The sequence below is a fragment of the Actinosynnema sp. NPDC020468 genome (genome assembly GCF_040642015.1).
GTDB lineage: Bacteria > Actinomycetota > Actinomycetes > Mycobacteriales > Pseudonocardiaceae > Actinosynnema.
Genome location: NZ_JBFAEO010000041.1, coordinates 1 through 55,095 on the forward strand (window position 1 = coordinate 1; position 55,095 = coordinate 55,095).

The 55,095-nt window shown below is 73.6% G+C and carries 62 protein-coding genes (1 of these 62 only partly in view); 24 read left to right on the forward strand and 38 right to left on the reverse strand.

What is annotated here, in order from left to right; translation table 11 throughout:
• Positions 1-202: 202 nt before the first annotated feature.
• From AB0G50_RS25985 to AB0G50_RS25995, 3 genes are all read right to left on the reverse strand, one after another.
• Positions 203-1,051, reverse strand: a complete 849-nt coding sequence (locus AB0G50_RS25985; RefSeq protein ID WP_360113137.1) for an alpha/beta hydrolase — start codon at positions 1,049-1,051, stop codon at positions 203-205.
• Positions 1,052-1,071: 20 nt separating this feature from the next.
• Complete coding sequence (locus tag AB0G50_RS25990) at positions 1,072-2,469, reverse strand: MFS transporter (protein ID WP_360113139.1); 1,398 nt, start codon at positions 2,467-2,469, stop codon at positions 1,072-1,074.
• 61 nt (positions 2,470-2,530) lie between these two features.
• Positions 2,531-3,307, reverse strand: coding sequence for a glycerophosphodiester phosphodiesterase family protein (locus AB0G50_RS25995; protein ID WP_360113141.1), 777 nt, complete (start codon positions 3,305-3,307; stop codon positions 2,531-2,533).
• A gap of 67 nt (positions 3,308-3,374) precedes the next feature.
• On the opposite strand from AB0G50_RS25995, the gene AB0G50_RS26000 reads away from it, so the two are divergent.
• The 3 genes from AB0G50_RS26000 (at position 3,375) to AB0G50_RS26010 (ending at position 6,506) form a co-directional block, all read left to right on the forward strand.
• Positions 3,375-3,731 (forward strand): hypothetical protein, encoded by a 357-nt coding sequence (locus tag AB0G50_RS26000; protein ID WP_360113143.1) that lies wholly within the window; start codon positions 3,375-3,377, stop codon positions 3,729-3,731.
• A gap of 68 nt (positions 3,732-3,799) precedes the next feature.
• The gene (locus tag AB0G50_RS26005) at positions 3,800-5,818 is read left to right on the forward strand and encodes an EAL domain-containing protein (RefSeq protein WP_360113145.1); all 2,019 of its coding nucleotides are present in this window, start codon (positions 3,800-3,802) and stop codon (positions 5,816-5,818) included.
• Positions 5,819-5,849: 31 nt separating this feature from the next.
• Positions 5,850-6,506 carry a VOC family protein gene (locus AB0G50_RS26010; protein ID WP_360113147.1) on the forward strand — a complete coding sequence of 219 codons (657 nt, stop codon included), beginning with the start codon at positions 5,850-5,852 and terminating at the stop codon, positions 6,504-6,506.
• Between the two features lie 44 nt (positions 6,507-6,550).
• Here the strand turns inward: AB0G50_RS26010 and AB0G50_RS26015 are convergent, their stop codons facing one another.
• From AB0G50_RS26015 to AB0G50_RS26050, 8 genes are all read right to left on the reverse strand, one after another.
• On the reverse strand, positions 6,551-7,006 hold the full coding sequence (locus tag AB0G50_RS26015) for a PPOX class F420-dependent oxidoreductase (protein WP_360113149.1): 456 nt from the start codon (positions 7,004-7,006) through the stop codon (positions 6,551-6,553).
• A gap of 329 nt (positions 7,007-7,335) precedes the next feature.
• Positions 7,336-10,296: a BTAD domain-containing putative transcriptional regulator gene (locus tag AB0G50_RS26020; protein WP_360113151.1), complete on the reverse strand. Its 2,961-nt coding sequence runs from the start codon at positions 10,294-10,296 to the stop codon at positions 7,336-7,338.
• A 75-nt stretch (positions 10,297-10,371) separates the two neighbouring features.
• A complete protein-coding gene (ligD, locus tag AB0G50_RS26025) occupies positions 10,372-11,277 on the reverse strand; it encodes a non-homologous end-joining DNA ligase (protein WP_360113153.1) in 906 nt (301 codons plus the stop codon).
• Positions 11,270-12,145 (reverse strand): DNA polymerase ligase N-terminal domain-containing protein, encoded by an 876-nt coding sequence (locus AB0G50_RS26030; protein ID WP_360113155.1) that lies wholly within the window; start codon positions 12,143-12,145, stop codon positions 11,270-11,272. The genes ligD and AB0G50_RS26030 overlap by 8 nt, the downstream gene beginning before the upstream one ends.
• A gap of 112 nt (positions 12,146-12,257) precedes the next feature.
• A complete protein-coding gene (locus AB0G50_RS26035) occupies positions 12,258-13,103 on the reverse strand; it encodes a Ku protein (RefSeq protein ID WP_360113157.1) in 846 nt (281 codons plus the stop codon).
• 55 nt (positions 13,104-13,158) lie between these two features.
• On the reverse strand, positions 13,159-14,136 hold the full coding sequence (locus tag AB0G50_RS26040; protein ID WP_360113159.1) for a tyrosine-type recombinase/integrase: 978 nt from the start codon (positions 14,134-14,136) through the stop codon (positions 13,159-13,161).
• A gap of 653 nt (positions 14,137-14,789) precedes the next feature.
• Entirely contained in the window at positions 14,790-15,668 is an 879-nt protein-coding gene (locus AB0G50_RS26045; RefSeq protein ID WP_360113161.1) for an NmrA family NAD(P)-binding protein, read from the reverse strand.
• A complete protein-coding gene (locus AB0G50_RS26050; RefSeq protein WP_360113163.1) occupies positions 15,665-16,126 on the reverse strand; it encodes a hypothetical protein in 462 nt (153 codons plus the stop codon). The genes AB0G50_RS26045 and AB0G50_RS26050 overlap by 4 nt, the downstream gene beginning before the upstream one ends.
• A 111-nt stretch (positions 16,127-16,237) precedes the next feature.
• On the opposite strand from AB0G50_RS26050, the gene AB0G50_RS26055 reads away from it, so the two are divergent.
• The 3 genes from AB0G50_RS26055 to AB0G50_RS26065 all read left to right on the forward strand — a co-directional run bounded on the left by AB0G50_RS26055 (position 16,238) and on the right by AB0G50_RS26065 (position 17,892).
• The gene (locus AB0G50_RS26055) at positions 16,238-17,143 is read left to right on the forward strand and encodes a LysR family transcriptional regulator (RefSeq protein ID WP_360113165.1); all 906 of its coding nucleotides are present in this window, start codon (positions 16,238-16,240) and stop codon (positions 17,141-17,143) included.
• A gap of 119 nt (positions 17,144-17,262) precedes the next feature.
• The gene (locus AB0G50_RS26060; protein WP_360113167.1) at positions 17,263-17,601 is read left to right on the forward strand and encodes a hypothetical protein; all 339 of its coding nucleotides are present in this window, start codon (positions 17,263-17,265) and stop codon (positions 17,599-17,601) included.
• 15 nt (positions 17,602-17,616) lie between these two features.
• Positions 17,617-17,892 carry a hypothetical protein gene (locus AB0G50_RS26065; protein ID WP_360113169.1) on the forward strand — a complete coding sequence of 92 codons (276 nt, stop codon included), beginning with the start codon at positions 17,617-17,619 and terminating at the stop codon, positions 17,890-17,892.
• Positions 17,893-17,956: 64 nt separating this feature from the next.
• On the opposite strand, the gene AB0G50_RS26070 is transcribed toward AB0G50_RS26065, so the two are convergent.
• Complete coding sequence (locus tag AB0G50_RS26070; protein ID WP_360113171.1) at positions 17,957-18,361, reverse strand: VOC family protein; 405 nt, start codon at positions 18,359-18,361, stop codon at positions 17,957-17,959.
• A gap of 90 nt (positions 18,362-18,451) precedes the next feature.
• Here AB0G50_RS26070 and AB0G50_RS26075 point away from each other — a divergent pair, with 90 nt between their 5' ends.
• Positions 18,452-19,384: a WYL domain-containing protein gene (locus tag AB0G50_RS26075; RefSeq protein WP_360113173.1), complete on the forward strand. Its 933-nt coding sequence runs from the start codon at positions 18,452-18,454 to the stop codon at positions 19,382-19,384.
• On the opposite strand, the gene AB0G50_RS26080 is transcribed toward AB0G50_RS26075, so the two are convergent.
• Both AB0G50_RS26080 and AB0G50_RS26085 read right to left on the reverse strand, forming a co-directional pair.
• Positions 19,381-19,509 (reverse strand): hypothetical protein, encoded by a 129-nt coding sequence (locus tag AB0G50_RS26080; RefSeq protein WP_360113175.1) that lies wholly within the window; start codon positions 19,507-19,509, stop codon positions 19,381-19,383. The two genes, AB0G50_RS26075 and AB0G50_RS26080, sit on opposite strands and share 4 nt — an antisense overlap.
• Positions 19,510-19,545: 36 nt before the next feature.
• Entirely contained in the window at positions 19,546-20,010 is a 465-nt protein-coding gene (locus tag AB0G50_RS26085; RefSeq protein ID WP_360113177.1) for a MarR family transcriptional regulator, read from the reverse strand.
• A 45-nt stretch (positions 20,011-20,055) separates the two neighbouring features.
• Between AB0G50_RS26085 and pip the strand changes: the two genes are divergently transcribed.
• Positions 20,056-21,009, forward strand: a complete 954-nt coding sequence (pip, locus tag AB0G50_RS26090; protein WP_360113179.1) for a prolyl aminopeptidase — start codon at positions 20,056-20,058, stop codon at positions 21,007-21,009.
• On the opposite strand, the gene AB0G50_RS26095 is transcribed toward pip, so the two are convergent.
• Positions 21,006-21,638, reverse strand: coding sequence for a 50S ribosomal protein L11 methyltransferase (locus AB0G50_RS26095; protein ID WP_360113181.1), 633 nt, complete (start codon positions 21,636-21,638; stop codon positions 21,006-21,008). The two genes, pip and AB0G50_RS26095, sit on opposite strands and share 4 nt — an antisense overlap.
• Complete coding sequence (locus tag AB0G50_RS26100; protein ID WP_360113183.1) at positions 21,638-21,895, reverse strand: helix-turn-helix transcriptional regulator; 258 nt, start codon at positions 21,893-21,895, stop codon at positions 21,638-21,640. The genes AB0G50_RS26095 and AB0G50_RS26100 overlap by 1 nt, the downstream gene beginning before the upstream one ends.
• Before the next feature lie 51 nt (positions 21,896-21,946).
• Here AB0G50_RS26100 and map point away from each other — a divergent pair, with 51 nt between their 5' ends.
• Positions 21,947-22,741 carry a type I methionyl aminopeptidase gene (map, locus tag AB0G50_RS26105; RefSeq protein ID WP_360113185.1) on the forward strand — a complete coding sequence of 265 codons (795 nt, stop codon included), beginning with the start codon at positions 21,947-21,949 and terminating at the stop codon, positions 22,739-22,741.
• Here the strand turns inward: map and AB0G50_RS26110 are convergent.
• Together AB0G50_RS26110 and AB0G50_RS26115 are read right to left on the reverse strand one after the other, a co-directional pair.
• Positions 22,701-23,435, reverse strand: a complete 735-nt coding sequence (locus AB0G50_RS26110; RefSeq protein WP_360113187.1) for an SDR family oxidoreductase — start codon at positions 23,433-23,435, stop codon at positions 22,701-22,703. The genes map and AB0G50_RS26110 overlap by 41 nt on opposite strands.
• A 25-nt stretch (positions 23,436-23,460) precedes the next feature.
• Entirely contained in the window at positions 23,461-24,096 is a 636-nt protein-coding gene (locus tag AB0G50_RS26115; RefSeq protein WP_360113189.1) for a TetR/AcrR family transcriptional regulator, read from the reverse strand.
• Positions 24,097-24,295: 199 nt separating this feature from the next.
• Here AB0G50_RS26115 and AB0G50_RS26120 point away from each other — a divergent pair, with 199 nt between their 5' ends.
• On the forward strand, positions 24,296-24,805 hold the full coding sequence (locus AB0G50_RS26120) for a CGNR zinc finger domain-containing protein (protein ID WP_360113191.1): 510 nt from the start codon (positions 24,296-24,298) through the stop codon (positions 24,803-24,805).
• Between the two features lie 5 nt (positions 24,806-24,810).
• Here the strand turns inward: AB0G50_RS26120 and AB0G50_RS26125 are convergent, their stop codons facing one another.
• Positions 24,811-25,704 (reverse strand): pentapeptide repeat-containing protein, encoded by an 894-nt coding sequence (locus AB0G50_RS26125; protein ID WP_360113193.1) that lies wholly within the window; start codon positions 25,702-25,704, stop codon positions 24,811-24,813.
• A 100-nt stretch (positions 25,705-25,804) separates the two neighbouring features.
• Here AB0G50_RS26125 and AB0G50_RS26130 point away from each other — a divergent pair, with 100 nt between their 5' ends.
• The 3 genes from AB0G50_RS26130 (at position 25,805) to AB0G50_RS26140 (ending at position 28,397) form a co-directional block, all read left to right on the forward strand.
• Entirely contained in the window at positions 25,805-26,257 is a 453-nt protein-coding gene (locus AB0G50_RS26130) for a DUF1707 domain-containing protein (RefSeq protein WP_360113195.1), read from the forward strand.
• A 25-nt stretch (positions 26,258-26,282) separates the two neighbouring features.
• Positions 26,283-27,656, forward strand: a complete 1,374-nt coding sequence (locus tag AB0G50_RS26135) for an amidase (protein ID WP_360113197.1) — start codon at positions 26,283-26,285, stop codon at positions 27,654-27,656.
• Positions 27,657-27,728: 72 nt separating this feature from the next.
• Positions 27,729-28,397: a hypothetical protein gene (locus AB0G50_RS26140; RefSeq protein WP_360113199.1), complete on the forward strand. Its 669-nt coding sequence runs from the start codon at positions 27,729-27,731 to the stop codon at positions 28,395-28,397.
• Between the two features lie 15 nt (positions 28,398-28,412).
• Here AB0G50_RS26140 and AB0G50_RS26145 read toward each other — a convergent pair whose 3' ends face one another.
• From AB0G50_RS26145 to AB0G50_RS26160, 4 genes are all read right to left on the reverse strand, one after another.
• A complete protein-coding gene (locus AB0G50_RS26145) occupies positions 28,413-29,417 on the reverse strand; it encodes a hypothetical protein (RefSeq protein WP_360113201.1) in 1,005 nt (334 codons plus the stop codon).
• 123 nt (positions 29,418-29,540) lie between these two features.
• The gene (locus AB0G50_RS26150) at positions 29,541-30,659 is read right to left on the reverse strand and encodes an SPFH domain-containing protein (protein ID WP_360113306.1); all 1,119 of its coding nucleotides are present in this window, start codon (positions 30,657-30,659) and stop codon (positions 29,541-29,543) included.
• A 69-nt stretch (positions 30,660-30,728) separates the two neighbouring features.
• Positions 30,729-31,154: an NfeD family protein gene (locus AB0G50_RS26155; RefSeq protein WP_360113203.1), complete on the reverse strand. Its 426-nt coding sequence runs from the start codon at positions 31,152-31,154 to the stop codon at positions 30,729-30,731.
• Positions 31,155-31,194: 40 nt separating this feature from the next.
• A complete protein-coding gene (locus tag AB0G50_RS26160) occupies positions 31,195-31,998 on the reverse strand; it encodes a DUF3097 domain-containing protein (protein ID WP_360113205.1) in 804 nt (267 codons plus the stop codon).
• 117 nt (positions 31,999-32,115) lie between these two features.
• Here AB0G50_RS26160 and AB0G50_RS26165 point away from each other — a divergent pair, with 117 nt between their 5' ends.
• Positions 32,116-32,571: an excalibur calcium-binding domain-containing protein gene (locus AB0G50_RS26165; protein WP_360113207.1), complete on the forward strand. Its 456-nt coding sequence runs from the start codon at positions 32,116-32,118 to the stop codon at positions 32,569-32,571.
• Here AB0G50_RS26165 and AB0G50_RS26170 read toward each other — a convergent pair.
• The 4 genes from AB0G50_RS26170 to AB0G50_RS26185 are packed head-to-tail and all read right to left on the reverse strand — an operon-like array spanning position 32,561 to position 35,162.
• Complete coding sequence (locus tag AB0G50_RS26170; RefSeq protein WP_360113209.1) at positions 32,561-33,289, reverse strand: aminoglycoside phosphotransferase family protein; 729 nt, start codon at positions 33,287-33,289, stop codon at positions 32,561-32,563. The two genes, AB0G50_RS26165 and AB0G50_RS26170, sit on opposite strands and share 11 nt — an antisense overlap.
• Positions 33,286-33,738: a GNAT family N-acetyltransferase gene (locus AB0G50_RS26175; RefSeq protein WP_360113211.1), complete on the reverse strand. Its 453-nt coding sequence runs from the start codon at positions 33,736-33,738 to the stop codon at positions 33,286-33,288. Before AB0G50_RS26175 ends, AB0G50_RS26170 begins: the two co-directional genes overlap by 4 nt.
• A 58-nt stretch (positions 33,739-33,796) precedes the next feature.
• Positions 33,797-34,591: an SCO1664 family protein gene (locus AB0G50_RS26180; protein ID WP_360113213.1), complete on the reverse strand. Its 795-nt coding sequence runs from the start codon at positions 34,589-34,591 to the stop codon at positions 33,797-33,799.
• Between the two features lie 4 nt (positions 34,592-34,595).
• Complete coding sequence (locus tag AB0G50_RS26185) at positions 34,596-35,162, reverse strand: DUF3090 domain-containing protein (protein ID WP_360113215.1); 567 nt, start codon at positions 35,160-35,162, stop codon at positions 34,596-34,598.
• Positions 35,163-35,276: 114 nt separating this feature from the next.
• Between AB0G50_RS26185 and AB0G50_RS26190 the strand changes: the two genes are divergently transcribed.
• On the forward strand, positions 35,277-37,208 hold the full coding sequence (locus tag AB0G50_RS26190) for a prolyl oligopeptidase family serine peptidase (protein WP_360113217.1): 1,932 nt from the start codon (positions 35,277-35,279) through the stop codon (positions 37,206-37,208).
• Positions 37,205-38,059, forward strand: a complete 855-nt coding sequence (locus tag AB0G50_RS26195; RefSeq protein WP_360113219.1) for an LD-carboxypeptidase — start codon at positions 37,205-37,207, stop codon at positions 38,057-38,059. The genes AB0G50_RS26190 and AB0G50_RS26195 overlap by 4 nt, the downstream gene beginning before the upstream one ends.
• A 21-nt stretch (positions 38,060-38,080) precedes the next feature.
• On the opposite strand, the gene AB0G50_RS26200 is transcribed toward AB0G50_RS26195, so the two are convergent.
• From AB0G50_RS26200 to AB0G50_RS26210, 3 genes are all read right to left on the reverse strand, one after another.
• On the reverse strand, positions 38,081-39,697 hold the full coding sequence (locus tag AB0G50_RS26200; protein WP_360113221.1) for a PQQ-binding-like beta-propeller repeat protein: 1,617 nt from the start codon (positions 39,695-39,697) through the stop codon (positions 38,081-38,083).
• Between the two features lie 151 nt (positions 39,698-39,848).
• Positions 39,849-40,280: a tetratricopeptide repeat protein gene (locus AB0G50_RS26205; RefSeq protein WP_360113223.1), complete on the reverse strand. Its 432-nt coding sequence runs from the start codon at positions 40,278-40,280 to the stop codon at positions 39,849-39,851.
• A complete protein-coding gene (locus tag AB0G50_RS26210) occupies positions 40,187-41,983 on the reverse strand; it encodes a hypothetical protein (RefSeq protein ID WP_360113225.1) in 1,797 nt (598 codons plus the stop codon). The genes AB0G50_RS26205 and AB0G50_RS26210 overlap by 94 nt, the downstream gene beginning before the upstream one ends.
• A gap of 166 nt (positions 41,984-42,149) precedes the next feature.
• Here AB0G50_RS26210 and AB0G50_RS26215 point away from each other — a divergent pair, with 166 nt between their 5' ends.
• Both AB0G50_RS26215 and coaD read left to right on the forward strand, forming a co-directional pair.
• Positions 42,150-42,611, forward strand: a complete 462-nt coding sequence (locus AB0G50_RS26215; protein ID WP_360113227.1) for a phage tail protein — start codon at positions 42,150-42,152, stop codon at positions 42,609-42,611.
• 190 nt (positions 42,612-42,801) lie between these two features.
• Positions 42,802-43,227: a pantetheine-phosphate adenylyltransferase gene (gene coaD, locus AB0G50_RS26220; protein WP_360113229.1), complete on the forward strand. Its 426-nt coding sequence runs from the start codon at positions 42,802-42,804 to the stop codon at positions 43,225-43,227.
• On the opposite strand, the gene AB0G50_RS26225 is transcribed toward coaD, so the two are convergent.
• The 6 genes from AB0G50_RS26225 to AB0G50_RS26250 form a co-directional block, all read right to left on the reverse strand.
• Positions 43,217-43,915: a hypothetical protein gene (locus tag AB0G50_RS26225; protein ID WP_360113231.1), complete on the reverse strand. Its 699-nt coding sequence runs from the start codon at positions 43,913-43,915 to the stop codon at positions 43,217-43,219. The genes coaD and AB0G50_RS26225 overlap by 11 nt on opposite strands.
• A 213-nt stretch (positions 43,916-44,128) precedes the next feature.
• The gene (locus AB0G50_RS26230; RefSeq protein ID WP_360113233.1) at positions 44,129-44,695 is read right to left on the reverse strand and encodes a snapalysin family zinc-dependent metalloprotease; all 567 of its coding nucleotides are present in this window, start codon (positions 44,693-44,695) and stop codon (positions 44,129-44,131) included.
• Between the two features lie 361 nt (positions 44,696-45,056).
• Positions 45,057-46,292: a sigma-70 family RNA polymerase sigma factor gene (locus AB0G50_RS26235; RefSeq protein ID WP_360113235.1), complete on the reverse strand. Its 1,236-nt coding sequence runs from the start codon at positions 46,290-46,292 to the stop codon at positions 45,057-45,059.
• Positions 46,289-46,612, reverse strand: a complete 324-nt coding sequence (locus AB0G50_RS26240) for a YciI family protein (protein WP_360113237.1) — start codon at positions 46,610-46,612, stop codon at positions 46,289-46,291. The genes AB0G50_RS26235 and AB0G50_RS26240 overlap by 4 nt, the downstream gene beginning before the upstream one ends.
• Positions 46,613-46,662: 50 nt before the next feature.
• Positions 46,663-47,283 carry a dihydrofolate reductase family protein gene (locus AB0G50_RS26245; protein WP_360113239.1) on the reverse strand — a complete coding sequence of 207 codons (621 nt, stop codon included), beginning with the start codon at positions 47,281-47,283 and terminating at the stop codon, positions 46,663-46,665.
• 125 nt (positions 47,284-47,408) lie between these two features.
• Positions 47,409-48,500: a hypothetical protein gene (locus AB0G50_RS26250; protein WP_360113241.1), complete on the reverse strand. Its 1,092-nt coding sequence runs from the start codon at positions 48,498-48,500 to the stop codon at positions 47,409-47,411.
• 128 nt (positions 48,501-48,628) lie between these two features.
• On the opposite strand from AB0G50_RS26250, the gene AB0G50_RS26255 reads away from it, so the two are divergent.
• Entirely contained in the window at positions 48,629-48,976 is a 348-nt protein-coding gene (locus AB0G50_RS26255; protein WP_360113243.1) for a VOC family protein, read from the forward strand.
• A gap of 3 nt (positions 48,977-48,979) precedes the next feature.
• On the opposite strand, the gene AB0G50_RS26260 is transcribed toward AB0G50_RS26255, so the two are convergent.
• Positions 48,980-50,419 (reverse strand): MATE family efflux transporter, encoded by a 1,440-nt coding sequence (locus AB0G50_RS26260; RefSeq protein WP_360113245.1) that lies wholly within the window; start codon positions 50,417-50,419, stop codon positions 48,980-48,982.
• A gap of 78 nt (positions 50,420-50,497) precedes the next feature.
• On the reverse strand, positions 50,498-50,935 hold the full coding sequence (locus tag AB0G50_RS26265) for a MarR family transcriptional regulator (RefSeq protein ID WP_360113247.1): 438 nt from the start codon (positions 50,933-50,935) through the stop codon (positions 50,498-50,500).
• 101 nt (positions 50,936-51,036) lie between these two features.
• Between AB0G50_RS26265 and AB0G50_RS26270 the strand changes: the two genes are divergently transcribed.
• The 5 genes from AB0G50_RS26270 to AB0G50_RS26290 all read left to right on the forward strand — a co-directional run.
• Positions 51,037-51,678, forward strand: coding sequence for an HAD family phosphatase (locus tag AB0G50_RS26270; protein ID WP_360113249.1), 642 nt, complete (start codon positions 51,037-51,039; stop codon positions 51,676-51,678).
• Entirely contained in the window at positions 51,675-52,679 is a 1,005-nt protein-coding gene (locus AB0G50_RS26275) for a phosphotransferase family protein (RefSeq protein ID WP_360113251.1), read from the forward strand. The genes AB0G50_RS26270 and AB0G50_RS26275 overlap by 4 nt, the downstream gene beginning before the upstream one ends.
• On the forward strand, positions 52,680-53,891 hold the full coding sequence (locus AB0G50_RS26280) for an acyl-CoA dehydrogenase family protein (RefSeq protein WP_360113253.1): 1,212 nt from the start codon (positions 52,680-52,682) through the stop codon (positions 53,889-53,891).
• Between the two features lie 255 nt (positions 53,892-54,146).
• Positions 54,147-54,638 (forward strand): RICIN domain-containing protein, encoded by a 492-nt coding sequence (locus AB0G50_RS26285; RefSeq protein ID WP_360113255.1) that lies wholly within the window; start codon positions 54,147-54,149, stop codon positions 54,636-54,638.
• Positions 54,639-54,773: 135 nt separating this feature from the next.
• A protein-coding gene (locus AB0G50_RS26290) for a response regulator (RefSeq protein WP_360113257.1) crosses the window boundary here: on the forward strand, positions 54,774-55,095 show its 5' portion. The gene runs 146 nt beyond the window's last position; only the first 322 of its 468 coding nucleotides appear in the window; it begins with the start codon at positions 54,774-54,776; the stop codon falls past the right edge of the window.

Here is a 55,095-nt window from a genome sequence, read left to right on the forward strand (position 1 = left end):
GGTTGCGGGACGCGGGGATCGACGCGGGCGAGGTGCTGGTGTCGATCTTCCGGTCGCACCTGCGGATGCCGTTCGCGGACGGGGTGTTGGCGGGCCGGGGCGCTCGGGGTGGCGGCCGGCGCCGTGTGGTCGCTGCTGCTGCCGGGCTCCGGCTACGGCCCGGTGGCGGCGTGGCTGATCACCACGGCCGTGGTGGTCGCGGTCAGGCCAGGTGTGCGCGGAGGAACCGCGTCGCCCGCCCGGTGAGGTCGTCGCGCACCGCGTCGGTGAAGAAGTGGTCGGCACCGGGCACCCGGACCAGCTCCACGTGCGCGCCCGCCCGCCGATAGGCCGCCGCGAGCAGCTCGGCCTGCTCCACGGGGATCGCGAAGTCGCGTTCGCCGTGCGCGAGGAACAGCGGCGCCGCGTCGGACCGCACGTGGGTGTGGGTGGACGCGGCCGCCTTCGCCTCGGGGGTGGGCGCGAGCCAGTCGTGCGGGTCGTTCCCGGTGGCGTGGAACGCCGACTCGGGCGGAGGCGGCGGCAGGTGGCCGAGGTCGACCGGCGCGTTCCACGCCACCGCGGCCCGCACCGCGCCGGACACGCCCGTCACGCCCAGGTCGCCCTCGTGCCGGCCGGGCGTGACCGCGAGCATCGTGGCCAGGTGCCCGCCGGAGGAGGTGCCCCACGCGGCGAACCGCGCCGGGTCCACACCCAGGGTCGCCGCGTGCACCCGCAACCACCGCACCGCGGCCTTCACGTCGTGCAGCTGCGCCGGGAACGGCGCCTCCCGGGAGTGCCGGTGCTCCACCCGCGCCACCGCGAACCCCTGCGGCACGAGCGTGTCCACCAGGTGCTGCCCGGCCTCGCTGTGCCGCCGCGACCCGGTCGCGAACGCGCCGCCGTAGACGGCGATCACCAGCGGCGCCGCCGGCCCCTCGGGCACCACCAGGTCCAGGCTCAGGGGCCGGTAGCCCAGCGGACGGGCGACGAGCGCGTCGCGGTACCGGCGCGCGCCCGACAGGTGCTCGGGCGCGGGCGGTGCGGGCACGGGCTGTTGCGGTGTGGTCACGCCGGGCAGCCTGCCGGCGCTCACACCTTGGCGGGTACCGGATTTCCCGACGCGGCGATCGCCCGGCACACCGGCACGAAGATCAGCAGCACGAACCCGGCCACGAAGAACACCACCAGCGAGATGATCGCCAACCGGAACGACCCCGTCGCCTGCCCGACACCGGCGAACACCAGCGGACCCAGCCACGACGTCGACCGCTCGCCCACCTCGTAGAGCGAGAAGTACTGCGCCTCCCGCCCCGGCGGCACCATCTGCGAGAACAGCGACCGCGACAACGCGTTCGTGCCGCCCAGCACGATGCCGATCCCGGCGGCCAGCGCGTAGAACTGGCCCGGCTGACCGGCCTGCACGAAGAACGCCGCGCCGACCACCACGATCCACACGCACAGGCTGACCATGATCGTCCGCTTCGCGCCCCAGTACTTCGCGACCCACCCGTGCAGCACCCCGCCGAAGAACGCGACGAACTGGACGATCAGGATCGTGGAGATCAGCACGCTCTCCTCGAAGTGCAGCTCGTCGCGCCCGTACTGCGCCGACACGCTCGCCACCGTCGCGATCCCGTCGGTGTAGATCAGGTACGTGCCCAGGAACGCCAGCGTCAACGGGAACAACCGCGCCTGCCGGAACGTCGACCGCAGCTCGGCGAACCCCGCCGTCACCACCGACGCGCCCGTCTCCGCGCCGTGCGGCTCCTGGTGCCTCTTGAGCCGCGCCAACGGGATCAGCGTGAACCCCGCCCACCACAGTCCCGACAGGACGAACGCGATCCGCACCGACGCGCCCTCGGACAACCCCAGCGCGTCGTGACCCAGGTACAGCGCCAGGTGCAGCCCCAGCGCGAGCCCGCCGCCCAGGTACCCGAACGCCCACCCGCGCGAGGACACCGAGTCCCGCTCGTCGGGCGTGGCGATCTCGGGCAGGAACGCGTAGTAGACGACGACCGACGCGCCGTAGCAGATGTTCGCCAGGATGAACAGGACCACACCCAGGCCCCAGTCGTCACCCGACACCAGCGCCAGCGCCGCCGTCGCGATCGAACCCAGGAACGCCAACCCGCCCAGCATCCGCCGCTTGTTCTGGGTGCGGTCGGCGATCGCGCCCATGATCGGCAGCACCACCACCTGCACCACCGTCGCCAACGACAGCAGGTAACCCCACAGCGCCCCGGCCGGGAAGTGCGCGCCGAACGCGGAGATGTCGCACGCCCGCAACCGGCTCTCCGCGCACGGGTTCGGCCCGTTGAGGGCCGTGTCGGCCTTCGCCGCCTGCGCCGCCACCGAGGTGAGGTAGCCGGAGAGGAACACCAGCGCCACGGAGGTGGGGAACACGGAGTTCGCCCAGTCGTACCAGATCCAACCCCGCTGCTCGCGCCTGCGGTCGATCTCGGGAGGGGTGCGGTCGGCCACGCTCATGGTCGCGGACTGTACTTCCCCGCGAGGGCCGCGGCGACGATCACCACCAACCTGTCGCCGATCATTCGCCCGACCACTGCCCGCGGCCGCGCAACACCTCGCGCAGCAGGTCCGGCCGGTCGGTCACCAGCCCGTCCACACCCAGGTCCAGCAACGCCGCCATCTCCGCCGGCGCGTCCACCGTCCACACGTGCACCTCCACGCCGCGCCGGTGCGCGGCCCGCACGAACCGGCCGTCCACCACCACGAGACGACCCTGCCGCACCGGCACCTGCGCCACCGCGCCGTGCACCGGCAACCGCAGCGGCGGCACCCGCCCCGACGCCCACAACGCGCCCGCGTTGCGCGGACCCATCGAGGTCAACAACCCCGGCCCCGCCGCCGCCCGCAACCGCGCCAACCGCCGGTCGGAGAACGACGCCAGGCACACCCGGCCCGTCGACCCCGTGCGCCGCAGCACCTCCAGCACCGGCCCCACCGCCGAGTCCGCCTTCACGTCCACGTTCACCAGCGCGTCGGGCAACTCCTCCAGCAGGTCCTCCAACCGCGCCACCGGCTCCCGCCCGCCGACCTTCGCCCGCGACACCACCGACCACGGCTGCCCCGCCACCGGCCCGTGCCCGTCGGTCGTGCGGTCCAACGTCTCGTCGTGGTGCACCACCACCACACCGTCCGACGTGGCGTGCACGTCGGTCTCCAGGTAGGCGAAGCCCTCCGCGGCGGCCCGCCGGAACGCCGCCAACGAGTTCTCCATCCCCTCCAGGTCGTCGAGGTGCCAACCCCGGTGGGCGAACGCCCGGGGCAGCGGGCGGGACAGGTACGGGTGGGTCGCGGTCACGCCTGGAGTGTGCACCGGCGGCGTGGCGCTGTGGTGACCGGTGGGTAGCGGGATACCGTCGCGGCCCATGGAATTGGTGACCAGGGCCGTCGTCCCGCGTCGCGAGGAGCCACGGCACTGCGCCTGGTGCGGCAGGCGGCTGCCCGACACGGGCCGGATCGGCCGTCCCCGCCGCTACTGCGCCCAACCGTGCCGGCAACGCGCCTACGAACGCCGTGCCGCCGTGCAACGCGGCGGACTGCCCGAAGACGCGGTCGTGCTCTCCGGCGGCGAACTCGCCGACCTCCAGGACCGGCTGTTCCAACTGCGGTGCGCCGCCGAGGACGTCGCGACCGCCGCCGCCGACGGAGCGGGCCGCGCCGAACTGCGCCGCCTCGCCGACGAGCTGGTCGACACCGCCCGGGGACTGGAGCGGTTGCGCTGACCGGTGTCGGGTTGCCCACCGAGCGTGATCTACCCCATCATGGCGCGCGAGCTGCCGAGGAGGGGTCCGTGAGCGGGTTGCACCGCGAGGTGCTCGACCGGGCCGACGTGGGATTCGGCGTCACCGACGCACAGGGCGTGCTGAGGTGGGCGAACCCGGCGTTGGCCGAGGTGCTGGGCGTCCCGGCGGACCAGGTGGTGGGCCGGTCGCTGCCGGCGCTGCTGCCCGGCGCACCCGAACGACCCCGCGCGGGCCTCGCCCTGCTCACCCCCTCGGCCTACCGCAAGGGCCACCGGTGGCTCGAGGTCACCTGCCAGCCGTGGCACGACGACGAACTCCTCTACCGCGTCGTCGACGTCACCGCCTGGCGCGACCGCGAACTGGAGGCCACCCACGAGGCCGACGCCCTGCGCCGCGCCCAGGTCCTGGGCCGCATGGGCACCTGGGAGTGGCACGTCGCCGAAGACCGCGTCGTCTGGTCCGACACCCTGCTGGAGATGTTCGGCTTCCCCGCCGGCACCGACCTCGACTACGACGGCTACGCGAGCCTCGTGCACCCCGAGGACCTGCCGATGATCCAGGCCACCCTCCAGGAGGCCATGCACACCGCCGCCGGGTTCTCCTACACCCACCGCATGATGCTCGCCGACCGCGTCACCGAACGCTGGTTCGAGTGCTTCGGCGAGATCGTCGCCGACGCCGACGGCACACCCCTGCGCGTCCTGGGCACCGCACACGACATCACCCGCGCCCGCCGCGTCCACGACGAACTCCTCGCCCTCGCCGAACAGGACCCCCTCACCGGACTGGCCAACCGGCGCGCCGTCACCCGCGAACTCGAACGACGCCTCGCCACCGGCGGCTCCGGCGTCCTGCTGCTGCTCGACCTCGACAACTTCAAGGACGTCAACGACCTGCGCGGCCACGCCGTGGGCGACCGGCTCATGAAAGCCCTCGCCGGCGCCCTGCGGTCCCGGCTCACCGGGTCCCAGCTCATCGGCAGGCTCGGCGGCGACGAATTCGCCGTCGTCCTGCCCGACTCCACCCGCGACCAGGCCGCCGCCGTCGCCGAGGTCCTCCGCGACGCCGTCGCCGCGCTCCCCGTCGTCGCGGGCGGCGCCGGCGTCACCGTCTCCACCGGCGTCGCCGAGTACCACGCCGGCGACACCTGGGAACTCGTCCTCGCCAACGCCGACCTCGCCCTCTACGCCTCCAAGGCCGCCGGCCGCAACCGCGTCACCGTCTACGAACCCGGCCACTACGCCGACACCGCCAAACGCGTCTCCGTCATGGACCGGCTCCGCGCCGCCCTCGACGGCGGCGGCCTCGCCCTGCACGCCATGCCCATGGTCCAACTCGCCACCGGCCGCACCCTGGGCTACGAACTCCTGCTGCGCCTGGAGGACGGCCAGGAGCCCTACCTCGGACCCGCCGAGTTCCTCCCCGAGGCCGAACGCTCCAACCTCGTCCTCGACATCGACCGCTGGGTCCTGTCCACCGCCATCGACGCCCTCGTCGCCCACCCCGACCCCGAACTCCGCTTCAACGTCAACATCTCCGGCCGCACCCTCGAGGACGAGGACTTCGGCGGCTTCGTCCTCGACCGCCTCGCCACCGCCGGCGTCGCGCCCGGCCGCCTCGGCCTCGAGATCACCGAAACCGCCGCCGTCACCAACCTCGACGCCGCCCGCGCCCTCTCCCTGCAACTGCGCGCCTTCGGCTGCCGCATCACCCTCGACGACTTCGGCTCCGGCTTCGGCTCGTTCGTCCACCTCAAACACCTGCCCATCACCGGCATCAAGATCGACGGCGAGTTCGTCCGCGGCATCGACGGCCGCACCACCGACGCCGTCCTCGTCGCCGGCATCGTGGAGATCGCCCGCGGCCTCGGCCTCTCCGCCGTCGCCGAGTGGGTCGAACGCCCCTCCCAGGTCGAGGCCCTCACCCGACTGGGCGTCCGCGTCGGACAGGGCTTCCACCTCGGCCGACCCCGGCCACTCGGACTGGTCCTCTCGGAGCACCCCGTTGGTCCGAACAGCGCATTGTCGTCCCGGGTCGCGGGTGCGGAGGATGGTGCGCATTCATGATCCGCCACCCCGTCGTGAGGAACCCGCCGCCGTGTCTTCCGCCACCCCCACTCGCGGTGTCCGCCGCATCGAGCTGACCACCGCGAGACCCGAGCCCGTCGCCGACTTCTACTCGGCGCTGCTGGGCTGGGCGGTGATCGCCGAACCCGACGGCTCCTTCACCGGCTGGGTCGGCGACCGGCTCGCCGTGCACGTCCGCGACGGATCCGACGGGTGGCGCGTCGTGTTCGCCGGACCCGGCCCCCGCGAACTGCGCCCCGGCGCCGCCGTCGACTCCGGCCGCGTCCTGCACGGACCCTGGGCACCCGAACCCCGCACCGGCGAACCCAGCTGGGTCGAACTCATGGGCGACACCGCCGAGGACGACTACTGGACCACCGAACTCGGCTGGCACACCCGCACACCGGGGGAGACCTTCACCGTCTACGACACCACCCCCGGCGACGCGCCCCGCGCCATCGCCGGCCGCCTCACCGCACCCGACACCGGCCTCACGCCCGGCTGGGTCACCTACTTCGCCGTCACCGACGCCGACACCGCGGCGGCCACCGCCACCTCCGCCGGCGGCACCGTCCTCCTGCCACCCCGCGACACCCCCACCGGCGTCGTCGCCGCCCTCGCCGACCCCGAGGGCGCCGTCTTCGCCATCCTCCAGAACCCCGCCGGCTGGGGCGGAGCCTGGGCCTGACCCCACCCCGTCCGGGCACCCCGACCGGTGCCCGGACGGCACGGTCACCCCACCGGCGGGAAACCACCCGTCGCCACCGGACCCCAGTCCGACACCGTCACCCGGATCAACGACTTGCCCTGCCGCACCATCGCCTCCCGGTACTCCGCCCAATCCGGGTGCTCACCCGACACCGACCGGTAGTACTCCACCAGCGGCTCCACCGCGCCCGGCACGTCCACCACCTCCGCCACCCCGAACACCTGCACGTACGGGCCGTCCCACTCGTCGGACAACACGCACAACGACACCGCCGGATCCCGCCGCGCGTTGCGCACCTTCGCCCGCCCCGGGTACGACGCCACCACCACCCGCCCCTCGCCGTCCACACCGCACGTCACCGGCGACACCTGCGGACGACCGTCCACCCGCCGCGTCACCAACAACGCGCGATGACGCGGACGCAGGAACTCCACCAACCCATCCCGACCCACCCGGTCGGCACTCGCGAACCTCGGCATCCACCCACCCTAGGCAGCACCGGCCACCACGGCACCCGGCCGCACAGGGCACCGGGGGAGTCCACCGCCGCGGCCCGCTCGCCGCGCAAGACCCGACCGCGGGCTCCTCACGACGGACTGGTCGATCACGTACGCGCACACCCTCCGCCGGCGTTCCACGCACAAACGTCGGACCCGGGGTCGGCGAAGTACCGCGGGGGAGAGGGCAACCCGAGCGAAACACCGCCACCACGGCGGAAGCGCTCCACAGCCCCACCCGCCGCAGGTAAACCCGACCACCCATCACCGGCCGAAACGGGCAAGCCCCGACGGCGAGGAAGGCGACCGCGTCACGCGCCCACCGCCGCCACCACCTCCGCCCGACCCCACCCACGACCCTCACCGAACGCCACCCCGAACACCCCCGCGCCCACCAACCCCACCGCCGCCTCCGAACACGCCACCACGTCCGGATCCACCCCACCCACCCCACCGCGCAACGCCGCACCCGCACCCAACAACCGCGCCGCCCCCACCCCGTCACCCACCACCACCGACAACCCCGCGAACGCCTCCGCCACCCGCGACACCACCACCTGGTTGCCCCACTCCGCACCCGACCGCGCCGCCGCCACCCACTCCCGACGCGCACCCACCACATCACCCGACGCCAACGCCACCCGACCCAACGCCACCCGCGCGAACGCCCGCACCTCCTCCGGCGCGAACCACCCCACCGGACACACCGCCAACGCCTCCTCGGCCCACGCCCGCGCACCCACCAGATCGCCCCGCAGCCGCGCCACCTCCGCCATCCCCACCCGCGCCGCCGCCACCGCCTCCGCCGCACCCTGACCCCGGGCCACCACCACCGCCCGCTCCAAATCCGCCCACGCGCCGTCCAGATCACCCGACAACCGCGACCACTCCGCCCGCCGGCACCACATCCCCGCCACGTGCTCGGTGTCCCCGAACGCCGCCACCACCGACAACGCCTCGTCCACCAACCCCACCGCCTCCACCAACCCACCCCGCACCGCCGACGCCTCCGCCAACTGCGTCAACGCCAACGACGTACCCCACCGCTCACCCAACGCCCGGAACCCCGCCAACCCCACCTCCAGCTCCCGCGTCGCCTCCACCACCGCCCCCGCGTACTGGAACCGCATCCCCGCACCCACCCGCGCCAACGCCACCGACCACGGATCCCCACCCACCAACCGGTCCAACACACCCGCACCGTCCTCCGGCGACACCTCCGGCACCCCGTACGCCATGCCCCACAACAACGTCAGGAACGGGTACACCGGCGGACCCGGGAACTCCTCCGGCACCAACCGCCGCGCCGCCACCCCACCCGCACCACCCACCCCGTGCGCGCCCGCGTTCAACTCGCACAACAGGAACTCCTCCGCCAACCCCTCCGGAGCCACCCCCGCCGCCGCGACCACCTCCGCCGCCAACGCCGCGCCCTCCGACCGCGACCCCCGCAACCAGAAGTACCAACCCGCCACCGCCATCAACCGCAACGCCGAACCCACCTCCGCCGACGCCGCCCACCGCACCGCCGCCCGCAGGTTCCCGTGCTCCGCGCCCACCACCCCCAACCACTCCACCTGCCCCGCACGCAACAACCCCGTCGCCGCCCCACCCACCAACCCCGTCAGGTACGACACCAACCCCGCCCGCACCACCCCACCCTCACCCGACTCCTCCAACCGCGCCGCGCAGAACACCCGGACCGTCTCCGACATCCGGTACCGCCCACCCACCACCTCCACCAACGACTTGTCCACCAACGACGGCACCACCTCCGCCGCGTCCCCACCGCACACCGCCACCGCGCCCACCAACGACGCCCCGTCCACGAACACCGTCAACCGCCGCGCCACCACCCGCTCCCGCTCCGACAACAACCCCCAACTCCACCCCACCACCGCCTCCAACGTCCGATGCCGCTCCACCACCGCCCGCGACCCCCGCGACAACAACCCGAACCGATCACCCAACCGCGCCGCCACCTCCGCCACCGGCAACGACCGCACCCGCGCCGCAGCCAACTCCACCGCCAACGGCAACCCCTCCAACGCCACGCAGATCGCCACCACCGACGGCCCCGTCACCGCGTCCACCCGAAACCCCGGACACACCGCCGCCGCCCGATCCGCGAACAACCGCACCGCCGCCGACCCCGGGTCCAACGGCGGCACCGGCACCACCACCTCACCCGTCAACCCCAACACCTCACGAGACGTCGCCACCATCCGCAACCCCGCGCACGCCGACAACAACCGCCCCGCCACCACCGCCACGTCGTCCACCACGTGCTCGCAGTTGTCCAACACCAGCACCACCGCGCGACCCGACAACGCCACCACCAACCGGGCCACCGACACCCCCGACCCCGGCCCGTCCTCCCGCAACCCCAACGCCGCACCCACCGCACCCACCACATCCCCACCCACCGCCACCGGCGCCAGATCCACGAACACCACCTCACCCGGCACCCGCGACACCGCCTCCACCGCCAACCGCGTCTTCCCCACACCACCCGCACCCGTCAACGTCACCAACCGCGACCCGCCCAACGCCGCCGCCACCGCCGCCAACTCCACCGACCGACCCACGAAACTCGTCAACTGCGCCGGCAACACCCGACGCACCCCACCACCCCGCACCACCGCACCGTGCGCCTCCACCAACACCGCCGACGGACCCACACCCAACTCCTCCGCCAACACCCGCCGCGCCGACGCGAACACCCCCAACGCCTCCGCGTCCCGCCCCTCACCCCGCAACGCCCACACCAACCGCGCCGCCAACCGCTCCCGCAACGGGTGCGCCGCCACCAACTCCCGCAACACCCCCACCGACACCACACCCTCGTGCTCCTCCACCGCCCGCAACCGCAGCTCCTCCCACCGAGCCGCCACCACACCCGCGAACGGCGCGTCACCCACGTCCGACAACGGCACCCCGCGCCACAACGCCAACGCCTCACCCACCCGACCCCGCGCCACCAGGTCCTCGAACCGCAACGCGTCCACCGCGTCCCGCCCCACCGGAACCCGATAACCCCCCGACGAACGCTCCACCACCACACCCGCCGCCCGCGCCCGCGACACCAACGACTGCACCGCGTTCACCGCCCCACCCGGCGCCGCACCCCCGTACAACGCCTCCACCAACCGCGGCACACCCACCACCCGACCCGCGTCCACCACCAACACCGCCACCAACGCCCGCACCCGCGGACCACCCACCACCACCTCGACACCGTCACGACCCCACACCCGCAACGGACCCAACACCCCGAACCGCACCCCGACCCCCAGAACACCCGCGCAGAACCCCACGCCCCCGACACGACGAACCCGACGACCCCGTCAACGGGGGAGCGGCGACGGCACACCCACCCGGAACAAATCACCCGACGCCGCCACCCGCGCCCGCACCTCGTCCGCCACGAACACCAGATCACCCACCACCCGACACCCCTCCACCTCCGCCCACGACACCGGAGCCGACACCGACGGAACACCCCGCGCCCGCAACGAATACGGCGCCACCGTCGTCTTCGCCGGCGAGTTCTGCGACCAGTCGATCAACACCCGACCCGACCGCAACACCTTCGCCATCCGCCACACCACCAACTCCGGCAACTCCGCCGCCAACCGCCGCGCCACACCCCGCGCGTACTCCGACGTCCGCTCCGCCGCCGCCACCCGCACCGGCGCGTACACCTGCAACCCCTTCGACCCGCTCGTCTTCACCACCGGCTCCAGACCATCCGCCACCAACACCTCCCGCAACACCAACGCCACCCGCGCGCACTCCACCACCGACGCGGGCTCACCCGGATCCAGGTCGAACACCACCAGATCCGGAGAATGCCGCCCACCCCGCGCACCCACCGTCCACTGCGGAACGTGCAACTCCAACGCCGCCAGGTTCGCCAACCACACCAACGTCGCCAAGTCCTCCACCACCACGAAGTCCACGTACCCCGCGCCACCACGCGACCCCGACGTACCCACCCGCACCCGACGCACCCACTCTGGCGCGTGCGACGGCACGTTCTTCTCGAAGAACGACGACCCACCCACCCCGTCCGGGAACCGCCGCAACGTCGCCGGCCGATCCCGCACATGAGGCAACAACACCGGCGCGATCCGCGAGTAGTAGTCGATCACCTCCGCCTTCGTGAACCCCACCTCCGGGTACAACACCTTCCCCAGGTTCGTCAGCCGCAGCGTCCGCCCCTCCACCCGCACCACCGCGTCCTCACCCAACCCGCACCTCCACCCACTCCCCGGACACCACACCGGGGGAGTAGACCGACCCCACCCGCTTCGCCACCACCCCCCACACCCCGTGCTCCCGCGCCGCCGCCACCACCGCCGAACCCCCACCCGCGAACCACCTCGGCGTCACCCACGCCGACCCCGCCAACCCCAACCCCTCCACCAACGCCCGACGCCGCTCGTAGGACAACCCCACCGTCGACACCCCGTCCAGGTGCAACACGTCGAACACCACCAACGCCGGCGGCGACACCACCACCCCGTCCAACAACACCTCCGTCGCACCCAACGACGGCCCCAACCCCCGCAACCCCGGAAACGACCCCGTCACGTCCACCCCCGACCCCGACACCAACCGCAGCCGGCCACCCTCCACCCGCGCCACCACCCGCACCCCCGACCACCGGAACTCGAAACCCCACCCCCCGCCCTCCGGCAACACCCCCGACACCGCCCGCATCGGCGCCACGAAACCCGGCAACACCACCCACCCCGGCCGCGCCGGCACCCCCCGCCGCTTCACCATCCAGTCCCTCCCGCCCCCACGCCGGAAGAACACGAACTCCCCGTCCACCCGCGAACCGCGCAACACCACGTCCACCTCGCGGTCCGACCACTTCACCACCTCGTACCGACCCCGATCCCACAACCGCATCACCCCCGCCCCGTACGCACCCGCCGGAATCACCCCCTCGAACTCCGCGTACTCCACCGGGTGATCCTCGGTGCGCACCGCCAACCGGATCGACACCACGTCCGACGGCAAACCCTTCGGCACCGCCCACGACACCAACACCCCACCCCGCTCCAGCCGCACATCCCAGTGCAAACTCGACGCGTGGTGCTCCTGAACCACGAAAAAACCCCCGGAATCGTCCGACGACTCCGGGGGAGGCCCCGTCGGAAAAGGCTCCGGCGTCCCACCCGGAACCCTCTTCCGCCGATACTCCGAAAGATCCCCGCCCACCTCAGGCCGGCTTCGCCTTCTTCTTCGCCGGAGCCCGCTTCTTCCCCGAACCACCCTCCGCCGCCGACCCACCCCGCGCCGAACGGGCCTGCTCCACACTCCGCTCCAACGCCGTCATCAGGTCGATCACCTCACCCGAAGGCTCCGACTCCGGCACGTCCGGCAACTCCGCGCCCTCCGCCTTCGCCTCGATCAACCGCTGCAACGCCACCGTGTAATCATCCGAAAAAGCCGCCGGGTCGAACGACCCCGCCATGCTCTCCACCAACGACGCCGCCATCTTCAACTCCTGCGGACGCACCTCCACGTCACCGTCCAGGAAATCGAACTCCGGCCGCCGCACCTCGTCCGGCCACAACATCGTGTGCATCACCAACAGGTCGTCCCGGGCCCGCAACATCGCCAACGTCTCCCGCTGCCGAATGGTGATCTTCACCACCGCCAACTGGCCGCTGTCCTCCAACGCCCGACGCAACAACACATAAGGCCGCGTCGCCGCCTTGTCCGGCTCCAGGTAATACGACTTCTGGAAGTAGATCGGATCGATCTCCTCCACCGGAACGAACTCCAACACGTCGATCGCGTGATCGGTGTTGATCGGCAACTTGTCGAAATCCTCGTTGTCCATCACCACCACCCGACCGTCGTCCAGCTCGTAGCCCTTCGCGATGTCCGCGAACGCGACCTCCTCGCCGCACACCTGGCACACCCGCTTGTAGCGGATCCGCCCACCGTCCTCCCGGTGCACCTGGTGGAACCGGAAGTCGTGCTCCTCCGTCGCGGTGTACAACCGCACACCGATCGTCACCAACCCGAAGGAGATCGCCCCACGCCACACGGACCTCATGACCAGTGCGTACCCGCGATCTGCGGTTTCCGCAGCCCGGCATCACCCGAACGGACTAACCCTCGGCACGCTCCGCCAACCGCCCCAGCGACACGTACGTCCGATTCCCCGCCACCGCCGCCCGCCGCTCCCGCGCCGTCGCCTCGATGTAGTTCTGACTCGTCGCCAACGACGCGTGCCCCAACAACGCCATGATCTCCGACGCCGTCGCGCCGTCCTCCGCCAACCGCGTCGCGAACGTGTGCCGCAACGCGTGCAGGTTCGCACCCGACGGCACCCGGTCGTGCAACCCCGCCCACCGGAAGCACGACCGCACCAGGTACTCCAAGCCCCCACGCCCGATCGGCTCACCGTGCCGGTCCCGCACCAACGCCGAACCCCGGTCGAACCGCGCCTGCGGGAACCGCCGCCGGCACGACGCCAGGTACTCCTCGACGATCCGATCCATCGCCGGCTCGATCGGCACCGACCGGTCCCGGTTCCCCTTGCCCACCACGTGCAACCGCCGCTCACCCGGCCGACCCACCACCGACGCCAGCGTCAACCCCCGCATCTCCGCCGACCGCAACCCCGCCACCAGCCCCAACGCCAGCACCAGCACGTCGCGCTCCGGCCACGGGTCCCGACCCTGCCGCGCGCCCTCCGCGGCCGCCGTCAGCAACCGCTCCGGCGTGTCCTCGCCCCGCAAGGGCTTGGGCACCAGGGGAGGGGTCTTCGGCCGCGCCACCGCGCCCATCGGGTTGCCCGGCACCAGGTCGTCCGCCACACAGAAGGTCAGGAACTGGTTCCACGTCGACCAGGCCCGCAGCACCGAGCTCTTCGCGTGCGAGTCCGCGAACACCCCGAACGCGGCCCTCAGGTTGCCCGCCGTCAGGTGCGCGATGACCAGCTGCTCGCGGGGGAGACCCACCACCTCGGCGAGGATCGCGGTGACGCCGTTCAGGTCGCGCCGGTAGGCCGCCGTCGTGTGGGGGGAGTCCTTGCGGGGACGACGGGCGAGGAAGAACTGCTCCTGGGCGGCGAGGACATCCATGTGGATCTTCCTATCGCACCCCACCGACAATTCCGCGTTCCCGCCGGCGTGGGGTGCCGTGGCGCCGGGTCGCAACTCCCCTGACTCATGATCAACTCATGGATAATGCCGATTATCCATGAAATATCGGCCCGGAAGGGGGTCGACCCCAACCGGGGGATCGACCGCTTCCGAATCCCTTCGAAGGCCTCGCCGGCACGCATCACGGCGTCGCGCGACACGGTCGCGCGCGTACGCGCCCGACCGTCGGGTCGCCGGACGGCCGGGCGCGTACCGGGGTGATCGACAGGCCGGCCCGGAGGCCCCTGGTGATGATCTTCGCCGGGGTGCGCGCCGGACGACGACGCCCGGCCGTCACCCGGCCACACCACCGTTGATCCGTCACTGTGACGTTTCTACCGGGTCCGGCGGCCCGTCCCGTGCCTCGGGGACGACCCGTCCGACCTCGCCCACCGCGCCGGTCCCATCGGTTCACCGCGGCCCCGTGGCGTCGTCCTGCGCCCGCCCGGGTCGGCCTCGCCAACGCGTGTCGACGCACGCAGGCCGACACGCGTCGGCGTGCACGCCGGGAACGTCACCGACCGGCATATCGGCGAACCCCGCTCAGGTGCCTGTCTTCGCAGGTCGCCGATATGCCGATAATCGACATTATGTTAAGTAGTGGTGATCGGGCGCTCCCCTCCCGGCCGGGCCGCACCCTGGGAGGTGAAGGCCGGCAGGTGCTCGCGCAGGAAGTCGGCCAGGCCGCGCGGCTCGTGGCCGGTGACGGCGCGGACGGCGGTCGTCGGGGTTTCGCGGTGGGTCCGGGTCAGGTTCTGGATCTCCAGGATGTGGTCGACCAGCCAGCTCGGCTGCCCCATGCGGTCCAGGTCGTGCCGCAGGCGCTCCGGCGGCAGGTCGACGTACCGGGTCGGCCGGCCGAGGCTGGTCAGCAGGTCGGCGACCTGCGGGTAGCTCAGCGCCTCCGGGCCGGTCAGCACGAGCGACTGACCGCGCGTGGACGTGGTCGTGAGGGCGACGGTGGCGACGTCGGCGATGTCGCGGGCGTCGACCATGTTGAGCGGGTGGTCGCCGGTGGTGCCGGTGAACATGCCGGTGTGGGCGATCATCGGCGCGAGGCGCAGCAGGTTCTGGTGGAAGGCGTAGGGGCGCAGGAAGGTGTGGTCGATCCGGGCGGCCACGACGGCGTGTTCGACGTCGCGGTGGAGTCGGGCGACGGCGACGGTGTCGGTGGCCGGCGCGGAGAGCTTGACGAGGTGGTGGACGCCGGCCCGGGCGGAGGCGTCGACGACGGCGAGTTCGAGCTCGCGTTGGCGGGGTCCGTTGCCCATGGCGAGGAAGACCTGCTCGGCGCCGGTGAGGGCGGTGCGCAGGGCGTTGGGCTCCCCCGCGTCGCCGACGAGGTAGCGGACGCCGGGGACGGGGTGTGCGGGTCGGGTGCGGACGAGGGCGGTGACGGGCGCGGGGTGGGCGGCGAGTCGGGGCAGGAGGGCGGCGCCGACGGTGCCGGTGCCTCCGATGACGAGGATCATGACGTGGTCCTTCCGGTGTGGACGGTCGTGGTGGTGGGTGCGGTGCGGCGCCGGGAGCGGGCCCAGGCGCGGGCGGAGATGCTGCCGCCGATGACGGCGGAGCTGAGGGTGAACTGGAGGACGGAGAGGTCCTGGAGGCCGTTGGCGATGAGGACGGCGCTGACGGCGCCGGCGAGGGCGGCGCAGACGAGGGCGGCGAGGGCCATGGCGCGGGCGACTCGGCCTCGGGTGGGTGCTTCGGGTGGGGTGCGGTTGTGCAGCCAGAGGGTGACGAGGACGGCGGAGGCGGCGGAGGGGATGGCGATGGTGCTGTAGGAGGCGGTTTCGAGGCGGGCGGCGAGGTCGGGGTCGGGGATGATCTTGGCGTTGAGGTAGGCGGTGACGGCGGGGAAGGCGTAGGCGGGCAGGGCGCTGCGGAGGACGGCGGTGAGCCGGCCGGGTCGGGGTCTGGTGGTCATGGGGTTCCTCCGGTGTCGGGTGCGACAGGGGGAACGCTATGAATGTTGTCGGCGGAGCACTAGATCCGAGCTCGCGAACACATTGTTCGCGGTTGTGCAACGATGGCGGGCGTGGCCGTTCCGGATGTGCAGCTCGATGACGTGGCGGTGTTCGTGCGGGTGGTCGACGCGGGTGGGTTCACCGCGGCGGCGGAGGCGTTGCGGGTGCCGAAGTCGACGGTGAGTCGGCGGGTGGCGCGGTTGGAGCGCCGGTTGGGCACGCGGTTGTTGAACCGGACGACGCGGGCGGTGACGCCGACGGAGGCGGGTCGGGCGTTCTACGCGCGGGCGTCGGCGGCGTTGGCGGAGTTGCACGACGCGGCGAGCGCGGCGTTCGACGAGCGGGAGGTGCCGCGGGGGACGGTGCGGTTGGTGGCGCCGCCGGATGTGGGCAGTGAGGTGTTGCCGGGGTTGTTGGCGGCGTTCGTGGAGGAGCATCCGCGGGTGCGGGTGGAGGTGACGTTGTTGGTGGATCCGCCGGATCTGGTGGAGTCCGGGTTGGACGTGGGGTTGCGGGTGGGTGCGCCGCGGCATCCGGCGTTGGCGGCGGTGCAGTTGCAGGACATGGGTTTCGGGTTGTTCGCGTCGCCGTCCTGTGTGGAGCGGGACGGTGTGCCGGAGTCGCCGGCGGAGTTGGCGGATCGGCCGTGCGTGGTGTTCCGGCCGGATCGGGGTCGTGGTCGGTGGCGGTTGTACCGGGAGGGTGATCCGGCGGGGGCGGTGGACGTGGTGGTGGGTGGTCCGTTGGCGGCGGACGACATCACGTTCGTGCGGCGGGCGGCGGTCGCGGGTGCGGGTGTGGCGCTGCTCCCCCGGTTGGTGGGTGAGATCGCGGTGCGGGAGGGGTTGTTGCGGGCGGTGTTGCCGGAGTACCGGACGGACGGGTGGCCGTTGTTCCTGGTGTCCCCCGCGTCGCCGCACGTGCCGTTGAAGGTGCGGGTGTTGCGGGATTTCCTGGTGGAGCACTTCCCGAGGTGAGGGTGTGTCGGGTTCGGGTTTTCCCGCACCGGTGGTCGGTGATTGTCTTGCCGGGTTTCGCGGCGTCCTGGTAATCGTTGTCGGGTCGTGCTCTCTTCCCTGTCCAGAGAGGACTGCTCATGCGTGTGCAAGCACGTCGGAGGTCGGCTCGCGGCGCGGTGGTCGCGGTGTTGGCGTCGGTGGCGTTGGTGGGTGCGCCGGGTGCGGCGTCGGCGGCCGGCAGTGGGACGGTGAGCGATCCGTGGGTGCCGATGCGGGAGGCGCACACCACGTGCGAGTCGACCACGTTGTTCGGCAATTACGGCGGTGGTGTGCACCGGGATCCGATCGTGGTGCTCCCCCGGGGTACGTGGATCGGGGTGCGGTACGTGACGTCGGACGGCCGTTCGGCGGATGTGTTGTGGCACAACCACAGTCAGTGGGGTTTCCTGCTGCGTTCCTGTTTCTCGTTCGACTGAGGAGGGGTGGGGACCGTGCGGGTGGTGTTCGGTGTGGTGATGGCGGTGGCTGCGGTGGTCGGGCTCGCGCCGGTGGCGTCGGCGGGTCCGGTGTCGGCCTCGGAGGTGCGGCAGGTATGCGCGCGTGACCTGTACGTGCGGGCGACGGCGGCGGGTGTGGTGATCGGGACGTTGTACGCGGGTGACAACTTCGACGTGCAGCGCTACTCCCCCAGTCGGCAGTGGGTGTTCGGGCACGCGTACGGGAACGTGCACCAGGACGGGTGGGTGCAGAACGGCTGGTTCTGCTGATCTGCTCGCATGACGGCGTGCCCCCGGGAGGTCGGTTCTCCCGGGGGCACGGTCGTGTGGTGGGTCAGGGTTTGAGGGTGCGCAGGACGTCGTGGTAGTGCGGGTTGGTCATGACGCCGAGGACGTTGCCGAAGGGGTCGACGACGGAGGCGGTGGTGAAGCCGCTGGTGCCGCGGTCGGTGGGTGGGTGGTGCGGGGTGGCGCCGCGGGCGAGGAGGTCGGCGTGGGCGGTGTGGACGTCGTCCACGCACCAGTAGGCGATGGCGCCGGCGGGGCCGGTGGTGGTGTCGTGGGGTGCGTAGGCGGCGTTGACGACGCCGAATTCGTGGTGGTAGTCGCCGATGCGCCATTCGAGGTAGCCGCCGGGGACGACGAAGTAGGGCTCGGTGCCGAAGAGGTCGGTGTACCAGGTGCGGGCGGCGTCGAGGTCGTGGGCGTAGAAGCTGGTGGTGGTGAGTCCCCGGAGCACGGTGTGGTCCCTTCGTGGTGGTCGGTCGGGTTCCACTGTGGTGGGTGAAGTGCTCATCCTGTGCGCACTTTTCCGGGCAGGATCGCGGGTATGCGTGCGGACCGGTTGGTGGCGGTGTTGTTGCTGATGCAGGCGCGGGGTCGGGTGACGGCGGCGGAGTTGGCGGCCGAGCTCGAGGTGTCGGTGGCGACGGCGCGGCGTGATCTGGAGGCGTTGTCGTCGGCGGGGGTGCCGGTGTACCCGCAGCCGGGTCGTGGTGGCGGGTGGCGGCTGGTGGGTCGGGCGCGGACGGATCTGACGGGGTTGAGCTCGGTGGAGGCGCAGGCGTTGTTCCTGCTGGTGGGTCCGGCGGCGGCGGTGTCGGGTGAGGCGCGGGCGGCGTTGCGGAAGTTGGTGGGGGCGTTGCCGGAGCCGTTCCGGCGGGACGCGGAGTCGGCGGCGGGCGCGGTGGTGGTGGATCCGGCGCGGTGGGGTCACGACGGGCCGCAGCGGCCGGAGTTGGGGGTGTTGCAGGGGGCGGTGGTGCGGCGGGCGCGGGTGCGGTTGGGGTACGAGGGGCGGCGGGGGCGGTCGTCGCGGGTGGTGGAGCCGTGGGGGTTGGTGGAGAAGGACGGGGTTTGGTACCTGCTGGCGGGTACGGCGCAGGGGCGGCGGACGTTCCGGGTGGATCGGGTGGTGGAGGTGGTCGAGGAGGGTGGGGTGTTCGAGCGGCCGGCGGGGTTCGACCTGGCGGTGGCGTGGGAGGAGGTGGTGGGTGTGGTGGAGGCGCGGCGGTCGACGTCGTGGGTGACGGTGGTGGTGGCGGCGCGGTTCGTGGAGGTGTTGGGGCACCGGTTCGGGCGGCATTTCGCGGTGGTGGACGCGGTGGAGGCGCGGGTGCGGGTGGGTGCGCCCACTCCCCTGGACCTGGCGCGGGAGTTGGCGGGGTGGGGTGGGTTGGTGCGGGTGGTGGGTGAGGACGGTGCGGGGGTGCGGGTGGAGTTGGGGCGGATCGGGCGGGAGTTGGCGGGGTTGTACGGCTAGGTCGGGAGGGGTTCGAGGCGGGGTTCGAGGAGGCAGAACTCGTTGCCCTCGGGTTCGGCGCGGCGGTTGAGGAAGAGGGTGGGTTGGGGGCCGCCGAGGACGAGTTCGCTGATGCGGCAGGCCATGGTGTCCTCCGCGGGTGGGTGCGGTCGGTTTTCGGGTCAGGGGTGGTGGAGGTGGGCGCGGATGCGGTCGTGCATGGGGCGGGTGTCGAGGGCGTGGAGGGCGGCGTCGACGAGGTCGCTGAGCTTGTGGGGCAGTTCGGCGTCGAGTTCGCGGGCGGCGGCGGTGGTGGCGTGCCACTCGGTTTCGAGGGTGGGCAGGACGGCGCGGGCCTGGTCGGTGAGGTGGACGATGCGGTGGCGGGCGTCGGTGCCGGGTTCGAGGTGGACGAGGCCTTCGCGGCGCATCTGGTTGACGGTTTGGCTGATGGCGGAGTGGGTGACGCCGATGGTGGTGGCGAGGTCGCGGATGGAGCGGGGTCCGTCGGCGGCGACGAGGCGCAGGACGGGGGTGTAGCGGGGGCGGAAGCCGGGGAGGCCGAGGTCGGTGTAGGTGCGGGCGACGTCGCCGTCGAGGCGGTCGAGGAGGTGGCGCAGGCGGGTGCCGAGGTAGTCGCTGGTCACGACCGCTAATGTAACAGTGCTGTTGCAATTGGTCGGGAAGGCGGGGTGGTCGGGGTGTACCCGGAGATCGAGCCGTACGCGCACGGGTGGTTGGACGTCGGTGACGGCAACCGCGTGTACTGGGAGACGTGCGGCAACCCGGAGGGCAGGCCGGTGGTGGTGCTGCACGGCGGGCCGGGCACGGGGTGCGGGCCGGGGTTGCGGCGGCAGTTCGACCCGGAGGCCTACCGGATCGTGCTGGTGGACCAGCGGGGGTGCGGCCGGTCGACGCCGCACGCGGCCGAGCACGGCACGGACCTGTCGGCGAACACGACGGCGCACCTCGTGGCGGACCTGGAGGCGCTGCGGGAGCACCTGGGTGTTCCGCGGTGGCTGGTGTTCGGGGGTTCGTGGGGCTGCACGCTGGGGTTGCGGTACGCGGAGCTGTTCCCGGAGCGGGTGACCGGGCTGGTGCTGGTGGCGGTCACGACGGGTGCGCACGACGAGTTGGACTGGCTCTACGGCGGGTTGGGGCGGTTGTTCCCGGAGGAGCACGAGCGGTTCCGGGCGGGGGTGCCGGCGGGGTCGGCGGACCTGGTGGCGGCCTACGACGTGCTGTTGAACGACCCGGATCCGGCGGTGCGGCGGCGCGCGGCGGACGACTGGTGCGCGTGGGAGGGGTCGATCGTGTCGCTGGACCCGGACTACGTGCCGGGGCCGCGGTGGGCGGATCCGGCGTGGCGGTTGGCGTTCGCGCGGATCACGGCGCACTTCTTCGCGCACCGGGCGTGGTTGGAGGACGGGGTGGTGCTGCGGGAGGCGCACCGGTTGCGGGGCATCCCGGGGGTGTTGGTGCACGGTCGGGTGGACTTGCAGGGTCCGTTGGCGACGGCGTGGGCGTTGGCGCGGGCGTGGCCGGACGCGGAGTTGGTGGTGGTGTCGGGCGCGGCGCACGCGGCGTCGGATCCGGGGATGGCGGCGGCGGTGCTGGCGGCGACGGACCGGTTCGCCCGGGGTTAGGGGTCTCCCCCGGCGTCGAGTCGCCAGACGGTGGTGGTGCGGGTGGTGACGCCCTCGAGGTCGTGCGGCACGGGCACGTCGTGGGTGGCGAGGAGGGTGAGTCCGGTGCGGGGGCGGTGGGCGCGGCCGGGGTCGCCGAGCAGGACCTCGACGCCGCGGGCGTGGGCGCGGCGCAGGAAGGGCAGGACGCGGGCGGTCAGGTCGCGGTCGTAGAAGACGTCGCCGGCGAGCAGGACGTCGGTGTCGGGGTCGTGGTCGAGCAGGTCGCCGGGTCGGGTGTGGACGGTGACCCGGTTGGCGCGGGCGTTGAGGGTGGTGGCGGCGAGGGCGGCGGGGTCGACGTCGTTGGCGGTGACGGTGGCGCCGGTGCGGGCGGCGGCGATGGCGACGAGGCCGGACCCGGTGGCGAGGTCGAGGACGCGGCGGCCGGCGGTGAGGTGGGGGTGGTCCAGGAGGTGGCGGGCCAGGGCCTGGCCGCCCGCCCAGGGGAACGCCCAGAAGGGCGGGTCGGGGTGGCCGGTGGTCTCCCAGAGGGCGGTGATGTCGTCGGCGGTGTGCAGCGCGACCTCGGGGACCAGGGGCACCGGGCGCAGCGGGTGGGCGGTGACGAGGGCGGCGTGGTCGGGCACTAGGCGGTCAGGGGCTGGGGTTCGAGGGCGCGGCGCAGGTCGTCCAGGGAGAGGCCGACGGCGTCGGCGAGCGCGGCGACGGTGAAGAACGCGGGGGTGGGGATGCGGCCGCGTTCGATCTTGCGGAGGGTTTCCACGGAGACGCCGCTGCGCGCGGCGATGTCGACCATGCTGCGGTCGCCCCGGGCGTGGCGGAGGAGTTCGCCGAGGAGTTCGCCGCGGCGGCGGTCGGAGGGGGTGAGCGGCTGACGCACCATGCTGTGATACTAATACCGGTATTACTATCCCGGTGCGGTTGGGAGCAGCTGGTGATCGAACTGAAGTCCCCCGGCGAGATCGACGCGATGCGGGCCGCCGGCCTGGTCGTCGCGGAGGCGCTGACGGCGATGCGCGAGCGCGCCGCGGTCGGGGTGTCGCTGCTGGAGCTCGACGACGTCGCGCGGCAGGTGCTGCACGAGGCGGGCGCGGGCTCGTCGTTCCTGGACTACCACCCGGCGTTCGCGCCGACCCCGTTCCCCGGCGTGATCTGCGCGTCGGTCAACGACGTGGTGGTGCACGGCATCCCCGACCGCTACCGGCTGCGCGAGGGCGACCTGGTGGGCCTGGACTTCGGCGCGCACCTGGACGGCTGGCACGGCGACTCCGCCATCAGCTTCGTGGTCGGCCGGGCCGACCCGCGCGACGCGCGGATGATCGAGACCGCCGAGCGGGCGCTGGCCGCGGGCATCGCGGCGGCGGTGCCGGGCGCGCGGCTGGGCGACGTGTCGGCCGCGGTGGGCGCGATCGCCCGGGCCGGCGGGTACGGGATACCCGGCGACTTCGGCGGGCACGGCATCGGCCGCGAGATGCACGAGTCGCCCGGCGTGCCCAACGAGGGCCGCGCGGGTCGCGGGCTGCGGCTGCTGCCGGGGATGGCGATCGCGATCGAGCCGATGCTGCACCGCGGTGGCGGCGACGGCTACTACGAGGCCGCCGACGGGTGGGCGCTGCGCACGGTGGACGGCAGTCGGGCCGCGCACGTGGAGCACTCGATCGCGATCACCGAGGACGGCCCGGTCGTGCTCACAGCCCGCCGGCCACCCGCAGCACCGCCCCGGTCGTGAACGAGGCCTCCTCCGACAGCAGCCAGGCGATCGCCGCGGCGATCTCGTCCGGCTGCCCGGCGCGGCCCAGCGGGATCCGCGGCGCGACGCGCTCGGGCCGGTCGGGCATCCCGGAGAGCCGGTGGATGTCGGTGTGCACGGTGCCGGCGGCGACCGCGTTGACCCGGACGCCGCGCGGGCCCAGTTCCTTGGCCAGCCCGATCGTCATCGCGTCCACGGCGGCCTTGCTCGCCGCGTAGTGCACGTACTCCCCCGGGCTGCCCAGCGTGGCGGCCGCGGAGGACACCGCGACGATCGCGCCGCCGCGGTCCAGGTCGCGGGCGGCGCGCCGGGCGCACAGCAGGGCGCCGGTGACGTTGACGTCGACCACCCGGCGCAGGTCGGCGGTGGCGGTGTCGGCCAGCGGGCCCGCCGGGCTGGTGATGCCCGCGTTGATCACCACCCCGGTGACCCGGCCCAGGCGGGCGGCGGCGTCGAACAGGGCGTCCACGTCGTGCTCGTCGGCGACGTCGGCGCGCACCGCCAGCCCGTCGACCTCCCGGGCCAGGGCCTCGGCCTCCTCGCGCGCGACGCGGTAGCCCAGCACGAGGCGGTGACCGCGCGCGGCCAGCAGCCGGGTGGTGGCCGCGCCGATGCCGCGGCTGCCTCCGGTGACCACGGTCAGGTGCCCGGCCGGTCGCGGGGTGATCGTCATGGGGCCGAACCTACCCAGCCGCCGATCACCCCGACGAGTGATCCGCCGCGTCACCCGCGACGGTGGCGGTGTCGGTGGGGGCGTGGCCCGGCACCACCGCCTGGAACAGGCCCAGGCCCAGCTCGTACGGGTCGTCCAGGCCGACCTCGCGCAGCGACTCGGCGGGCAGCGCCAGCATCGACACCGCCACGCCCAGGAAGTAGGCGTCCAGCACGCCCGCGTCCCGGGTGCCGCCTGCCAGGCCCGCCGCCGACCGCAGGCCCGCGCCCGCCTCCGCGTTGGCCACCGCCATCCGACCCAGCTCCGCGCGCACCGCCGGGCGGCGCACCGCCTCCAGGTACAGCTCGGCCATCGCCAGCAGCCGCGTCGGGTCCTCCAACGACCGGCGCAGCAACGCCGGGTACAACTCCCCCACCTCCGCGGGCGACACCCGCTCGGGTGTCGTCTCGCGCAACCGGGTGACGGCCTGCTCGTGCAACCGGGTCATCCGCCGCGCCGCGCCGCCCAACAGCGCGTCACGACTCGGGAAGTAGTTCTTGGTGGTGCCGGTCGGCACGCCCGCGGCCCGGTCCACCGCGCGGTGGGTCAGTCCCCGGCCGCCCTCGGCGGCCAGCACCGCGATCGCGCAGTCGCACAGCAGGTCACGGCGGGTGGTCGTCACGGGGACGGGACACTAGCCGATCTCCGCGGGCCCGCCGACGCCACCACCTCGCCGTCCTGCTCGATCAACCACACTCCGCACACACAACGGACGTAGGTCACCCGTCCGTGAGTCGACGTCGGATACGCGCGGTCACCGGCGGGCCAGCCGCAGGAGGGGCATCTGGTGGTCACGGCACCCAGCGTGCTGTCATGGTTCAGTGCATTTCAACCCTTACGGCGGGGCGGCCGCGCACCTCGCCGCCGCCCTGGTCAACGCCGACCCGGCGAGCACCCCGGCCGACCTGGTCGCCCTGCTGCACGCCCACCACTACGCGCCCGTCCGCGACCTCGACACCGCCGGCGCAGCGGCCGTGCTCGCCTGGGCGCGCCGGCTGGAACCGGTGTTCGACCGCGCGCCCGACTCGATCGCCCGGCTCAACGCGCTGCTCGCCGACGCCGCCACCGGCCCCTACCTCTCCACCCACGACGGCCGCGCACCCCACCTGCACTTCGCCCCCGAACACGCGCCCACCCCCGACCGGGTCCGCGCGTTCACCGCCTCCGGCGTGGCCCACCTGTTCTGCGAGGCGCCCGACCGGCTGGGCCGCTGCGCCGCGCCCGGCTGCCGCGTCGTCTACGTCGACACCTCCCGCAACGGCCGACGCCGCTACTGCTCCACCCGGTGCGCCAACCGCGAACAGGTCGCCCGCCACCGCAAGCGTGCCTGACCGGATCAGCCCTGGCGGGTCACCCGGTGCCCGAACCGGACCGCCTCGAAGTCCGCCGTCGCGCCCACCAGCACCGACCCCACGTCGGTGCGGCCCCGGAACCACGAGCCGTTGAAGTAGGCGTCCTTGCCGAACACCGCGTCGGCGAACAGCGCCCGCCCGCCGAAGAACACGTGCCGCAGGTCCGCCGCGCCGGTGAACTCCACCCCGCTCAGGTCCGCCCGCCCGGAGATCTTCGCGTCGGTGAACGCCGCGTCACCGGTCACCTGCGCCCGCCGCAGCACCACGTTGCCGCAGAACACCGTCAGCACGAACGCCGCCGACCGGGCGAAGAGCACCTCGCCGAACAGGGCGTGCCGCAGGAACCGGGCCGCCGAGAAGTCCGCCGAGCCCGTCACCGTCATCGCGGTGAACCGCGCGTCGCCCACGAACACCGCGCCCGAGAAGTCGACCTCGCCGACCCGGCACCCCGACAGGTCCAGGTCCACCAGGATCGCGCCCGGCGCCCGCAGGTCCATCCCCGGCCAGTACCCGGCGCCCGGCCGCAGGTGCGCCACCAGCTCGGCCTGCACCGCCCGCCGCCACCGGGCGTCCAACCCGCGCGACACCCCGCCCCGCAGCGCCGCCAACCACGAGTCCACCACCGCCTGCCGCCGCCGCGGCAGCGCCGCCCCGATCCGGGCCAGCAGCGCCAACCCGCGCGGATCGCCCGCCCGGAACAGCCGGTTCGCCTCCCGCCACCGCGCCACCGGCGTCACCGACGGCGGCGCGACCGCGGCCGTGCGGCGACGCGCGTGCTCGTCCAACAACGTCTCCGCGCGGGACTGCCGGTGATGGCGGAACACGATCACACCGACCACCACGACGGCCGCCGCGACCGCGATCCAGGTACCGGACATACCCCGATCATGCCCCCACCGGCGTACGTCGGCGGACGTACGGCCGGTCGCCGCTTCGCGCCCGACGCCGGTGCCCTGCGGAACGCGGACCATCGACACCATGACCGATCCCCGCGCCGACGCACCCGAACCGGACATCGCCGACACCGGCCCCCACGTCACCACCCCGCACCTCCCGCCTCCCGCCTACCCGCCGGCACCCGGGGTGCGGGCCTCCGACGCCGAGCGGGAACGGGTCGTGGCCCGGGTGCGCGACGCCGTCGGCGAGGGCAGGCTCGGGCTCGGCGAGGCCGAGGAGCGGATCACCGCCGCCTACGCCGCGGTCCACCGGGCCGACCTCGAGGTCCTCACCGCCGACCTGCCCGCGCCGTTCCCGCCCGCTGCCGCGTCCGTCGCCCGCGGCCCGTCCGGACGGCGCAGGCCGCCGCTGCCCGCGGTGCTCGCGCTGGTCCTGGTGGTCGCCTGGATCGCCTCCCCGCTGCCGTTCCCGTGGCCGGTGCTGCTGATCGCGTTCCTCGTGCTGCGCCACCGCGCGCGTCACCGGACCACCTGACGCCGCTCTGCCCTAGGGTGCGGGAATGGACCTCGTCGACGTCTGCTTCGCCGGCGCCGCGCGCCAGGCCGAACTGCTGCGGGCCGGCGCGACCACCTCGGCCGCCCTCGTCGCCGAGTGCCTGCGCCGCGTCGAGCGGCACGACCGGCGGCTCAACGCGTTCCGGGTCGTGTTCGCCCGCCGCGCCCTCGCCGAGGCCGACCAGGCCGACGCGCGCCGCGCCGCCGGTGAGGACCTGCCGCTGCTGGGCGTGCCCGTCGCGGTGAAGGAGGACCTGGCGATCGCCGGGCTGCCCACCACCCGCGGTACCGCCGCCGTCGAGCGCGCCGCCGACCGGGACTGCGAGGTCGTCGCCCGGCTGCGCGCCGCCGGCGCCGTCGTCCTGGGCCGCACCCGGATGCCCGAACTCGGGCTGTGGCCGCACACCGAGTCCAGCTGGGCCGGCGCCACCCGCAACCCGTGGTCGCCCGAGCACACCCCCGGCGGCTCCTCGGGCGGGTCCGCGGCCGCGGTCGCCGCCGGGTTCGTGGGCGCGGCCGTCGGCACCGACGGGGCCGGGTCCATCCGCATCCCGTCGGCGTGCACGGGCGTGTTCGGCCTCAAACCCCAGCGCGACCGGGTGCCGCTCGCCCCCGACGCGGACCTGTGGACCGGGCTCGTCGTCGCCGGTCCCCTCGCCCGGCACGTCCGCGACGCCGCGCTGCTGCTCGACGTGCTGGCGCCCGGCTCCGACCTGTCCGCCGCGGCCGCCGCCGACCCCCGCCGGCTGCGCGTCGCGGTGTCGCTGCGCACCTGGGGTCCCGGCATCCCGCTGTCCGACGAGGTCCGCGACGCCGTGCTGGACACCGCGCACCTGCTCGCCGACCTCGGCCACGAGGTGACCCGGGTCGACCCGGAGATGGACGACGTCGCCGGGTCCGCCGCGTTCGCCGCCCGCTACCTGCACTGCGCGGCGCTCGGCGAGGCGTCGCTGGACCGCCCCGACCGGCTCGACCGCCGCACCCGCCGCGTCGCCGCCCTCGGCCGCGCGCTGCCCGCGCCGGTCGTGCGCGCCGCCCTGGCCCGCGGCGACCTCCTGGCCGCCCAGGCCAACCGGGTGTTCGACGGCCACGACCTGCTGCTGACCCCCGTGCTGACCCGGCCGCCGCGCCGCGTGGGCGAGTGGGACCGCCGCCCCACCGTGCCCGCGCTGCTCGCCGCGTCCCGCCTGACCACGTTCCTGCCGGTCTGGAACATCACCGGCAACCCCGCCGCGTCCGTCCCCGCCGGCCACAGCCGCACCGGCCTTCCGCTGGCCGTGCAACTGGTCGGCCGGCCCGACGACGAGCACACCGTGCTGGCCGCCGCCGCCCAACTCGAACGCACCCGCCCCTGGTCGGACCGCCGCCCGCCGCTCTGACCTCCCGGGGGCGCGGAAAACGGGTTGCGCCGGGTGGTGGACTCGGCCGGTGGAACGAGTCGGAGCGCGGGCGTGACCGCGGCGGGAGAGTCGTCGGCGTCGCTGCGCGTCGTGTCGCCCACCCTGGACGTCGCCGCGATCACCCGGGTGATGGGCGTCGAGCCGACCGGGTACCGGGTGTGGCCCGACGCCACCGTGTGGCACTGGTCGCCCGCGCCGGAGTGGTGGGAGGGGTTCGAGGCGGTCGAACCCGTCGTGGACTTCCTCCGCGCCCGCCGCGAGCGGGTGGCACGCGTGCTGGAGCACGCGCGGGTGGACGTGTTCGTCGGCTACTTCGCCTTCGACGACCTCGAGGTGGGCGCGGTCGTGCCCCGGTCCGCGTGGGAGGCGATGGCGGACACGGGCGTCGACGTGGTGTTCGACGTCTACCCGCCCGGCCCGGCCGACACCGACGAGCCGGAGCCGCCCTACCGGAAGTGGTACGACGTCGAGGTCACCGACCGCGGCGCGCCCCGGTCCGGACGGCTGGTCCACCTCGTGGACGAGGACCGGGTCGACCCGGTGATCGGCGCCGCGATCCTCCACGCGCTGTCCGGGGACACCGCGGGCAGGCAGGTCCGGGTGAGCTTCGCCTCCGGCAACGGCCAGGGCGGGTTCGGCCTCGACGCCGCCGTGGTCTCGGCCGTCCGGGACGCGGTCACCCCGGTGCGCCTCGACCTCGTGCGCCCGCCCCTCGACTGACCGCCGCGACGACGGTCAACCGCGGTCGGCGAGCTCGGCGGCCAGGGTGGCCGCGGCCTCCGGGCCCAGCAGCGCGGCCTCCGGGCCCAGCAGGTCGACGGCCCGGGCCAGCCACTCGTGGACGCGGGTGCCGTGGGCGGCGGACAACTCGGTGGACAGCACCGCGCGCAGTTCCGCCGGCGGGAGCAGGGCCAGGGCGCGGTCGCGGACCCGCGGCCAGCGGTCGCCGGACAGGGAGCGCAGGCGCGCGTAGGTGTCCGCGGCCGGGCGGCCGGTGAAGGCGTCCCAGCGCCACCGCCACGCCTCCTCGATCCACCCCACGCGCAGGCACTCGTCCACCGCCAGGTCCACCAGCCGGGCCGCCGCCCCGCGCCACGACGTCGCCTCCGCGCCCCGCCGCACCCACTCCACCGCCTCCCGCGACCGGCCCGCGTCCCGCAACGCGGTCGCCACCCGCAGGTACTGCCACCCCGACGACAGGTCCTTGCCCAGCACCAGCACGTGCAGGTCCACGTCACCGGTGTGCTCGGCCAACTCCTCCATCACCCGCAACAACGCCCACCGCGTCCGGTCGTAGCGGCCCGGCACCCCGAAACCCACCACCGGCAGCGGCGCGAACCGGGACACCGCCTCCCGCCGGTAGCGCGCCAACCCCGCCGCGCCCAACGCCGTCGCGTACGGCGCCAGCCGCACCTCCGGCGACTCCGCGAAGTCCACCTGCACGCGCAGCAGCCAGTCCGCCAACGCCACCGGGTCCGGCGGCTCGCCCACGCACGCCACCACGTGCAGATCGAGCACCCGGTCCACCAGCCCGGCCAGCGGGACCCGGTGCTCCCGGTCCGCGGCCACCGCGACGACCAGCGTCTCCACGACCCGCTCCACCACCACCCGGCCGGTGCCGCGGCGCACCAGGTCCGACAGCTCGGCGACCACCGCGGCCAACCCGGCCCACCGCCACGACCACGACTCCTCGGTCCGGGACAGCACGAATTCCACCCGACCCGGTAACGCTTCGTTCACCTCGCACATCCAACCCCACCCGCCACGAACGGGTGACGCCGCCACCCTCCGTGACCGAACTGGGGGCCGGACATGCGAAAACGGCGGCCCGAAGGCCGCCGTCCCGAGGAACACGAGCGAAGATCACACCTGCGACGACCCCGGGAGTTCACCCGGCAGCCCGCCCAGCGGACCCTCCAGCGAGTGGTGACCCAGCGGACCGGGCACCTCCTTGCGCGCCACGGCCTCCGCCGCGCGCACCGCCTCGGCCACCGCCGGGTCCGGCGCGGTGTCGAACCAGTCCGCGACCGCCGGGTCGTCCTCCTCCGGCGCCGTCGACGGCTCGTAGGCGGGCGGCTCGTAGCGGAACACGCCGTCGTCGCCCTTCGCGCCCAGCATCTTCGCGAACCCCTCCAGCGCCTTGCCGAAGTCGGTGGGGATCATCCACACCTTGTTCGCGTCGCCCTGCGCCATCTGCGGCAGCGTCTGGAGGTACTGGTAGGCCAGCACCTCCGGCGTCGGCCGGCCCGCCTTGATCGCGCCGAAGACCTTCTCGATCGCCTTGGCCTGACCCTGCGCCTGGAGGTACCGGGCCGCGCGCTCGCCCTGCGCCTTGAGGATCCGCGACTGCCGCTCCGCCTCCGCCGACAGGATCGCCGCCTGCTTCGCGCCCTCGGCCGAGAGGATCTGCGACTGCTTCTGACCCTCGGCGGTCTTGATCGCCGCCTCCCGCTGGCCCTCCGCGTTGAGGATCATGGCGCGCTTCTCCCGGTCCGCGCGCATCTGCTTCTCCATCGAGTCCTGGATCGAGGGCGGCGGGTCGATCGCCTTGAGCTCCACCCGCGCCACCCGGATGCCCCAGCGCCCGGTGGCCTCGTCCAGCACGCCGCGCAGCTGGTTGTTGATCTGGTCGCGGGAGGTCAGCGTCTCCTCCAGGCTCATCCCGCCCACCAGGTTGCGCAGCGTCGTGGTCGCCAACTGCTCGACACCCACGATGTAGTTCGAGATCTCGTACACCGCCGCGCGCGGGTCGGTCACCTGGAAGTACACGACCGTGTCGATCGACACCGTCAGGTTGTCCTGGGTGATCACCGGCTGCGGCGGGAACGACACCACCTGCTCGCGCAGGTCGATCCGGGCGCGCACCCGGTCGAAGAACGGCACCAGGATGTTCAGGCCCGGCGCCGCCGTCGTGCGGTACCGGCCGAGCCGTTCGATCACCGCGGCCGTGGCCTGCGGGATCACCAGGACCGACTTGACCATGACGATCAGCACGAACAGCACGACTACCGCGATCACGATCAGCGTGATGGTGGTCAACTCCGCCTCCACTCAGGCACCGGACATCACCACGGCGGTCGCGCCCGAGATCTCGACCACCGTGACTGCGGCGCCGGGCTCGATGACCTCGTGGTCGATCGACCGCGCCGACCACACCTCGCCACCGATCCGCACCCTACCGTCGTGCCCGTCCACAGTGGACACCACGATCGCCGTGCCGCCCACCAGCGCCTCCGTGCCGGAGCGGTGGCCCTGACCCAGCGCCAGCCGCCGCTTCACCGCCGGCCGCACGCCGATCAGCAGGCCCAGCGAGACCGCGGCGAACACCGCCGCCGAGATCAGCACGTCCAACCCGACCGCCGCCGCGCCGGCCGCGCCGAACGCGGCCACGCCCAGCAGCACGAGCACGAAGTCGCCCGACAGCACCTCGGCGGCCACCAGGACGACACCGAGGATCAACCAGATCAGCGCGGGCACCTCTCCATCCTCCCACCAAACGGGAGCGGACAAGACCGGTTCAGACCGGCTCCGTCACGAAATCGATCAACCGCTCCACCGCGCCCAGCAGCGGCGTCTCCAGGTCCCGGAACCCGGACACCCCCGCCAGCACCCGCCGCCACCCCTCCCACGGCTCGCCCCAGCCCAGCGCCGCGCACACGCCCTCCTTCCACGGCACGCCGCGCGGCACCACCGGCCACGCCGCGATCCCGACCGACGCGGGCTTCACCGCCTGCCACACGTCGACGTAGGGGTGCCCGGTCACCAGCACGTGCGCGTCCCGGATCCCCTCGACCAGCCGCGACTCCTTGCTGCCCGCGACCAGGTGGTCCACCAGCACCCCCAGCCGCCGCCCCGGCCCGGTGCCGAACCCCGCGATCCGCTCCGCCAGCACGTCCACGCCGTCCAGCGGCTCCACCACCACGCCCTCCACGCGCAGGTCGTGACCCCACACGCGTTCCACCAGCTCCGCGTCGTGCACGCCCTCCACCCAGATCCGGGAGTCCCGCGCGACCCGCGCCGGCGCGCCCTCCACCCGCACCGACCCCGACGCCGAGCGGGTCGGCGCCTTCGCGGCGGGCGCCGGGCGCACCAGCGTCACCGGCCGGCCGTCGAGGAGGAATCCCGCCGGCCGCAACGGGAACAGCCGGGTCGCGCCGTGCCGGTCCTCCAGCACCACGTGGCCGTGCTCGAAGCGCGTCACCGCGCCGCAGAACCCCGACGCCGGGTCCTCGACCACCACGCCCACCTCGGCCACGACCTCGGGCACGGTCTTCTTCTTCCGGCCCGACAGCACGTCGCGCCCGTAGTCCTGTGCTCGCACGGGCCCAACCTACTGAAGTCACCCGAACGGATGACCGATGCCACGCCGGGGCTAACGGCGTCGCCACGTCCCGCGACAACCGGAGCACGGACCAGGGCCGATCAGGGGAGAACCGCCATGTCCAGAACCACGACCGCCGCCGCGTTCGGCCTGCTCGCCGCCCTGCTGACCGCCTGCGGGCCGACCGCCACCACCGGTGCCGGCACCTCCTCCGCCCGTGCCGTCACCACCACGCGCACCGTCGCGCCGACGACCACGCCGACGACCGCGGCCGCCCCCGTCACCACGACCACCACCACGACGACCACGACCGCGGTCGTCGTGCCCACCACCGTCGCACCGGTCCCGATCCAGCCGGTCGCGGTGCCGCCGGTCGTCGTGCCGACGCAGGCGCCGGTGGACCAGGCCGACCCCGTCGACCAGAAGCCGCAGAAGACCCTCGACCCGCGCTTCCCCAGTTGTGTCAAGGCCAACGAGGCCGGCTACGGCCCGTACACCAAGGGCGTCGACCCCGAGTACGACTGGTACCAGGACCGCGACAACGACGGCCTGGTCTGCGAGCTCAAGAAGTAGGGCGGAACACCGACAGCACGTCGCACCACGCGCGCAGCCGGTCGCCGTCGACCACCCTCGAGAGCAGCTCCACACCCTCGTCCGGCGACGGCGCCGCCCACGCGAAGTCGACCGCGTCGAACGCCGCGTCCCCCACGCACGGACGCGGGTCGATCACCACCGGGCCGCGCGCCGACTCCAGCACGTTGAGCAGGTGCAGGTCGCCGTGCAGCAGCACCGCCGGCACCCGGTCCCGCGCCAGCCGCGCCGCCACCGCGTGCGCCGCCGAGAAGTCCCGCCCACGACGCCGCGCGGCCAGGCCGAACATGAAGTCCACCCGGTCCGCCAACGACCGGAACCCCGCGGGCGGCGGCACGTGCAGCGTCTCGAGCACGCCCACCAGCGCCGGCCCGTAGGTCACCGGCGTGCCCGGCACCAACCCCTCCAGCAGCACCGCGCCCGCCGCCACGTCCGACTCCAGCACCGACACCACACCCGGGCTCGACGCCCACGCCCCCAACGCCGCCACCTCCTCGGCCGCGATGCCCGGCTCGGGCGTCACCTTCAGCACCACCGGCTCCCCGGCGCGCGAGCACAGCAGGGCGTGCGACGTGCCGCCGGTCAACTCGCGCTCCACCCGCAGGTCCCAGCGCGCCGACAGGTCCGCCACCAGCGCGGGCAACCCGGCCAGCCACGGGCGCACGCCCTCGCCGAACCGGTCGAGCAGGCGGGCGTTCACGCGTCCAGCCTCAGGATGAACTCCTCCACGTCCTCGCCCCGCGCCTCGGCGAAACCGACGTCCTCGCCCACCGCCACGAACCCGCACTTGTCCAGCACGCGCAGCGAGCCCAGGTTGTCCACCGCCGCCCGCGCGAACAGCGGGCGCGTCGGGTCCAGCTCCAGCAACGCCGCCAGCGCCGCCGTCGCGAGGCCCTTGCCCCAGTGTGCCCGGTCGATCCAGTAGGTCACCTCGGGCTCGCCGAACTGGACGAACCGCGACACGTGGCCGACCACCCGGTCGTCGAACACCACCGTGCGCACCAGGACCGAGTCGTCGGCCAGGATGCGCGCCCACCGCACCAGGAACGCGGCGCGGTCCGTCGGGTCCGCCGACCCGAACGCCGCCATGTGATGGGCTTCCGGGTCCCGCTGGTGCTCGAAGAACTCCAGCACGTCGGACTCGGTCACCTCGCGAAGTCGGACACCGCTCACACGCGCAAGTACACCACCAGCCGGGAAGAAGCCCTCAGAAAGCCGGCCACGGGATCGACGGCCAGTCCTGCGACGGCTCCGGGAACACCGGCACCGCGAGCAGCTTGTCCACCCGCTCGGCCAGCGCCCGCACCTCCGCGCGCGTGAGGTGCTCGTGCAACTCCTCGCCCAGCGCGCCCGCCAACCCCGACCGCACCCGCAGCAGCGCCTCCACCGCCTCCTCGCCCAGCGGCTCGCCCAGCCACCCCCACAGCACGGTGCGCAGCTTGTCCTCGGCGTGCAGGCAGATGCCGTGGTCCACGCCGAACACGCCGCCGTCGCGGGCGTGCAGCACGTGCCCGCCCTTGCGGTCGGCGTTGTTGACCACCGCGTCGAACGCCGCCATCAGCCGCACCCTCGGGTGGTCGGCGTGCACCAGCACCGCCGGGTCGCCGAACCGGTCGTGCGCGCGCAGCACCGTCCGCCAGCCCGGCGCGACCTCGTCCTCGGCGACGATGTCGACCAAGTCGTCGTCCTCGCGGGTGTCCACCCACAGCTGCACCATGCCCGACCCGAACGGGCCCGGCCGCAGCACCGTCGGCGGCACCAGGTCCAGCCCGGCCGCCCGGGACACCAGGAACGTCGCGTACTCGCGGCCCGCGAGCGTGCCGTCGGGGAAGTCCCACAGCGGGCGCTCGCCGCGCACCGGCTTGTACACGCACTGCGCGTGGGCGCCGTCCAGCGAGATCGCGCAGAACAGCGTCGCGTTGGAGGCGTCGACCAGTCGTCCCTCGACCTCGATGCGGCCCCTGGTCAGGAAGTCCAGCACCCCGTCGTCACCGGGCCGCAAGGGCTCAGTCCTCGTCCGAACGCCGGTAGCCGTTCTGGCGCGGGCACACGTGACCCTCCGGGTCCAGCGGCTCCGAGCACAGCGGGCAGGGTTTGCGGCCGGCGCGGACCACCCGGTCGGCGCGCTCGGCGAACGCCCGCGCCTCCACCGGCGACAGGAACACCCGGACCGCGTCCGGGCCCTCCTCGGTGTCGTCCAGGACCACCGCCTCGTCGATCTCCTCCTCGGTGATCGCGAGCAGTTCGACGACGACCGCGCGGGACTCGGCGTCCCAGCCCAGTCCCATCGTGCCGACCTTGAACTCCTCCTCGACCGGCACCGCGAGGGGTTCGGTGTCCCGGAGGTCGTCGGGTACCGCCTCGGGGACGTCCGCGCCGAACCGCCGGTGCACCTCCTCCAGCAGCGAGCCGATGCGCTCGGCGAGTACGGCGACCTGTTGCTTCTCCAGCGCCACGCTGACCAGCCGGGCCTCCTCGGAGGCCTGGAGGTAGAACGTGCGCTCGCCAGGCTGCCCGACGGTGCCGGCGACGAACCGGTCGGGCTGGCGGAATACGTGGATGACGCGTGCCATGACAGCAACGACCCTAGGCCACCCGGACAAGATCGGCAGCCCTCCCCCCGGTTTTGCGCCGTGTCGGCCGATCGGGGCTGACCGGCCCCGACGGCACCCCTATACAGTCGCGGCGTGGTGAAGATCGCACCGTACGGAACCTGGACATCGCCCATCGACGCGGCTGACGCGGCCGCCGCCGGTGGTGGCCTGCAATGGGTCGACCTGCACGGGGGTTCGACCTGGTGGGCCGAGGGCCGCCCCGCGGAGGGCGGTCGGGTCGCGCTCGTGCGCGACGGAGTGGACCTGCTGCCGCCGCCGTGGAACGCGCGCAACCGCGTCCACGAGTACGGCGGCCGGCCCTGGGTCGCCCTGGACACCCCCGAGGGCACCCGGGTCGCGTTCACCCACTGGGACGACCAGCGGGTCTACCTGTTCGACCCCGAGCGGCCCGAGCCCGCGGCGATCACGCCCGAGCCCGAGCGCCGGCACGGCCACCGCTACGCCGACCTCACCGCCGGACCCGGCGGCACCGAGGTGTGGTGCGTGCGCGAGTCCGTCACCGGCGACGCCCGCACCGACATCCGGCGCGACCTGGTCGCGATCCCGCTCGACGGGTCGCCCGTGCGGGTCCTGGCGTCCTCCCACCACTTCATGACCGGACCGCGCGTCTCGCCCGACGGCACGCACTACGCGTGGATCGGCTGGGACCACCCGAACATGCCGTGGGACGGCTCCGAGCTGTGCGTGGCGCCGGTGGGCTCGGGCGAGCACCGGGTGCTCGCGGGCGGACCGACCGAGGCCGTGTGCCAGGTCGAGTGGGACCTGCCCGTCGACGGCCGGCCGCCGGCGCTGCTGGCGATCACCGACCCCGACGGCTGGTGGAACCTGTTCCGGATCGGGCTGGACGGCGTCGCCACCAACCTCGCGCCCGGCGAGCACGAGCTGGGCGGACCTCTGTGGCGGCTGGGCCACCGGTACTTCGCCACCATCTCCCCCGGCCGGCACGCGGTGCTGCGCGCGGGCGCGCTGGCCGTGCTGGACGAGCGGTCGGGCACCGTCACCGACGTCGACACCGACCTGCCCGTGTGGCACTCGCAGCTGGCCGTGCACGACGGCGTGGTGGTCTCCGGTGCCGCCGGTCCGCGCGCCGAGGCCTCCGTGGTCGCGCTGGACCTGTCCACCGGCGAGCTGACGCACCTGACGTCGCACGCCGCGACCGTCGACCCGGCCTACCTGCCGGTGCCGGTCGAGCGGGTGTTCGCCGGACCCGACGGCGACGTGCCCGCCTACGTGTACCCGCCGACCAACCCCGACTTCGCCGCGCCCCAGGGCGAGCTGCCGCCGTTCGTGGTGCACGTCCACGGCGGCCCGACCGGCCGGTCCATGGCGGTGCTCGACCTGGAGCTGGCGTACCTGACCAGCCGCGGCGTCGGTGTCGTGTCGGTCAACTACGGCGGCTCCACCGGCTACGGGCGGGCGTTCCGGGAGCGGCTGCGCGAGCAGTGGGGCGTGGTCGACGTCAACGACTGCGCCGCGGTGGCCCAGGCGTTGGCCGACGAGGGCACCGCCGACGGCGCGCGGCTGGCGATCCGCGGCGGCAGCGCGGGCGGCTGGACCTCGGCGGCGTCGCTGACCTCGGTGAAGACCTACCGCAGCGGCATGGTCGCGTTCCCGATCCTGGACCTGGCCGGGTGGACCGGCGACGGCGGCGAAACCCACGACTTCGAGTCGCGCTACGTCGAGGGGCTCGTCGGCAGGCTGCCCGAGGCCGCCGACCGGTACGTCGAGCGGTCGCCCGCGCACCGCACCCGGCACCTGGCGGGCCCGGTGCTGCTGTTGCAGGGCCTGGAGGACGAGATCTGCCCGCCCGAGCAGGCCGAGCGGTTCGCCGCCGACCTCGCGGGCACCGGCATCGCGCACGCGTTCCTCACCTTCGAGGGCGAGCAGCACGGGTGGCGCAAGGCGGAGACGATCATCGCCGCGCTGGAGGCCGAGCTGTCGTTCTACGGGCAGACCCTCGGGTTCGTCCCGGGCGGCGTGCCGGTACTGGAACTGCGTTCTTGACGCCGCTGCTGAGGCCGGGCGACCGGGTCGTCGTGGTCAGCCCGGCCGGGTCCGTCCCGGCCGGGCGCACCGCGGTCGACGACGGGGTCGCGGTGCTGCGCTCCTGGGGTCTGGACGCGGTGACCGGCGCGCACGCCCGCGACGTGCACCCGACCCTGCCCTACCTCGCGGGCCTCGACGCGGACCGGGCTTCCGACCTGGTGGCGGCGTGGCTGGACCCGTCGGTGCGCGGCGTGCTGTGCGCCCGGGGCGGGTACGGCAGCCAGCGGGTCGTGGACCTGGTCGACTGGGCCGCGCTGGTCGCGGCCGGGCCGAAGGTGTTCCTGGGCTCCAGCGACCTGACCGCCGTGCACGACCGGCTGGCCGGGCTCGGCGTCGTGTCGTGGTTCGGCCCGATGGTGGCCACCGACGCGTTCCTGCGCGACGAGGTCGCGCGCGAGCACTGCCGGGCGGCGCTGTTGGACGGCGTCGTGGCGGCGACCGGGACACCGGTGGCCGGCGGCACCGCCACCGGCACCGCGTTCGGCGGCACGGTGAGCCTGCTCGGCCCGCCGCCGCCCGACGGGGCGGTCGCGCTGCTGGAGGAGGTCAACGAGGAGCCCTACCGGCTGGACCGGATGCTCACCGGGCTGCTGCGCGCCGGGTGGTTCGACCGGGTCGCCGGTATCGCGCTGGGCTCGTGGCACGGGTGCGGCGACGTCACCGCCGTGCTGCACGACCGGTTGGCGCCGCTGGGCGTGCCGATCGTGGGCGACGTCGGGTTCGGGCACCGGGTCGGGCAGCGCACCGTGCCGCACGGCGCGTCGGTCCGGATCGACGGTGACACCGGGGCCGTCGCCTTCGCCCGCTGACGACGACCCCGGCGCCCGCGGTCACAGCCCGAACGCCAGCAGCACGTGCCCGTGCTCGCTCGGGTACTCCGGCCAGTAGCCCGACTGCACGTAGACCATGCCGTCGGACACCACCACGCCGCCACCGCCGCCGGCGATCGCGCTGCCGGTGCCCGTCACGCCGTTGACGCCCGCGAAGTCGCGCACCGTGTCGAAGGTCCACAGCACCCGGCCGGTGCCCGACGCGTAGGCGCGCAGCTTGCCGTCGTTGCTGCCCTCCCACACCAGACCCGGTGTGGACGTGGCCGCCGCGCCCTGCGCCGGGAAGCACACCTCGGGGTGCCCGGCCGCGCCGCCCGTGGTGCAGCCGTCCGCCGGGTTCGGGGTTTTCCACAGCACCGCGCCGGTGGCCGGGTCGACCGCGTGCACCGCGCCCGGCTCGGCGAAGTAGGTGGAGATGTAGAGCCGCCTGCCGTCGTAGCTCGAACCCCACTGGATGCCCGAGATCCCGCCGCCCGGCAGCGGAACGCCCAGCTGGCGGCGCCACACCACCTCACCCGTGGTGGCGTCGAACACGTGGTAGACGCCCAGTTTCTGGCCCACGCCGACGAGCTTGCGGCCGTTGACCGTGAACAGGTTCGGGGTCGCGCCGATGTCGTAGTCCAGCGCCGTGTCGTCGCCCAGCCCCGGGCAGTAGCCCGCCGCGTCCGGCGTGTTGCACAACCCGCGCCACGTGTCGGCCTTGGTGACCTGGTTGCGCCACCGCACGCCGCCGGTGCGGGCGTCGAGCGCCAGCAGGGTGTCGAACTCGCCCGCGCTGCCGGTGTAGTTCTGGCCCGTGCCGACGTAGACGGTGCCGGTGGCCTTGTCCACCACCGGTGAGCTCCACACGCCCGCGCCCGACGGCTCGTAGCGCGTCGCGCCGCTGGGCCAGGTGCCGACGGCCTGCGGCTGCGGGACCGTGTAGTGCCGCCACACCAGCTCGCCGGTGCGCGCGTCGAGGGCGTCGATGTGGCCGCGGAAGGTGCAGCACGGGTAGTTCGGGTCGTCCTGCGACCCGTCGGGGCTGTTGTTGGAGTTCTCGCCGCTGGACGTGCCGACGTAGACCTTGCCGTCGTACACGATCGGCGAGCTGGTCACCGTGGCCGCCGGGTGCGCGTCGACCTGCTTGGACCACAGCGGCCGGCCGGTCCGCTGGTCCAGCGCGTACACCCAGCCGCGGATGTCGCCGACGTAGACCTTCCCGTCGGCGACGCTGGGCCCGTCCCACGGGACCGCCTTGCGCCCGCCGGGCGAGATGGTGGTCAGGTCGGTGACCCACCGCTCCGCGCCGGTTTTGGCGTCCCGGGCGTGGAAGGTCCCGTCCGGCGACCCGAAGTACACGACCCCGCCCACCACCGCGGGCTGGCTGCGCACCGGCGGCGTGCCCTTGGGGTAGGCGTAGGCCCACTTGAGCTTGAGCTTCCCGACGGTGGCCGGCGTGATCCGCCACTCGGCCGCGTTGTGCCGCGACCCGGCGAGGTCCCCGGTCCACGTGGGCCAGTCCGCACCCCGCCGCGACCCGTGGTGCCCGGCACCCGCCTGCGACACCCCCGCGCCGAGCCCCACCACCGCCACCACGACCGCGACCACCGCGGTCGCGCGTTCCCTGATCGGCATGACCGTCCGTTCCCCCATCCGATTGCCCGGCATCCCACCGTGCCGGCGCCGCGCCGGCGGCACGATCGGCGAAAGGACCGTTCCACGACAGGAGAAGGTCGACTCCCGCGTCAACCGATCGGTTGACCCGACCCGCGACCTCCGGTGCGGGCTACCCGGTCCGGTGCGGTCGGGTCGGTCCGACCGGGAGGTCGTCGAGGTGGCGTTGCACCCGGCCGGCCTCCTCGCGACCCTGCTCGCGGTAGAGCCGCAGGGCTTCCTCCCACACCGCGCGGGCCCGTCGGTGCTCGCCCAGGGCGAGCAGCGGGTGCCCGAGGCGTTCCAGGGTGTCGGCGGGGCGGTAGGTGTCGTCCAGTTCGCGGCGCAGGGCGATGGCGTCGTCGTAGTGGCGCACGGCCAGGTCGTGGTGCCCGTCGCGGTGCTCGACGTAGCCCAGGGTGTCCAGTGCCGCCGCCGTCCCCTCGGGGTGGTCGTGCAGGCGGTACAGGGTCAGGGCGGCCCGGCAGTGCGCGCGGGCCCGGTCGTGCTCGCCCAGGCGGGCCCGGTACCAGGCCAGGTGGTTGAGGGCGTTCGCCTCCCACACCCGGTGGTCGAGGGCGCGGAAGCGGGCCAGGGCGCCGAGGGCGTGGTCCAGCGCGCCCCGGTCTTCGCCGGCCAGGGACCGGACCCGCCCCAGCTCGCGGTGGGCGTGGCCCTGCTGGGCGAGGTCGCCCGATTCCTCCGCCAGGGCCAGGGCCGTGCGCAGGTGCTCGAGCCCCGCGTCGTGGTGCCCGAGGTCGCCGTGCGCGCGGCCCAGGTGGCGGTGGGCGCGGATCCGGGTGGCCGGTGGGCGCGGATCCGGGTGGCCGGTGGCAGGTGCGCGGCCAGGTCGAGCACGGTCCGCCACACGGTGACGCGGTCGTGCAGGTGTCCCCTCCGGTCGTGGAAACTGGCCGACGCCCACGCCAGGTCGGCCACCGCGTCGTGCCACCCGGCGTCCGCCGCGGCGCGCTGGGCGGCGAGCAGTGTCACCCGTTCCGCGTCGAACCAGGCCAGCGCGGCGGTGCGGTCGGCGAACACCGGAGCGGGTGGTGATCCGGCGGACGCCCGGCGGGTGTTGAGCAGCCGGTCGCCGGCGTGGGCGGTGCGCTCGTAGTGGTCGACCGACCGGCGCAGTGCCGCGTCCCGGTCCCGTCGCGTGAGTTCGCCGTCGGCGACCGTGACGGCGTAGGCGCGCACGAGGTCGTGCATGCCGAACCGGCCGCCGGGGACGTGGGCGACCAGCGACGCGTCGGCGAGGGCCCGCAGCACCGCGCGGGTCGGCGTCGGCGGCAGGTCGAGCAGGGCCGCGAGGGCGGGCAGGGCCGAATCGGGTCCGGGCGCGACGCCCAGCAGCGCGAACGCCCGCCGTTGGCGGTCGGTGAGGTGGCGCAACGACCAGGACAGCACGGTGGGCAGGCCGGCGGCGGGGTCGTGCTCGTGGTCGAACACCTCCGGTCCGAGGTCGCGCAACTCCGCGACGAGGGCCACCGTCGGGAGGCCCGGGCGGGTGAGCGCCCGGCGGGCGGTGATCGTCAGGGCCAACGGGTGGTGCCCGCACAGCGCGATCAGCTCGTCGACGGCGTCGGTGTCGACGCGTCGGGCGCCCAGGCGCGCGGCGAGCAGGGCCCGGGCCTCACCGCGGTCCAGGACGCCGAGGTGCAGGTGGCGGGCGCCGTACCGGTCGATCACCGACGACAGGACCGTGCGGCCGGTGACCAGCACCGCGCAGGTCGGGTCGCCCGGGAGCAGCGGAACGACCTGGTCCGCGGCGGCCGCGTTGTCCAGCACCACCAGCACCCGCCGGTCGGCCACCAGGCTGCGGAACAACGCGGCGCGGGCGTCCACCTCCGGCGGCACGCCGCGGGGATCGACGCCGAGGGCGTCCAGGAACCCGCCCAGGGCGTCGGACGCCGTGGTCGGCGGCCACGACGGGCTGAACCCGTGCAGGTCGACGAACAGCTGCCCGTCGGGGAACCGGTCCGCGTTGCGGTGCGCCCAGACCACCGCGAGCGAGGTCTTGCCGATCCCACCCGGCCCGCCGATCACCGACACCGCGGTGCCCGGGCCGATCAGGGCGCCGTCCAGCGCCGCCAGTGCCGCCTCGCGCCCGACGAACGTCCGGGGAGCGGCGGGAAGCTGCCGCGGCACCGGCCGGCGCGCGGCCGGTGCGACGGTGACCGCCGCGTCCCGACCGGCCTGCACCACCGTGCCGCCGCCCACCACGACCGCCCGCCGGCCCTCGTCCCCGAAGACGACCACACCCACCCCCAGGACGTTTTCGTCGGGCCTCACGACACCGCCGTCGGCGCCGCGCCGCAACGCACAACGGCGGACAAGGCGTTCCCCGGGTCGTGCGCTTCCGCGACCGGCGCATACGCTGGTCGCGACCGCGGTACCCACCCGATCGGACGCACACGCGGAGGAACGCGCCATGCCCTACACCGTGGACTTCGGCACCGTGTCGACCACCGGTCTGGAGTCGTCGCCGGTCGCCGACGCGCTCGCCGGACTGCGGGCGAACGAGGCCCGGTACTTCAAGAACAAGTACGACCACGTCTTCACCGTCGAGCCCGCCGAGGACGCCGCCGCGACCGTCGACTGGGTGCACCGGATCCTCGAGGAGGAGCGCGGCATCGTCGTGTCCTCCCGCGCGCTGGAAGCCACCGGGTTCGAGGTCGAGGGCATCCGGATGGCCTACGTCTTCTACGAGAGCGGCCTGTCGATCAACGTGATGTACACCCTGGAGGACTCCGGGAAGCGCGCGGTCGGGTTCAAGCTCTCCGACGGGATGGAGGTACCCGCCGAACTCGCCGCGTTCAAGTTCGCCCGGCAGAAGTCGAAGCTGGCGGGCACCATCCGCGGCTCCTACTTCGTCGTCAAGAACGAGTACTGACGGTCGACCCGTCCATCGTGCCGCCGCGCGAGCCGGCCGGGCACGCGGCGAGGTCACCGCTCTCCCGCGGCCGCACCGGGTGCCGGCGACGCGTCGGCCACCGCGGGTGGACCCGGTGCACATGCCGCCCGGATGCGCGGATACCCGACGGTCGCTGGTCCCGCCGCGGCCGATCGCTACCCTCACGGACGTGCGCGCCGTGTTCCCCGGATCCTTCGACCCCACCACGCAGGGACACCTCGACGTGGCCCGCCGGGCCGCGGCCGTGGTCGGGGAACTGGTCGTGTGCGTCCTGACCAACCCGGCCAAGCCGGGCCGCCTCGCCCTGCCGGAGCGCCTGGCCCTGCTGTCCGACCTGATCGGCGACCTGCCGAACGTCACGGTCGACGCCGCGCCCGGCCGCCTCCTGGTCGACTACTGCCGCGAGGAGGGAATGGACGTGATCGTGCGAGGCGTGCGCACCCCGGCCGACCTGGAACACGAACTGCCGATGGCCCTGGCGAACCGCCGGCTGACCGGCGTGGAAACCCTCTTCGTCCCGACCAGCCCCGAACGGGCCTACGTCTCCTCCACGCTCGTCGCGGCGACGGCGGCGAGGCGTTCGGTCAGGGGTTGAGGGTCGCGGCGTGGCGCGCGGCCTGGTCGAGCACACCGCCGGTCGGGGTGGAACCGGGTGCGGGTTCGGCCTGGGCCAGGGTGACGGTGGTGCCGTCGACGCGGGACGCGTAGTGCGTTCCGGTGAACCGCACGCCGGTGACCATCTCGGTGATGTTGCCCGTTCCCGGCCGGTCGATCAGCGCCCGGAGGTCCGCCGCGGCGGTGGCGTCGGGCATGGTGACGCGGGCGACGGCGAGCCTGAGGGTGGCGCCGGACCTGTCGACGGCGTCGTAGGCGGCGCGGACGAGCGCGGTGCACGGGTGGGTGAGGAAGTGGTCGTGGGCCTGGCCGTAGGACAGCCCGGCGCACGAGCCGCCCTCGGACCTGGCGAGGAGGGTCGGCGTGAAGTCCGGGGCGGCCGAGGGCGCCCGACCGCCGGAGGAGTTCAGGGCGACGAGCAGCAGCACCGCCGCGACGAGCCCCACGCCGACCAGGGGACCCGCGGTGCGGGCCGGGGTGCCTCCCGCGGGCGCGGACCGGGTGTGGGGCCTGACCCGGGTGCCGTCGCGGCGGAAGTGACCGGCCACCCTGATCCTCGGTCGTGCGGCGGTGAGGGTCGGGCTGCCGGCGGTCCGGTTCGGCGCGGACCGGGTGTGCGGTCTGACGCGGGTGCCGTCACGGCGGGTGTGGCCGGTCACGCGGACCATGAACTCTCCTCGCGATATCGGAGCGGAACCGTCCGGTCAAGATGGGCGCGAATGTTAACCCATGCCGGTATTCCAACCCGCGTGAGCGACGGCAATGCGAAAAGGCCCGGGTATCGCGGATGGTCGCGCACCGCCGAACGCCGCGGAGAACGCGACGGCCGGTCGGTTCCGAGTGACCTCGGGACCGACCGGCCGCGGTGGGGAACCGGCGTTCTAGAACACGAAGCAGTCGGCGTACGACGTTTCGCGGGCGAGCACCGCCGCCACGCCGCCGGCGTTGCGCTCGACCTGGGCCGCCTCGGTGGCGTGCGGAATGGTGGACTGGCAGGACGTCGGCGAGCTGTGGCCCGACATCAGGTAGTCGCACCGGCCGTTGCGGTTGTCCGGCAGGCCCAGGATGTGGCCCAGCTCGTGCGTGGCGATGCGGGGCGGGTAGAAGCCGTCGTTCACGGCCTCGCGGCCCATGTACACCGTGCCCCGGCCGAAGCCGTTCTGGTAGGTGCGGGGCCACCCGTTGTCCGCGTACACCCGGACCGCCGCGGTGCCGCCGGTGGCGGGCTTGAGCTGGACGTTGCGCACGGCCTTGTTCCAGGCGGCCGCGCCCTCGTCCACCGCGGCCTTGAACTCCTGGGCCTGGCTCGCGTCGTAGTAGACGATGCGCACCGCGGCCGGCGCGGCCACCGCCGTGCCGCCGCCCAACCCCTGCACCAGGGTGAGCGACAGCAGCAGCGTGACACCGGCCGCCAGGGAACGGGCGGTGCGGCGAAGCGTTGTGGTCATGGGTCACCTTTCGGTTCCGGTCGCGTGGTGCGCGACGCGCGGATACGCCGTGCGGGTCGTCGGTGGCAGGCCCGGGCAGGTGCGTCGGAATCAGGTCGACGCGCGGCCGGCCACGTCACCGGGCATGACAGGGAATCGGCCCGGTGCGGCCCGAAAAACGTTCCGCCGCGGCGAAATGCTCCTCGCCGACGGCTGTGGCGCGGAACCTACTTTGTGCCTGTTTTGTGGCGCGCAGAAGGAACTTTCACGGCATTTCCGGTGATCCGGGCACACCCGGCGCGAGCTCCGGTGGTGCGTTTCCCGGCCGGCGGAGAGATTTTCCCGGGGCGCACTCCGCCGCACCGCCCGGAAGCGGCACGTGTCATCTCAATTGGTCCCGACGGCGGATCAGATAGGCCGTCTCGGCGGTGTTGCCCGCCAACTCGACGGCTCTGTCGTAGGCCGCGCGCGCCTCGCCGCCGCGGCCCGTCCGGCGCAGCAGGTCGGCCCGGGTGGCGTGGAAGGCGTGGTAGTCGGCCAACCGGGGTTCCAGCCGGTCGACGGCCGCCAGGGCCACCTCCGGCCCGTCCAGTTCGGCGACCGCGACGGCCCGGTTGAGCGCCACGATCGGCGACGGGTCGAGCCGGACCAACCGGTCGTAGAGGGCGAGGACCTGCGACCAGTCGGTGTCACGGATGTCGCGGGCGGAGGTGTGCACGGCGTTGATCGCGGCGAGGACCTGGTAGCGGCCCGGGGTCGCGCCGGCGGCGGCCGCGACGAGGCGCTCGCGGACCAGGTGGTGCCCCTCGGCGATCAGCGCGGTGTCCCACGACCCGCGGTCCTGCTCGTCCAGCGCCACGAGTTCGCCACCCGCCGAGACGCGGGCCACGCGACGGGCCTCGGTGAGCAGCATCAACGCCAGCAGCCCGGCGACCTCGCCGTCCTCGGGCAGCAGCACGCGGATCAGCCGGGTCAGCCGGATCGCCTCGGCGGTCAGGTCGTGGCGCACCGGGTCGGTGTCGGGACCGGTCGCCAGGTAGCCCTCGTTGAACACCAGGAACAGCACGGCGAGCACGCCCGTGACGCGCGCGGGGAGGTCCTCGGCCGACGGCATCCGGTACGGGATGCGGGCCGCCTTGATCTTGGCCTTGGCCCGGGTGATCCGCTGCCCCATCGTGCTCTCGGCCACCAGGAACGCGCGGGCGATCTCGGGCGTGGTCAACCCGCCGACCATCCGCAGCGTCAGCGCCACCCTGGCCTCCACCGCCAGCGCCGGGTGGCAGCAGGTGAAGATCAGCCGGAGCCGGTCGTCGTCGATCGCGCCGAGGGGCTCGGGCGGGTCGTCGTCGTGCGCCATCAGAGCCTCCCTGTGCTTGTCGTCGCGCTTGTGCTCGCGCCGGATCCGGTCGATGGCCCTGCGGTGGGCGGTGGTGGTCAACCAGGCGCCCGGGTTGGGCGGCACGCCGTCGGCGGGCCAGCGCTCGACGGCGGTCGCGAACGCCTCGGCCGCCGCCTCCTCGGCGATGTCGAGGTCACCGAAGCGCCTGGTCAGCGCGGCGACCACCCGGGCCCACTCCTCGCGGTGCACCCGGGCCACCGCCTCCCGCGCGGAACTCAATGGAACGGCCTGACCTCGATCTTGCGGTCGCACACCTTGGAGGCCTCGGTGGCGAGGCGCAGCGCCACGTCCAGGTCGGGCGCCTCCCACACCCAGACGCCGGCGAGGTACTCCTTCGACTCCACGAACGGCCCGTCGCTGAACACCACCTGCTCGCCGCGGTTGTCGACCACGGTGGCCGAGTCGGTGTCCGCGAGCCCGCCCGCGAAGACCCAGTACCCGTCGGCGATCAGCTGCTCGTTGAACGCGCTGATGGCGGGCTGCCGGTCCGTGCTGCCGGGGTCGTCCTTGTCGTCGATCACGGAAACGAGGTAGCGCATGGGTCGATCATCTCCTGTCGGTGCGGGGGTTTTCGGTGTCGAGGGTGGGGTCAGGCCGTCCCGTAGCGCGGGCGCCCGGCCGGGCGGAAGACCTGGATCGTCACGCCCGCCGAGTCGACCCGCGACTCGACCGGGCGCAGCGCGAGGTCCGGGCCGGACTCGGGGAACAGCCGCGCGCCCTGGCCGAGGACCACCGGGACCACGAGCAGCGTCATTTCGTCCACCAGGTCGTTCGCCAGCAGCCACCGGGTCAGCGTGCCGCCGCCGTGCACCTGCAACTCGCCGCCCGGCCGGGCCTTCAGCTCCCGCACCGCGGCCGCGAGGTCGGCGCCCAGCACCGCGGTGCCCGCCCACGCCGGGTCGGTGAGCGTGGTCGAGGCGACGTACTTGGGCCGGGTGTTCAACGCCCGCAGCACGGGCTCCCAGCCGGGCACGTCCCGCTCCGCCCAGGTGCCCCACGAGCCGGCGAACAGCTCGTAGGTCCGGCGGCCGAGCAGGAACGCCTCCGCGCGGGCGTAGGTCTCGTTGATGAACGCGTCGGTCGCGGGGTCGCCCTCGCCGGTGGCCCACCCGCCGCGCTCGAACCCGTTGCGGCGGTCCTCCTCGGAGGCGCCGCCGTTGCCCTGGGTGACGCCGTCGAGCGTGATCTGGGTCATGGTCGTCAGCTTCATGGTCGCGGATCCTCACCGTGGCGCCGCCCCCGGTGGGCGGCTTCACCCACTCCACGAACGCCACCGCCCCGATCCGACACCGCCGGCGGAAATTCCTCGAGGAATTTTTCCCCGACGCCCGGAGGTCAGGGTTCGGGCAGGTAGGCGCGGTGCACGTCGTCCACCGACCACAGGTGCGTCGCGACGTCGGAGGGCAGGGCGGTCATCCGGCGGAAGTGGTCGCGCATCGCCGTGTCGTAGTCCCAGCGGCGTTCCACGAGCTTCGCCGCGCCCTCCACGATCTCCGCCAGGTCCTCGGTCAACCGGACGCGGGACATGCTCGGCGAGCGCGGGCCGTCGTCGTCCACCGGCTCCGGGTCCAGCGCGAACAGGTGCAGGCTCGGGTAGCGGGTCACGTCCGGCAGCACGCTGTAGAACGGCACGCCCGGGAAGTAGTACTCCGGCCAACGGTTGCCGGAGATCGTCAGCCACGGGGTGCCCACCGCGAGCGCGGCCATCGCGAAACCCGAGTGCGGCGACACCAGCACGTCCGCCGCCGCGACCTCCGCCAACTGCTCCACCAGCGGCCGGTCCACCGCCGACACCGACCGCGGCGCCGCGGCCGCCAGTTCGGCGAACTCGGCCGCGTCGTAGGTGCTCGCCGTGCGGCCGTCCGCGCGCAGCTTGCCCACGAACAGGAACTCCGCGCCGGGGAACCGGTCCGCCAGCGCGCCCAGCACCATCCGCCACGACCGCGTCGACGGGTACTGCGACCGCGGCGCGCTGCCACCGGGCAGCACCGCGATCCGCGCACCCGGCCCGCGCGGCGCCGGCGGGATCGGCAGCCGCAGGTGACCCGGCCGGTACCCGACCCGCACGCCGCCCGACCGGAAGTGGGCGCGGGCCTGGTCGAAGTAGCGCGCCAGGCCCGGGAACAGCTCGCGCTGCCACGGTTGCGACGCCCGTTCGTCCTCGACCACCAGGTCCCAGTCGCGGCCGATGCCGGCCAGGGCGGCGGTGAAGTCCGCGCCGCCGTCGAACACGTCCACCGGCACCGCGTGCACCTCGGACACGAACGGGCACAGCTCGGCGAGTTCGACCGGTGTGGCGGCGTTGAGCACCAGGCCGATCCGCAGGTCCGGGTCGGCGAGGTGGTGGCCGTAGCAGCGCTGCACCGCCTCGATCGCGTGCCCGACGGGGTGGCAGTACACGAAGTTCACCAACAGGGATCGGCCCACGCGCCCGATTGTCGGGACCCGGAGCCCGCCCGCGCCACCGGGTTTCCCGGCACCGGCGCGGACCCGGTGCGGTCACGTGGGACAGTGTCGATCTTCAAAACCACCCCGGACGCCCACCAGGAGCACGCATGGCCGTCACCCCGCTGGCCACCACCTTCGACTGCGCCGACCCCGCCGCCCTCGCCCGGTTCTGGGCCGCGTTGCTGGGCACCGACGTCGACCCGCCCGCGTTCCCCGGCGCGGCCACCGTGGGCGCGCACACCGGCGGGCCGTTCTACCTGTTCCAGCGGGTGCGGGAACGACCGGGCGGGCCCAACCGGGTGCACCTGTACTTCACCAGCGACGACCTGGAGGCCGAGACGGACCGGCTGGTGCGGCTGGGCGCCCGGGTCGTGCGCGAGGTCGAGGACCGGGGCCTGCGCTACACCACGTTCGAGGACCCCGAGGGCAACCGGTTCGCGGTCAGCGTCGACTAGACCTCAGGCCTGGTCGAGCACCTCCTCGGCGCGTTCCGGGCTGCCCTCGGCCAGGCCGCGGTCGATCGCGCGGCGGGACGCGAGCCACAGGCACCCGCCGACCAGGAACACGACCACCTCGGTGACGGTCAGCGCCCACACGATGCCCGCCAGGCCGAACCACAGGTTGCCCAGCAGCACGACCGGGACGAACAGGACGCCCTGCGCCGTCGACATCACGATCGCCGCCGCGGCCCGGCCGGTCGCCTGGAACAGCGAGGTGAGCAGACCGGTGAACCCGTTGACCACCATCGCCACCAGTTGCGCGGTGAGGATCGTGACGCCGATCGCCAGCACCGAGCGGTCCGCCGAGAACGCGGAGAACACCTGCTCGCGGAACACCAGCACCGCGGTGGCGAAGACCAGCACCACGCCGCCGACGGTGAGCGCGGACGCCCGCAGCGCGGCGCCGAGCCGGTCCCGGTCGCCCTTGCCGTAGGAGTAGGCCAGCAGCGGGAGCACGCCGATCGTCACGCCCATCACCAGGAACTCCGGCACCTGCGCGATGCGGACCGCGACGCCCATGGCCGCCAGCGCGTCGTCGCCGTAGCCGGACGCGAGGTTGTTGAGCACCAGCGTGGTGACGATCAGGAAGGACGCCTGGAGCAGTTCGCCGACGCCCACGCCGAACACGGGCTTGAGCACGTCCGGCGAGAGCGTGAACCAGCGCGGCGCCAGGCTGACGTGCTCGCTGGTGCGGTGCAGCCACCACGCGAAGTAGCCGACGACGCCGAGGTTCGCGAGCCCCATCGACAGCGCCGCGCCCGCGACACCCCAGTGCAGCACCAGGATGAACAGCACGTCGAGCAGCAGGTTCGCCACCGTGGACCCGACGAGCCCGATCATCACCTGGCGCGCGGCGCCCTCCGCCCGCACGACCTGCTCCAGGCAGAACGCCGCGGCCAGCGCCGGCACGAACGCGAGCAGCACGCCCACGTAGGCGCTCGTCGCGGGCACGGCGGCGGCGTCCGCGCCCAGCGCCGTCACCAGCGGGCGCAGGAAGACCAGCCCGGCGCCGCCCAGGACGACGCCCGCGATCACCGAGCCCCAGACCGCGAACGACGAGACGCGCTTGATGCCCTCGGCCTGCGCCGGATCGCGTTCGGACGCGCCGAGGAGTCGGGAGATCAGCGCGCCGCCGCCGACGCCGAACACGCCGCCGACCGCCATGACCAGGCCGAGCACCGGGGTGGCGAACGTGATCGCGGCGAGCAGCGCGGTGTCGTGGAGCGAGCCGATGAAGCCCGCGTTGACGAGGTTGTGGACCGCGCCGACGATCATCGCGGCGGCCATCGGCACACACAGGTGCACGAGGGCGCGGACGATCGGGGCGGTCGAGAGGTACCAGCGGTTGGTGCCGACGGCGTCGGCCTTCACCGGGGAGTCGAGGGTCGCGGTGCTCATGGCTGCTCCTTTCCGGGGCAGGGTCGTGCGCACGCCGACGTGCGTCGGCGTGGCGAGGGGTGGTGCCGGGTGGGCGGGTTACCGCATCGGTTGCGGCAGCACCGCGGTGATCTTGGTGAGCAGGGCGTGCAGCGCGGCCCGCTCGGCCTCGTCCAACGGGGCGAGGATCGTCTCGTCGGCGGCGGCCATCGCGGCGTCGAACCCGGACACCAGCTCGGCGCCGGTCGGCGTCGCGAAGACGCGCTTGCTGCGCTCGTCACCGGGCTCGGTGCGGCGTTCCACGAGGCCCCGGCGTTCCAGCCCCTGGAGGAGGCTGGACACGCTGGCCGGGCTGGTGCGCGTGACCTGCGCGAGGTCGCGCTGGATCGCGCCGGGGTGTTCGACCAGGTAGCCGAGCGCGAAGCCCTGTTCGAAGGTCAGTTCGCGCGCCCGGATCCAGTCCTCGGCCGCCTTGCGCTGGGCCCACATGATCCAGCGGGTCAGGTCCAGGGTGCCGGTGAGCCTCGGTGCGTCCATGATGAGAAAGCTAATTGTTCGAACTCTAACTGTCAACTCTCGAACTGACGGACGGGCGGGCTGTCTTGCTCACATACCGACCGGTCGGTAGCCTCGGCCGCGTGGCCAACGAACGTGGGATCGACGCGGCGGTGTTCGACTGGGGCGGCGTCATCACGGTGTCCGTGCCGACCTTCATCGACGCCTGGCTGCACGGCGAGGGCATCGACCGGGAGCGCTACGGCGTCACCATGAAGTCGTGGCTCGGCCGCGACGCCGCGCCCGACAACCCCGTGGCCAGGCTGGAAACCGGTGAGCTGCCCGTCGCGGAGTTCGAACGGCTGCTCGCCGCCGAGCTGGTCACCCTCGACGGTCGCGAGGTCGCCTCGCGGGACCTGCTGCGCCGCATGTTCGGCACCGCCCACCCCGACCCGGCGATGGTCGACCTGGTCCGCGAGCTGCGCGCGGCCGGCGTGCGCACCGCGCTGCTGTCCAACAGCTGGGGCGACGGCTACCCCGAAGACCTGCTGCTGGAGCTGTTCGACACCATCGTCATCTCCGGACGCGTGGGCCTGCGCAAACCCGACCCGAGGATCTTCGCCCACACCGTGGAGCGGCTCGGACTGCCCGCCGGCCGGTGCGCGTTCTTCGACGACATGCCGGTCAACGTCGAGGCCGCCGACGCCGCCGGGCTGCGCGCCCACCGGCACACCGACGCCGCCGCCACCCGCGCCGTGCTGACCGACCTCGGCGTGCTCGCGTGACCCCGCCGCCCGGCCTGGACCTCGAGCGGCTCGCCCGGCACCTGGGCACCGGACCGCTGACCGCCGCGCTCATCCCCGGCGGTCGCTCCAACCTCACCTACCGGGTCACCGACGGCGCGCGCCGGTGGGTGCTGCGCCGGCCGCCGCTGGGCCACGTGCTGGCCACCGCGCACGACATGGCCCGCGAGCACCGCGTCCTGGCCGCCCTCGCCGGCACCGCCGTGCCGGTGCCCGCCGTCGAGGGCCTGTGCGAGGACACCGACGTGCTCGGCGCGCCGTTCTACCTCATGAGCGACATGCCCGGGCAGGCCCTGCGGCACCGCGACCAGTGCCCGTGGCTCACCCCCGGGCACGCCCGCGACCTCTCCGACCGGCTGGTCGACGTGCTGGCCGACCTGCACGCCGTCGACCCGGACTCGGTGGGACTGGCCGACTTCGGCCGCCCCGAGGGGTTCCTCGCCCGCCAGGTCGCCCGCTGGGGCAAGCAGCTCGACGCGTCCCGCAGCCGCGACCTGCCCGGCGTCGACGCGCTGCGCGCCACCCTCGCCGACACCGTGCCGACGTCCCGGCGCGCGGCGATCGTGCACGGCGACTACCGGCTGGACAACGTGTTGGTCACCGCCGACCCGGTCGGCATCAGCGCGGTGCTGGACTGGGAGATGGCCACCCTCGGCGACCCGCTCGCCGACCTCGGGCTGCTGCGCGTCTACTGGGAGGGCGTCGGGCTGGAGGACGACCCGATCACCGGCACCGTGCCCGGCCTGCCCGGGTTCGCCGACGCCGACGGCCTCGTGCGGCGCTACGCCGAGCGCAGCGGCACCGACGTCTCCGGCCTCGGCTGGTACACCGCGTTCGGCTACTTCAAGCTCGCGGTGATCCTCGAAGGCATCCACTACCGCTACACCACGGGCCACACCGTGGGCGCGGGCTTCGACCGGATCGGCGACCTGACCGTGCCGCTGGTCCGCCGCGGCCTCGCCGAAACCCGACGGGAGCACTGAATGGACTTCGCCCACGACGCCCGCACCGAGGACCTGCGCGGCCGGCTGCTCGCGTTCATGGCCGAGCACGTGCACCCGGCCGAACCCGTCGCCGCCGCCCAACTCGCCGCCGCGGCCGACCCGTGGGCCCGTCCCGCCGTGCTCGCCGACCTCAAGGCCGAGGCACGCCGCCGCGGCCTGTGGAACCTGTTCCTGCCCGACGCCGAGCACGGCGCGGGCCTCACCAACGTCCAGTACGCGCCGCTCGCCGAGATCACCGGCCACAGCCCCCACCTCGCGCCCGAGGCGCTCAACTGCGCCGCGCCCGACACCGGCAACATGGAGGTGCTGGCCCAGTTCGGCACCCCGGAGCAGCGGCGGCGGTGGCTGCGACCGTTGCTGGACGGGGAGATCCGGTCCGCGTTCTGCATGACCGAACCCGACGTCGCGTCCTCCGACGCCACCAACATCGCCACCCGCGTCGAGCGCGACGGCGACCACTACGTGATCAACGGCCGCAAGTGGTGGTCCTCCGGCGCGATGAACCCCGACTGCGCGATCCTCGTGGTGATGGGCCGCACCGATCCCACCGCCGACCGGCACCGGCAGCAGAGCATGATCCTCGTGCCGCGCGACACCCCGGGCGTGACGGTGCGCCGCGGCATGCACGTCTTCGGCTACACCGACGCCTCGCACGGCGGTCACGCCGAGATCGACTTCACCGACGTCCGGGTGCCCGCCGCGAACCTGGTCGCGGGCGAGGGCGAGGGTTTCGCGATCGCCCAGGCGCGCCTGGGCCCCGGCCGCGTCCACCACTGCATGCGCCTGATCGGCATGGCCGAGCGCGCCCTGGAACTCCTGTGCCGCCGGGTGACCGCCCGCACCGCCTTCGGTCGCCCGCTGGCCGATCAGGGCGTCGTCCGCGAGTGGATCGCCGAGTCCCGGGTCCGCATCGAGCAGTCCCGCCTCCTGGTGCTGAAAACCGCGTGGCTCATGGACACCGTGGGGAACAAGGGCGCGCACACGGAGATCCAGGCCATCAAGGTCGGCACCCCGCTGATGGCGGAATGGGTGCTGGACAAGGCGATCCAGGCGCACGGCGCGGCCGGCGTGAGCCAGGACCACCCGCTCGCCGAATTGTGGGCGTCGGCCCGCACCCTGCGCCTGGCCGACGGCCCCGACGAGGTCCACCGCGTGTCGCTGGCCAAACGGGAACTGCGCAGGCACACCTGACCGATCGGCACCGGGTCGCCTGGAAATGCATTCCGTCGGAATCTATTCGCGACCGGGCGGCCGGCGCGCCGGAATTACCGTTTTCGGCAACCGAAGACCGTAGCCGAACTCCGCCGAAGAGATCACCGCACGGGTGCCGGCACCGGTTCGACCGCGCGCCGGACGGGTGGCGCCCGAGTGGATCACGGGTTTCTTTCGGTGGCGCTGATAAATTCGGCCCGGTCAGCGGCGGTCAATTCCGGAAGGAATGGGTGGATGAGCACACTGATCGGTCGGTTCGTCGCGGTGGTGGCGTTGTTGTCGGCAACCCTCCTCACCTCGGGAGGTGTCGGCGTCGCCGCTCCCGGTTCCCCGTTGCCGGCCGAGGACTGGCGGTCGCGGATGAACAACAAGTGTCTGGAGATCCTCAGTCTGGACAACTCCAACGGGGCGCACGTCGGCACCTGGGACTGCTGGGGTGGTGCCAACCAGAAGTGGTACTGGGGGAACGACGGCGAGATTCGCTCCAGAATGAACAACAAATGCCTGGAGATCCTGAGTCTGAACAACGCCAACGGAGCGCACGTCGGCGCCTGGGACTGCTGGGGCGGCGCGAACCAGAAGTGGTACATCGGCAATGACGGCGAGATTCGCTCCAGGATGAACAACAAGTGCCTGGAGATCCTCAGCCTGAACAACGCGAACGGGGCGCACGCGGGCACCTGGGACTGCTGGGGCGGCGCCAACCAGAAGTGGTACCCGTTCTAGACCTCCGGGCGCGGTCCCGCGGCGCGGCCGGATCGGCGGCGCCGCGGGACCGTCCGGCTGTCGAGGGGGCCGGGTGGGACGACCACCCGTTGTGCGGTCGGCTTGACGTCGCACCACAATTGCAGTGCCCCCTCGATGCGGTCGACCCCGCGGAAACCAGGTGACCCAGTGACTCGCGTGGATGTCGTGGACGTGCTGCTCGTCGAGGACGACGACGGCGACGCGTTGATGATCGAGGAGATCTTCGAGGAGCACCGGATCCCCAACCGGCTGCACCGGGTGCACAACGGCGTCGAGGCGATGGAGTTCCTGCGGCGCGACGGCGGTCATCGCGACGCGCCGCGGCCCGCGCTCGTGCTGCTGGACCTGAACATGCCGCGGATGAACGGCCACGAGGTGCTCGACGCGGTCAAGCGGGACGGTGACCTCAAGCGGATCCCCGTGGTCGTGTTCACCA

What these genes read in the sequence shown, in the direction of transcription:
- AB0G50_RS26200 (WP_360113221.1), bottom strand. Translation starts at nt 39,697, where the DNA reads ATGCCGATCAGGGAACGCGCGACCGCGGTGGTCGCGGTCGTGGTGGCG.
- AB0G50_RS26075 (WP_360113173.1), top strand. Translation starts at nt 18,452, where the DNA reads ATGCGTGCGGACCGGTTGGTGGCGGTGTTGTTGCTGATGCAGGCGCGG.
- AB0G50_RS26000 (WP_360113143.1), top strand. Translation starts at nt 3,375, where the DNA reads ATGGAATTGGTGACCAGGGCCGTCGTCCCGCGTCGCGAGGAGCCACGG.
- AB0G50_RS26015 (WP_360113149.1), bottom strand. Translation starts at nt 7,006, where the DNA reads ATGCCGAGGTTCGCGAGTGCCGACCGGGTGGGTCGGGATGGGTTGGTG.
- AB0G50_RS26130 (WP_360113195.1), top strand. Translation starts at nt 25,805, where the DNA reads ATGACCGATCCCCGCGCCGACGCACCCGAACCGGACATCGCCGACACC.
- AB0G50_RS26125 (WP_360113193.1), bottom strand. Translation starts at nt 25,704, where the DNA reads ATGTCCGGTACCTGGATCGCGGTCGCGGCGGCCGTCGTGGTGGTCGGT.
- AB0G50_RS26280 (WP_360113253.1), top strand. Translation starts at nt 52,680, where the DNA reads ATGGACTTCGCCCACGACGCCCGCACCGAGGACCTGCGCGGCCGGCTG.
- AB0G50_RS26050 (WP_360113163.1), bottom strand. Translation starts at nt 16,126, where the DNA reads ATGACCACCAGACCCCGACCCGGCCGGCTCACCGCCGTCCTCCGCAGC.
- AB0G50_RS26150 (WP_360113306.1), bottom strand. Translation starts at nt 30,659, where the DNA reads ATGGTCAAGTCGGTCCTGGTGATCCCGCAGGCCACGGCCGCGGTGATC.
- AB0G50_RS26255 (WP_360113243.1), top strand. Translation starts at nt 48,629, where the DNA reads ATGGCCGTCACCCCGCTGGCCACCACCTTCGACTGCGCCGACCCCGCC.
- AB0G50_RS26230 (WP_360113233.1), bottom strand. Translation starts at nt 44,695, where the DNA reads ATGACCACAACGCTTCGCCGCACCGCCCGTTCCCTGGCGGCCGGTGTC.
- AB0G50_RS26260 (WP_360113245.1), bottom strand. Translation starts at nt 50,419, where the DNA reads ATGAGCACCGCGACCCTCGACTCCCCGGTGAAGGCCGACGCCGTCGGC.
- AB0G50_RS25990 (WP_360113139.1), bottom strand. Translation starts at nt 2,469, where the DNA reads ATGAGCGTGGCCGACCGCACCCCTCCCGAGATCGACCGCAGGCGCGAG.
- AB0G50_RS26135 (WP_360113197.1), top strand. Translation starts at nt 26,283, where the DNA reads ATGGACCTCGTCGACGTCTGCTTCGCCGGCGCCGCGCGCCAGGCCGAA.
- AB0G50_RS26265 (WP_360113247.1), bottom strand. Translation starts at nt 50,935, where the DNA reads ATGGACGCACCGAGGCTCACCGGCACCCTGGACCTGACCCGCTGGATC.
- AB0G50_RS26185 (WP_360113215.1), bottom strand. Translation starts at nt 35,162, where the DNA reads ATGGCACGCGTCATCCACGTATTCCGCCAGCCCGACCGGTTCGTCGCC.
- AB0G50_RS26060 (WP_360113167.1), top strand. Translation starts at nt 17,263, where the DNA reads ATGCGTGTGCAAGCACGTCGGAGGTCGGCTCGCGGCGCGGTGGTCGCG.
- AB0G50_RS26245 (WP_360113239.1), bottom strand. Translation starts at nt 47,283, where the DNA reads ATGAAGCTGACGACCATGACCCAGATCACGCTCGACGGCGTCACCCAG.
- AB0G50_RS26225 (WP_360113231.1), bottom strand. Translation starts at nt 43,915, where the DNA reads ATGGTCCGCGTGACCGGCCACACCCGCCGTGACGGCACCCGCGTCAGA.
- AB0G50_RS26080 (WP_360113175.1), bottom strand. Translation starts at nt 19,509, where the DNA reads ATGGCCTGCCGCATCAGCGAACTCGTCCTCGGCGGCCCCCAACCCACC.
- AB0G50_RS26040 (WP_360113159.1), bottom strand. Translation starts at nt 14,136, where the DNA reads ATGGATGTCCTCGCCGCCCAGGAGCAGTTCTTCCTCGCCCGTCGTCCC.
- AB0G50_RS26240 (WP_360113237.1), bottom strand. Translation starts at nt 46,612, where the DNA reads ATGCGCTACCTCGTTTCCGTGATCGACGACAAGGACGACCCCGGCAGC.
- AB0G50_RS26110 (WP_360113187.1), bottom strand. Translation starts at nt 23,435, where the DNA reads ATGACGATCACCCCGCGACCGGCCGGGCACCTGACCGTGGTCACCGGA.
- AB0G50_RS26045 (WP_360113161.1), bottom strand. Translation starts at nt 15,668, where the DNA reads ATGATCCTCGTCATCGGAGGCACCGGCACCGTCGGCGCCGCCCTCCTG.
- AB0G50_RS26215 (WP_360113227.1), top strand. Translation starts at nt 42,150, where the DNA reads ATGCCCTACACCGTGGACTTCGGCACCGTGTCGACCACCGGTCTGGAG.
- AB0G50_RS26165 (WP_360113207.1), top strand. Translation starts at nt 32,116, where the DNA reads ATGTCCAGAACCACGACCGCCGCCGCGTTCGGCCTGCTCGCCGCCCTG.
- AB0G50_RS26035 (WP_360113157.1), bottom strand. Translation starts at nt 13,103, where the DNA reads ATGAGGTCCGTGTGGCGTGGGGCGATCTCCTTCGGGTTGGTGACGATC.
- AB0G50_RS26100 (WP_360113183.1), bottom strand. Translation starts at nt 21,895, where the DNA reads ATGGTGCGTCAGCCGCTCACCCCCTCCGACCGCCGCCGCGGCGAACTC.
- AB0G50_RS26285 (WP_360113255.1), top strand. Translation starts at nt 54,147, where the DNA reads ATGAGCACACTGATCGGTCGGTTCGTCGCGGTGGTGGCGTTGTTGTCG.